This window comes from Aporhodopirellula aestuarii (genome assembly GCF_023701485.1).
In the GTDB taxonomy this organism is placed as follows: Bacteria; Planctomycetota; Planctomycetia; order Pirellulales; family Pirellulaceae; genus Rhodopirellula; species Rhodopirellula aestuarii.
The window spans coordinates 1-54,007 of record NZ_JAMQBK010000048.1; the positions used below are offsets into that span (position 1 = coordinate 1).

General features: G+C 56.7%; 43 protein-coding genes. 23 read left to right on the plus strand and 20 right to left on the minus strand.

Annotation, left to right across the window (positions count from 1 at the left end; all coding sequences use genetic code 11):
- Positions 1-58: 58 nt before the first annotated feature.
- The 3 genes from NB063_RS18220 to NB063_RS18230 all read right to left on the minus strand — a co-directional run bounded on the left by NB063_RS18220 (position 59) and on the right by NB063_RS18230 (position 3,236).
- Positions 59-871, minus strand: coding sequence for a PP2C family protein-serine/threonine phosphatase (locus tag NB063_RS18220; RefSeq protein ID WP_250930187.1), 813 nt, complete (start codon positions 869-871; stop codon positions 59-61).
- Between the two features lie 69 nt (positions 872-940).
- Complete coding sequence (locus NB063_RS18225; RefSeq protein ID WP_250930188.1) at positions 941-1,789, minus strand: serine/threonine-protein kinase; 849 nt, start codon at positions 1,787-1,789, stop codon at positions 941-943.
- Positions 1,790-1,886: 97 nt separating this feature from the next.
- The gene (locus tag NB063_RS18230) at positions 1,887-3,236 is read right to left on the minus strand and encodes a GNAT family N-acetyltransferase (protein ID WP_250930189.1); all 1,350 of its coding nucleotides are present in this window, start codon (positions 3,234-3,236) and stop codon (positions 1,887-1,889) included.
- A 126-nt stretch (positions 3,237-3,362) separates the two neighbouring features.
- On the opposite strand from NB063_RS18230, the gene NB063_RS18235 reads away from it, so the two are divergent.
- Positions 3,363-4,754: an outer membrane protein assembly factor BamB family protein gene (locus NB063_RS18235; protein ID WP_250930190.1), complete on the plus strand. Its 1,392-nt coding sequence runs from the start codon at positions 3,363-3,365 to the stop codon at positions 4,752-4,754.
- 370 nt (positions 4,755-5,124) lie between these two features.
- On the opposite strand, the gene NB063_RS18240 is transcribed toward NB063_RS18235, so the two are convergent.
- Positions 5,125-5,505, minus strand: coding sequence for a WYL domain-containing protein (locus tag NB063_RS18240; RefSeq protein ID WP_250930191.1), 381 nt, complete (start codon positions 5,503-5,505; stop codon positions 5,125-5,127).
- Between the two features lie 369 nt (positions 5,506-5,874).
- Between NB063_RS18240 and NB063_RS18245 the strand changes: the two genes are divergently transcribed.
- From NB063_RS18245 to NB063_RS18285, 9 genes are all read left to right on the plus strand, one after another.
- Complete coding sequence (locus NB063_RS18245) at positions 5,875-6,906, plus strand: hypothetical protein (protein WP_250930192.1); 1,032 nt, start codon at positions 5,875-5,877, stop codon at positions 6,904-6,906.
- Positions 6,903-7,595 (plus strand): hypothetical protein, encoded by a 693-nt coding sequence (locus NB063_RS18250; protein WP_250930193.1) that lies wholly within the window; start codon positions 6,903-6,905, stop codon positions 7,593-7,595. Before NB063_RS18245 ends, NB063_RS18250 begins: the two co-directional genes overlap by 4 nt.
- A 59-nt stretch (positions 7,596-7,654) precedes the next feature.
- Positions 7,655-8,509: a sugar phosphate isomerase/epimerase family protein gene (locus NB063_RS18255; protein ID WP_250930194.1), complete on the plus strand. Its 855-nt coding sequence runs from the start codon at positions 7,655-7,657 to the stop codon at positions 8,507-8,509.
- 131 nt (positions 8,510-8,640) lie between these two features.
- Complete coding sequence (gene aroF / locus NB063_RS18260) at positions 8,641-9,717, plus strand: 3-deoxy-7-phosphoheptulonate synthase (RefSeq protein ID WP_250930195.1); 1,077 nt, start codon at positions 8,641-8,643, stop codon at positions 9,715-9,717.
- Complete coding sequence (gene tpiA, locus NB063_RS18265; RefSeq protein ID WP_250930196.1) at positions 9,714-10,478, plus strand: triose-phosphate isomerase; 765 nt, start codon at positions 9,714-9,716, stop codon at positions 10,476-10,478. The genes aroF and tpiA overlap by 4 nt, the downstream gene beginning before the upstream one ends.
- An 82-nt stretch (positions 10,479-10,560) precedes the next feature.
- Positions 10,561-11,100, plus strand: coding sequence for a preprotein translocase subunit SecG (gene secG, locus NB063_RS18270; RefSeq protein WP_250930197.1), 540 nt, complete (start codon positions 10,561-10,563; stop codon positions 11,098-11,100).
- 180 nt (positions 11,101-11,280) lie between these two features.
- On the plus strand, positions 11,281-12,240 hold the full coding sequence (locus NB063_RS18275) for a YicC/YloC family endoribonuclease (protein WP_250930198.1): 960 nt from the start codon (positions 11,281-11,283) through the stop codon (positions 12,238-12,240).
- A gap of 8 nt (positions 12,241-12,248) precedes the next feature.
- Positions 12,249-12,902: a guanylate kinase gene (gene gmk / locus NB063_RS18280; protein ID WP_250930199.1), complete on the plus strand. Its 654-nt coding sequence runs from the start codon at positions 12,249-12,251 to the stop codon at positions 12,900-12,902.
- Entirely contained in the window at positions 12,887-13,159 is a 273-nt protein-coding gene (locus NB063_RS18285) for a DNA-directed RNA polymerase subunit omega (RefSeq protein ID WP_250930200.1), read from the plus strand. Before gmk ends, NB063_RS18285 begins: the two co-directional genes overlap by 16 nt.
- A 207-nt stretch (positions 13,160-13,366) precedes the next feature.
- Here NB063_RS18285 and NB063_RS18290 read toward each other — a convergent pair whose 3' ends face one another.
- The 3 genes from NB063_RS18290 to radC all read right to left on the minus strand — a co-directional run bounded on the left by NB063_RS18290 (position 13,367) and on the right by radC (position 15,963).
- Positions 13,367-14,116, minus strand: coding sequence for a sulfite exporter TauE/SafE family protein (locus NB063_RS18290; RefSeq protein ID WP_250930201.1), 750 nt, complete (start codon positions 14,114-14,116; stop codon positions 13,367-13,369).
- 14 nt (positions 14,117-14,130) lie between these two features.
- Positions 14,131-14,859: a deoxyribose-phosphate aldolase gene (gene deoC / locus NB063_RS18295; protein ID WP_250930202.1), complete on the minus strand. Its 729-nt coding sequence runs from the start codon at positions 14,857-14,859 to the stop codon at positions 14,131-14,133.
- A gap of 159 nt (positions 14,860-15,018) precedes the next feature.
- A complete protein-coding gene (gene radC / locus NB063_RS18300; RefSeq protein ID WP_250930203.1) occupies positions 15,019-15,963 on the minus strand; it encodes a RadC family protein in 945 nt (314 codons plus the stop codon).
- Between the two features lie 102 nt (positions 15,964-16,065).
- Here radC and NB063_RS18305 point away from each other — a divergent pair, with 102 nt between their 5' ends.
- Positions 16,066-16,404 (plus strand): histidine triad nucleotide-binding protein, encoded by a 339-nt coding sequence (locus NB063_RS18305; protein WP_250930204.1) that lies wholly within the window; start codon positions 16,066-16,068, stop codon positions 16,402-16,404.
- 222 nt (positions 16,405-16,626) lie between these two features.
- Positions 16,627-17,235, plus strand: coding sequence for a hypothetical protein (locus NB063_RS18310; RefSeq protein ID WP_250930205.1), 609 nt, complete (start codon positions 16,627-16,629; stop codon positions 17,233-17,235).
- A gap of 80 nt (positions 17,236-17,315) precedes the next feature.
- Here NB063_RS18310 and NB063_RS18315 read toward each other — a convergent pair whose 3' ends face one another.
- Positions 17,316-19,295 carry an ABC transporter ATP-binding protein gene (locus tag NB063_RS18315; RefSeq protein WP_250930206.1) on the minus strand — a complete coding sequence of 660 codons (1,980 nt, stop codon included), beginning with the start codon at positions 19,293-19,295 and terminating at the stop codon, positions 17,316-17,318.
- A 309-nt stretch (positions 19,296-19,604) separates the two neighbouring features.
- Between NB063_RS18315 and NB063_RS18320 the strand changes: the two genes are divergently transcribed.
- The gene (locus tag NB063_RS18320) at positions 19,605-19,808 is read left to right on the plus strand and encodes a hypothetical protein (protein ID WP_250930207.1); all 204 of its coding nucleotides are present in this window, start codon (positions 19,605-19,607) and stop codon (positions 19,806-19,808) included.
- Complete coding sequence (locus NB063_RS18325) at positions 19,805-21,064, plus strand: DUF1559 domain-containing protein (RefSeq protein WP_250930208.1); 1,260 nt, start codon at positions 19,805-19,807, stop codon at positions 21,062-21,064. Before NB063_RS18320 ends, NB063_RS18325 begins: the two co-directional genes overlap by 4 nt.
- Before the next feature lie 33 nt (positions 21,065-21,097).
- On the opposite strand, the gene NB063_RS18330 is transcribed toward NB063_RS18325, so the two are convergent.
- From NB063_RS18330 to NB063_RS18350, 5 genes are read right to left on the minus strand one after another with little or no spacing between them, the layout of a single operon-like run.
- Positions 21,098-22,165: a DUF1207 domain-containing protein gene (locus NB063_RS18330; RefSeq protein ID WP_250930209.1), complete on the minus strand. Its 1,068-nt coding sequence runs from the start codon at positions 22,163-22,165 to the stop codon at positions 21,098-21,100.
- Positions 22,119-23,870 carry an ArnT family glycosyltransferase gene (locus tag NB063_RS18335; RefSeq protein WP_250930210.1) on the minus strand — a complete coding sequence of 584 codons (1,752 nt, stop codon included), beginning with the start codon at positions 23,868-23,870 and terminating at the stop codon, positions 22,119-22,121. Before NB063_RS18335 ends, NB063_RS18330 begins: the two co-directional genes overlap by 47 nt.
- Positions 23,867-25,066: an LptF/LptG family permease gene (locus NB063_RS18340; protein ID WP_250930211.1), complete on the minus strand. Its 1,200-nt coding sequence runs from the start codon at positions 25,064-25,066 to the stop codon at positions 23,867-23,869. Before NB063_RS18340 ends, NB063_RS18335 begins: the two co-directional genes overlap by 4 nt.
- A complete protein-coding gene (locus NB063_RS18345; protein WP_250930212.1) occupies positions 25,060-25,254 on the minus strand; it encodes a hypothetical protein in 195 nt (64 codons plus the stop codon). The genes NB063_RS18340 and NB063_RS18345 overlap by 7 nt, the downstream gene beginning before the upstream one ends.
- Positions 25,251-27,722 (minus strand): glycosyltransferase, encoded by a 2,472-nt coding sequence (locus tag NB063_RS18350; protein ID WP_250930213.1) that lies wholly within the window; start codon positions 27,720-27,722, stop codon positions 25,251-25,253. The genes NB063_RS18345 and NB063_RS18350 overlap by 4 nt, the downstream gene beginning before the upstream one ends.
- 348 nt (positions 27,723-28,070) lie before the next feature.
- Between NB063_RS18350 and NB063_RS18355 the strand changes: the two genes are divergently transcribed.
- Positions 28,071-31,829, plus strand: a complete 3,759-nt coding sequence (locus NB063_RS18355) for a PVC-type heme-binding CxxCH protein (RefSeq protein WP_250930214.1) — start codon at positions 28,071-28,073, stop codon at positions 31,827-31,829.
- A gap of 59 nt (positions 31,830-31,888) precedes the next feature.
- Positions 31,889-33,007 carry a hypothetical protein gene (locus NB063_RS18360; protein ID WP_250930215.1) on the plus strand — a complete coding sequence of 373 codons (1,119 nt, stop codon included), beginning with the start codon at positions 31,889-31,891 and terminating at the stop codon, positions 33,005-33,007.
- Here the strand turns inward: NB063_RS18360 and NB063_RS18365 are convergent.
- The 3 genes from NB063_RS18365 to NB063_RS18375 form a co-directional block, all read right to left on the minus strand.
- Entirely contained in the window at positions 33,004-33,858 is an 855-nt protein-coding gene (locus NB063_RS18365) for a UbiA family prenyltransferase (protein WP_250930216.1), read from the minus strand. The two genes, NB063_RS18360 and NB063_RS18365, sit on opposite strands and share 4 nt — an antisense overlap.
- Positions 33,859-33,982: 124 nt before the next feature.
- Complete coding sequence (gene hisN / locus NB063_RS18370; protein ID WP_250930217.1) at positions 33,983-34,828, minus strand: histidinol-phosphatase; 846 nt, start codon at positions 34,826-34,828, stop codon at positions 33,983-33,985.
- Positions 34,829-34,859: 31 nt separating this feature from the next.
- A complete protein-coding gene (locus NB063_RS18375; RefSeq protein WP_250930218.1) occupies positions 34,860-35,630 on the minus strand; it encodes a rhomboid family intramembrane serine protease in 771 nt (256 codons plus the stop codon).
- Positions 35,631-35,791: 161 nt separating this feature from the next.
- Between NB063_RS18375 and NB063_RS18380 the strand changes: the two genes are divergently transcribed.
- The gene (locus NB063_RS18380) at positions 35,792-36,325 is read left to right on the plus strand and encodes a hypothetical protein (protein ID WP_250930219.1); all 534 of its coding nucleotides are present in this window, start codon (positions 35,792-35,794) and stop codon (positions 36,323-36,325) included.
- A gap of 7 nt (positions 36,326-36,332) precedes the next feature.
- Here NB063_RS18380 and NB063_RS18385 read toward each other — a convergent pair whose 3' ends face one another.
- Positions 36,333-36,758 (minus strand): VanZ family protein, encoded by a 426-nt coding sequence (locus tag NB063_RS18385; RefSeq protein ID WP_250930220.1) that lies wholly within the window; start codon positions 36,756-36,758, stop codon positions 36,333-36,335.
- A gap of 137 nt (positions 36,759-36,895) precedes the next feature.
- On the opposite strand from NB063_RS18385, the gene NB063_RS18390 reads away from it, so the two are divergent.
- The 4 genes from NB063_RS18390 (at position 36,896) to NB063_RS18405 (ending at position 40,016) form a co-directional block, all read left to right on the plus strand.
- On the plus strand, positions 36,896-37,723 hold the full coding sequence (locus tag NB063_RS18390) for a DUF1080 domain-containing protein (protein WP_250930221.1): 828 nt from the start codon (positions 36,896-36,898) through the stop codon (positions 37,721-37,723).
- Between the two features lie 101 nt (positions 37,724-37,824).
- The gene (gene tadA, locus NB063_RS18395) at positions 37,825-38,268 is read left to right on the plus strand and encodes a tRNA adenosine(34) deaminase TadA (RefSeq protein WP_407652661.1); all 444 of its coding nucleotides are present in this window, start codon (positions 37,825-37,827) and stop codon (positions 38,266-38,268) included.
- A gap of 183 nt (positions 38,269-38,451) precedes the next feature.
- The gene (locus NB063_RS18400; protein ID WP_250930222.1) at positions 38,452-39,609 is read left to right on the plus strand and encodes an ATP-binding protein; all 1,158 of its coding nucleotides are present in this window, start codon (positions 38,452-38,454) and stop codon (positions 39,607-39,609) included.
- A gap of 26 nt (positions 39,610-39,635) precedes the next feature.
- On the plus strand, positions 39,636-40,016 hold the full coding sequence (locus tag NB063_RS18405; protein WP_250930223.1) for a response regulator: 381 nt from the start codon (positions 39,636-39,638) through the stop codon (positions 40,014-40,016).
- On the opposite strand, the gene NB063_RS18410 is transcribed toward NB063_RS18405, so the two are convergent.
- Positions 40,013-40,444: a GNAT family N-acetyltransferase gene (locus NB063_RS18410; protein ID WP_250930224.1), complete on the minus strand. Its 432-nt coding sequence runs from the start codon at positions 40,442-40,444 to the stop codon at positions 40,013-40,015. The genes NB063_RS18405 and NB063_RS18410 overlap by 4 nt on opposite strands.
- A gap of 187 nt (positions 40,445-40,631) precedes the next feature.
- Here NB063_RS18410 and NB063_RS18415 point away from each other — a divergent pair, with 187 nt between their 5' ends.
- Both NB063_RS18415 and NB063_RS18420 read left to right on the plus strand, forming a co-directional pair.
- Positions 40,632-41,531, plus strand: a complete 900-nt coding sequence (locus NB063_RS18415; RefSeq protein ID WP_250930225.1) for a sugar phosphate nucleotidyltransferase — start codon at positions 40,632-40,634, stop codon at positions 41,529-41,531.
- Positions 41,531-44,896 carry a UTP--glucose-1-phosphate uridylyltransferase gene (locus NB063_RS18420; protein WP_250930226.1) on the plus strand — a complete coding sequence of 1,122 codons (3,366 nt, stop codon included), beginning with the start codon at positions 41,531-41,533 and terminating at the stop codon, positions 44,894-44,896. Before NB063_RS18415 ends, NB063_RS18420 begins: the two co-directional genes overlap by 1 nt.
- A gap of 153 nt (positions 44,897-45,049) precedes the next feature.
- Here the strand turns inward: NB063_RS18420 and NB063_RS18425 are convergent, their stop codons facing one another.
- Positions 45,050-47,671: a hypothetical protein gene (locus tag NB063_RS18425; RefSeq protein ID WP_250930227.1), complete on the minus strand. Its 2,622-nt coding sequence runs from the start codon at positions 47,669-47,671 to the stop codon at positions 45,050-45,052.
- A 425-nt stretch (positions 47,672-48,096) separates the two neighbouring features.
- Positions 48,097-53,937 carry a protein kinase domain-containing protein gene (locus tag NB063_RS18430; protein ID WP_456061996.1) on the minus strand — a complete coding sequence of 1,947 codons (5,841 nt, stop codon included), beginning with the start codon at positions 53,935-53,937 and terminating at the stop codon, positions 48,097-48,099.
- Between the last annotated feature and the right edge of the window lie 70 nt (positions 53,938-54,007).

Below are 54,007 nucleotides of genomic sequence, written 5' to 3' on the forward strand. Positions count from 1 at the left end.
GAAAATCAACAGGCTGCTAACGCCTCTGGCATGAGAGGCGAAATGCGTTCGAGACGAGCTACGGTGCCAGCAACAGCATCGCGAGGTCGTCCGGTTTGCCTGGCGATTCCGGTGAGGCCTGATTCATCCGGTCGCTCGCTAAACGGATCAACGCATTCATCCGGTCGAGAGGTTGGCCGACCCGCGCGAGTTGGCAGATTTCACTCAGATGCAAATTATCAAACAGCCCGTCGCTCGCGATCAACACGGTGTCGCGAGGGGCGAGGGGGATTGCGGGGCCGATTTCAATGTGCATCGTTCGTGAACCGACGAGGTTCGAAACGATGTGACGCTCGTCGTGGTGCATCGCGTCTTCCTCATCGAGCATGCCCGATTCGATCGCGTATCCGACGGGTGAATGCGATGTCGATTTCCATTTAACTGCACCTCGACCGCCGACGAAGATTGCCATCGAGTCACCGACTTGGTATCCGCGGGCAAGCCGGTTGTGCACTTCCACGACGCAGATCGTGGTCGCGGCGCCGGTGCCCATGTCGAGGATCTCTTCATTCGCTTTCTCGATGCCATCGAGAATTGCCGGACGCAGGTCTTCAGTCGAATCGAGGGCGGCAATGCTTTCAGCGAGACACTGCACTGCGATGGCTGAGGCTTTGTAGCCGACCGGGGCTCCGCCAACGCCATCGGCTACCGCCAACACGAGTCCGCCGTTGGGGATGCGAATGACAACAGCGCTGTCGTCATTGGGGTCCTCTTTGCCAGGACATGTTCGCGAGTACGCGACGATGTTTCCTTGGGCATCTCGAATCACAACGGGCGCATCCATCTCACTTTCGAGGTAGTACTGCACGGCTGAATCGAGGATGGCGGTCATGGAATCGGGATCCCGGAGGTCGACCATAATGGAAGCAAATGGGTGATAGAGTGAATGCGACGTAGAAGTTTACGCCGTTTTCCGATTCCGTTTTGCGAATCGGATCGCTTTTAGACGGGATTTCTCCCATGCTGCTTCCATTTTATCCGCATCGGCGAACCGGTCACGCGGTTTGACCGCAACGGATTTGCGGATAATCGCAATTAGGTCGGGGTGAACGCGTTTTCGGAGGGTCGCCGATCCGGGAAACGGCCATTCAAATGGGTATTCCGGCCACTTTCCCGAAAACATCCGGTAGGCGATCAATCCGAGCGAAAACACGTCGCTCCGTTTGGATGGCTTGCCCATTGCCTGTTCAGGGGCCATGTAACCAAGTGTCCCAGTCCCCGAGCCGCTGATCGTCTTCTGCGCCGCCTTGGCGATCCCGAAATCCCCCAGACGGAGCTGGTCGCCTTCGAACAGCAGCACGTTTTCGGGTTTGATGTCGCAGTGGATGACACCTTGTTCGTGGGCGTACGAGACGGCACTGAGTAACTGCGACGTGAATTCGAATGCGGTGTCGAAACCCATTCGATTTTTAAGTCTGTCGTCGAGTGTTCGGTTCGCCAGCGGTGTGACGATTACGAAACGACCATCGATGAAGCTGGCATCGCGGATCGCCAAAATATTGGGGTGTTCGAGCTCCATCGTCATCTTGGCTTCACGACGAAAGGCGTTGATGAGTTCGTCCGACAACCACTGGGCGTTCGGAATCTTCAACGCGACTTTGATCGATAGCAGCGTATCGGTGGCGGCAAACACATCCGCATATCCACCCCGGCCGATGCGACGATCGAGTCGGTATTTGCCGACCCGTCCGTTGACTCGCAGAGGAGCCAAAGTGCCAGGGTGTGCAGATGGATGGGACAATTTGGCCATGTTTACTTCATTCGCAGGAAACGCTCTGCACTTTGTAATAAGAACAGCAGCATATGACCAGTTGAACGTAGCATAGGGCTAAGAAAAAAACACAGCGTTAGTTATCAATCGGTTGATTCGCTGTCAGGTTGCACGGAGCTGTGAACGCGGATGCAAAGGAAAGGATAATCGGTCGCTCGCCAGTTTCATTGTCGTTTTCGTTGTCTGCGCCGGCAAGTTTTGCCGGGCCTTCGCGGAAGGATCGATCGTCCGTCGGCAGGAATTCGAGATAACGCTGATCGAACGCTTGTTCGAGAAACGGTGTTTGTACCAAAGGTCGACCGAGTCGTTTTCGGGCGATCTGTTTGCAGCGGAATGCGAGATCGCTCATCACGCGGTTGCATCGACCCTGCAGCGTGGGTGCGGCAACGGTTGCGTGGATCGATGGGATCGGCTGAGCATGAAGACGCTTTTTGTATTCTTCGTCGCCACGCATCAGATCAACACCGGGAGAGCCTAGATCGTGCGCGTGCTTCAAGATAAACGTGTTGAGCAACGCGCCCGGTTTGAGCTTTGCAAAATCGTAGTCCACGCCGGTGCTATAGCAGTACAGTCGGCCGTCGTCTCCGACCTGATACAACTGGGTCGCGATAACCTGTTCGACGCCGGTTTTGGGGTCGGTGCGAACGAGCGATGGCAAGAACAATCTGTCCTGCTCCAGCGATTCGAGGGCGGATTCGAGAATGAATTCTCTCATGCGGCGAGTGGCGTAGGTTCCCGGTTCTCCCTGAGATTGCCAGTGGCGTTGGTGGAGTTCGATGAGTTTCTCGACCGTTTCGGAGACCGATTGTTCGTCGCGCGCGATCCGAATTGAGAGCTCCGTTTTGCCATCGTCTGTTGATGCTTCGCCGATCTGCCTGAGGGCTTTTTGGTAGCGTCGCCGGGCTCCCTTGGAACTCGCTTTCAAGAACGTATCCCAGTTGTCCTGGCAGGGAACGAGCCAGATGTTCATGCGGGTCGTCAGTCGGATCGCGGCATCACGTCGTCCGAGTTCCAGCAGCAGTTCACGCATGCCTGGATCGCCTGCCACGATGCCATCGAACGCCAAGCGATCCCAGCCGAGCTCGGCATCGTTTGCGTTTTCGATCAGGAAGTCGGCGATCGCTGTGGTCACGATCGAAAGATTTTCGGGCCGGGCGAGAACCGAAACATGATCGGTGCACACGTTATCACCAGCGATTGTTTGCCAGCCTCGACGCCCGCATCGTTGAAGTGGCAGGACTCCCATGACATCGCCGTTGTCGTCCAAGACGGTGACAAATAGCAGTTCGTTCTCGAGTCCGAAATGCCGACACCATGGCTGCAACCAGGTGGATTGACGAAACGGTACGCCGCCCGCCAAAGCGTCCCATTGGGATACGTTCTTAAAGAGGCTGTCGGCGTGTCGGTAAGCGATGATGGTATTCATGCGAAAACCTAGGTTCTGTATTTCGCGAAAGGGTTCGCCGCCCCCATGGTTCGTCTACAATCTTGACCAGTGGGGGAGGCCTGTCCCTCACAACCCTCCCAACCCCTCCGCTTGAGATCTGCAGAAATGAGAGTCTTGGTTTTGTCGCGAAAACTGTCCATCTGTTTCGTATATGCGCTGACCGCAGTCATGGCCGCAGCTGCTTCGGTTTCACCAGCGGAGTCACCTGAAGCGGTCGTTGATGAAGCTGCAAAGGAGATCGCAGACGACTCATGGACTCGTTTTCATGGTCCCAACGGACGCGGGCTCGTGCCTACGGGCGGGTTGCCCGAGTCCTGGACGAGTGATGATTATCGATGGACGGTTCAGCTCGACGGTACCGATGTGGGGTCGCCGGTTGCGACCGACACCCAAGTCTTCTTGCTCGATTCGAGCGTTGAGCCAACGCGACCGGGAGCGTCCGGTTCGATTGATCTGGTCGCATTGGAACTTGCGTCTGGAAAGGAGCTTTGGCGACGTTCTCATCCGGTAGCGGATACCAAACGACATACTCGCAACTCGCCTGCATCCACCACACCAGCCGTTGCGGGCGACCGAGTTTACATCGCCTACGGTGACGCCGACGGAGCGTATTTGTATGCATACTCGCTCGATGGTGCCCCGTTGTGGCAGCGGCAACTTGGACCATGGTCAGGTGTGCACGGTTTTGGTACGAGTCCGATGGTGGTTGGCTCGCAAGTCATCCTGTTCAACTCGCAGCAAGCCGACCAGTTGGCTCCCTGGCAGGTCGCCGGTAGCAGTCGGATGATGTCGTTTGATGCCGCCACCGGTGAAGATTTGTGGAACACGCCGCTCCGCACGACCCGCCCGTCCTACGGTGTTCCCGCGGTGTACCGGCCTGAGGCGAACGGGACGTCATCGCAGTCGGATGCGGAGTGGCAACTCATTGCCGCCAACACGGGGAATGGGATGTTCGGGTTGGATGCCACGACCGGTGAGATGCTTTGGTCGCTAGATGTTTTTTCAAAACGATGTTGTGCGTCCCCTTTGTTGGTCGGTGACGTCGCCATCGCGAGTTGCGGCAGCGGTGGTGGCGGAAACGTTTTGTCGGCGGTTCGAATTCCCAAGCAACGTGGCGAGAAACCCGAGGAGTTGTTTCGCATCACCAGCGCCGCGCCGTACGTGCCCTCGGCGGTGGCGAAAGACGGGTTGCTCTTTACCGTCGCAGATTCGGGGATCGCGAGTTGCTTTGACCTGAATGATCAGGGACGCAAAGTTTGGAGCCAGCGATTGGGTGGGAACTTTGGCGCTTCGCCCGTGATCGTCGGCGATCAGTTACTGATGATCTCGCTCGATGGTACGGCGCATGTCACGCAAGCGAGCGGAACGCGGGGACCGGTCAGCCGTTTCGAATTGGGAGGGAAAGTGGGAGCCACGCCTGCCATTTCCTCGCGGTGTTTGCTCCTCCGGGTCGGATCCAAACTGCACTGTCTCCGCATCGAGGGCTTGGAGTCGTAGCGGAACGGGGATTCCAGCAAACGGTCGCTGATGCCTTGGGTAAGGTTGTCTCGCTACATAGCCGGTGGCAGGCGAGACGAATGCCCGATGAGTGAGCAGAGGCGAACGCAGGCACTTCAGACGTCAACGTTGGGTGCCAGCGAAGTGTGGAAGCGTTCGCAGAAATGACCTCTTGTCGCGACCGGCGGTGGGGCGCCGATCACGACTCGAGCGCGACCCGAGTCATTCGCAGGACAGGAAAATATCCTGTCAGGAATTTTCCTCGGCACGCCCCTTGAGGTGCCGATAAGGCTCTGCGTGGACCGCTATGTTGCTTTAGCGGTCGTGTGGCAACCTTAGGTGTTCGGGGGGCGGACGCAATAGTGTATTTTTACACCTCGACGGCAAGGGGTTGTGAATCGTCCGAACTAGTTGGGGCGTCTAGGGGAACGATTGGCACGGGCATGATGATTTGGTCGCTACGTACCATTCGGAAGTTGCAACAGCGATCCAGGTAGAATTGCCGAGGTTCTTCCCGGCAGAGGCACAAGCCAAGGAACCGATCTTTGGCGGCAAATCGAATCGGACTGACAGTGCGGCGGGTGCGTTTTCCTTTGCTGTCAGAGTATTCGAACTCAACGACCCATTCGTCGGCGTCCAGCATTGCGGTGCGAAGCATTTGCATGCTCGACATCGGTTTGCGTCGGCGGGGAGGTGCGACGGCAACCGCGGTCGGGGCGACGGGATCGAGGTAAAGCGTGGCAGTGGACATGATTAATTGGGGGTGCAGTGGTGTGGATTCCATTGGGATTCGATCCCGTGTCTCGTTACGGAGATGATCGCCAGACGCCGTGACACGTTTGGTCACCGACGGCGATTTTGTGTCCAAATAGCGTGTTTTGCGGTGTTTTGTCGTGGATGCGCCGCCGGAGTTCCGATCGCCGTGATGTCGCAATGACCAGGTTGGAATTACAGGGGCATGCTCTTGGAGGCGTTTTTCGGCCAGAACGATCTCGACAGTGTGGGGGTGGGCTGGGCTATGATCCGTCGCTGACGACGTCCTGGTGGATGCAGCCGCGATGCATTTTGCCGTGAACAACACCAACCCAACCTCTTACTCGCTTGCTGCGGGAGTCTCTGTTTGCTCTGGCCGCTATTGCCTTATCGAATCGTTGCGACCACCGTCCTGGCGTTGTGGATGGTGGGCGGGGGCGACGTGTCGGCGCAGTTCGCTCCGGCTTACCCCCAATCTCCACCCGAGCGGCTCACGTTGAACGCGCCGCAGAACGCTGACGTGCCGCTACGTTTGGAGGCTCCGAATCTCGGCTTTGCCAACACCCGTTTTCCGCAACCTGATTTCATGCCGGCTACTCCGAAGCCGTTGCCCGCGCGGCCAGGGTTCTCGATGACGTCGGACCAAACACGTCAGTCGGTGCAGTGGTTGGCTGACCAGTTAATGCTGCATGTTCCTCGCCGGATTGAGGGCGACGACGATTGGGGACAGACGAAAAAAGTATGGGCGGGGGTGAAAGTTCATCGCGACGGATGGGAATTGAAGACCAACCGGCGATGGCGTGAGTTGCGCCACGGACGATGGGTCCGGTATGAAATCCAGCTGCCGCCGAGGAGGCTCGAACGTAGCGATGTCGAAGTCGATGGGGTTCCCATTTTGGCTGCCATCGATCGATCCGACGTCCCCGATGCGATCCAGATTCATTCCGTTACCGCCGTGACGACCGACGCAGGATTTCGACGCTGGCAAGTCGACGCGTCGATGTACACGCCCGCCACCTTTGCCGTTCGAGTGGAACGTTGGAATCTTGGAGCGCAGTGGTACAGCATCGAAATCATCGGCAAGATGCAGTTGCAAATGCGATCGGTACTGACGATGGCGATGGAAGCCGATTTCGCGGAAGTGCCCCCCGCGATGCAGTTGGACGTGCAGGTCAAAAGTGCTTCGCTGAACGTTGCCGGATTTGAGGTCGATCGAATCAGCAAGCTGGGCGGAGATGTCGCCGAAGAGTTAGGCGATTTGGCGGAAAAGACCGTGGGTAAAATATGGGTGAACAAGGAAAACGCTCGCTTGGCCGCTCGTTTGAACAAAGCGATTGCCGACAATCGTGACTCACTGCGGTGGTCGATGGCCGATTGGCTTGTTCAATTAACGCAATGAACTTTCTATGTCACGCGTTGCCTGCTCTCAATTCGCCGTCGCTCGAATCATCGATCCGCGCGGTCTGCACGGGGATACCTGATTTCTTGTCTGTGATCGATCGAAGGATTCGTGCACGGGGGCGTGCTGCGGAGCCGTTTTTGCAGTCGGAGGATCCTGTCATGCGAGGCGTGGCCGGAGGGATCACGGCTCATGTCGCGGACGACCGGTGGTTCCACGGCGGTGAGACGTTTGCTCGGATGAACCTCGAATTTGCCGTTCAATTGCGAGACCGCTTGCCCGGTGATTCCGGTTTTCGCCCCTCCTTCGTCGGTCATATCCTGATCGAGATGTTGCTGGACGCCAATTATGTGATTCATCAGCGGCAATGGGCGGATTGTTATTACGATCTGTTCGACCAGGTGCCGATCGAAGAGATCGCGCGGTGCGTCAATCGAATTTCGGGACGGCCGACGGATCGGATCCCAGAAACGATGCGGCGATTCGCGGAGATCCGATTCCTCTATGATTACGCCGATGACGAGCAGTTGTTGATGCGGCTCAATCAGGTCATGGCGCGTGTCGGTTTGGCGAAGCTGCCCGATGAAGTCGGACAATGGCTGCCCGAAGCCCGTGCCGAGGTCTTGCAAAACCATTCGCGGTTGCTCAGTCACCCGGGGCAATCGACGCCCTACCCGCCGCTAGATTAGACTTTCGCCCCTGAAGTTTACGCTCCTGTTTCCCCCACGAGTTAGGTTGAGAGAATCCGATGAAGTATGGCATGAATCTGTTGTTGTGGTCCGGCGAAGTGACCGCGGAGATGTTGCCGGTTTGCGAGCAACTCAAAGAGGCCGGCTACGATGGTGTCGAACTGCCGATGTTCAACCTCGACCTGGACTACGCCGCGTTAGGCAAACAACTCGATTCGCTCGGATTGGGGCGGACGGCGGTGACGATTCGTAACGAAGGCGACAACCCGATTTCATGCGACCCGGCTATCCGGAAACTGGGTGTGGAGCTCAACAAAAAGACGCTCGATTGCTGTGCCGCAGCGGGAGTCGAAACACTCGTCGGTCCCTATCACTCGGCGATCGGTTTGTTCAGCGGAAACGGCCCGACCGAAGATGAGTGGAAGTGGGGCGTGGAAAGCATGCGGGAGACCGCCGAATACGCCGGTTCGGTCGGTGTCCGATTGGGCGTCGAGGCCTTGAACCGGTTCGAGTGTTATTTCTTGAACACCCACGCTGATTCGGCACGGTTCGTTCGCGAAGTCGATCATCCGGCATGTGGAATGATGTATGACACCTTCCACAGCAACATCGAAGAGAAAAGCGTCACGGATGCGGTCAATGCGGGTGGCGACAAACTGTTCCATATCCACATCAGCGAGAACGATCGCAGCACCCCCGGAACCGGCGGGATCAATTGGCAGGAGAACTTCGATGCCATCGCCGCCTGCGGATATGACGGTTGGTTGGTGATCGAGGCATTCGGATTGGCTCTGCCGGAAATTGCGGCGGCGACGAAGATTTGGCGTCGTATGTTCAGCGACGAAATGACGCTGGCCCGCGAAGGACTCGCGTTCATGAAGTCCGAAATCGAGAAACGCAAGGCAAAAGCCTAGCTGAGAGGCTCGGACGTGGTTGCCCACTCCCCCTAACCTCCTCTCGACGATTCGGCCGCGTGGCTGGTAAGTTATTGCCTCCGATTGAGGGGCAATTGGTCTTTTTAAGTTCGCCTTGCAGGCAATTCGTCGTGATTTTAATTCTGAAAAACGGTGCGACTGACGAGCAAATCGACCATGTCATCCGACGGGTCGAGGGCATGGGGCTGCAATCTCACCTCAGCCGCGGCACCTATCGGACCATCATCGGGCTAATCGGCGACGAATCGGTGGTCAACAAAGAGGCCCTCCTGACGTTGCCCGGTGTGGCCCAGGTGATCCCTGTGCTGCCGCCCTACAAACTCGCCTCTCGCGAAGCGCACCCCGAATCGAGCGTGATTGACGTCTCGGGCGTGAAGATCGGCGGGGGAAATCTCGGCATGATCGCCGGGCCATGCAGTGTGGAGGATCGCGACCGGATGATGCGGATCGCCGAAAGCGTCTGCAAATCAGGAGCAAACGTGTTTCGCGGGGGGGCCTACAAACCGCGAACGAGCCCGTACGCGTTTCAAGGTCTTGGCGAAAAAGGGCTGCAAATTCTCCGCGAAGTGGGAGATCGCTTCGGCGTCCCCGTCGTCACCGAAGTCACCGATCCCCGCAACGTCGAATTGGTCGCTCAGTATGCGGATATGTTGCAGGTTGGGGCCCGCAATATGCAGAATTTCGTTCTGTTGACCGAAGTCGGCAAGAGCCGCCGCCCCGTGCTGCTCAAGCGGGGCATGAGTGCGACGATTGCTGATCTTTTGATGAGTGCCGAATACATCTTGTCCGAAGGCAATTCGAACGTCGTTCTATGCGAGCGGGGCGTCAAAGGTTTTGACCCTTCGACTCGTAATCTCTTTGATGTTGCTGCCGTGCCGGTGGTCCAAGGGTTGACGCACTTGCCAATCATCGTCGATCCTTCGCATGCGACCGGGCGACCCGATTTGATCCCGCCGTGTGCATTAGCGGGGCTCGCCGCCGGGGCGGACGGGGTGCATATCGAAGTGCATGATTGCCCCGAAGAGGCAAAGAGCGATGGACCGCAGGCATTATTGCCTGAACAATACGAACAAATTTCGCATCAAATGCGATTGATGGCCGATCTGCTCGGCAAAACGATTTCACCGTTGGCGTCATCCGCTGGCGGGTCCACACCACCTAAACCACCAACCGAGGCTCACGCGTGACTCGTCGTATCTTGATCGCCGGTAACTGGAAAATGAACATGCGTTCGGCATCGGCCGCTTCGCTCGCCAAGGGAATCGTTGACGCTGTGGGCAAATCGCCTGCCGTTGAAATCGCCCTTTGCCCACCTGCGGTGTATCTCTCTTCGGTTTCCGAAGTGACCGCCGGCACACCCGTGGAATTGGGGGCTCAAAACCTCTACGCCGCCGAAGATGGTGCCTACACAGGTGAAGTCAACGCGTCGATGTTGACCGATGTCGGGTGTCAATTCGTGATCCTCGGGCACAGCGAGCGTCGCCAATTGATGGGCGAAACCGATGCCGACGTGAGCAAGAAATTGCACGCGGCCTTGGCGGGAAACCTCGTCCCGATCGTCTGCGTCGGCGAAACGCTCGAACAACGTGAGTCGGACGAAACTGAAGCGGTGATCGAATCACAAATCCGCGGTTCGCTCGAGGGGCTCGACGAAGCCCGGGCGGCCGGAATCGTGATCGCTTACGAACCGGTTTGGGCGATCGGAACCGGGAAAGTGGCCTCCAAGGAGCAAGCCGAGGCGGTTCACGCGTTTATCCGTGACTTACTTGGTAAAATGTTCACGCCCGGCGTGGCGGAACAAATCCGTATTCAGTACGGTGGCAGCGTGAAGCCCGGCAATGCTGCCGAATTGCTCTCACAACCAAACATTGACGGAGCCCTCGTGGGTGGTGCCAGCCTCAAGGTTGAGGATTTTGTTGGCATCATTACCGCGGCGCCCGCTTCCTAGCATCGCCGAAGACATCCTGTCTTTCGGACGCATTCCAAACGAACCTCCCACGCATTCGGTTCCTAGAACGGACTGACAAACCATGACCATTTCCTTTCACCTCACCCAATTCTGTCCGCTGGCCAACTTTGGCAGCATGGTTTTAGGCATGCTGATGGCATTCCTATCTGTGTTCTTGATCATGTTGATCTTGCTGCAACGCGGTCGCGGTGGCGGACTCAGCGGCGCTCTTGGGGGTGCCGGTGGTCAAAGTGCGTTCGGTTCCAAGGCCGGCGATACGTTTACCGTGTTGACCATTTCCTTGGCCGGCGTGTGGATTTTTGTCTGTGCGTTCGCGATGTGGTCGCTTGGGATGCACGCTCCCGCCGTTGCCGATCTGATCGAGCCTGAAATCAGCGCTGGTCCCGGATCGGATGACGCCGAAGACATCACCAGCGGTCTGGTGATCCCGACCAACGAAGAAAATGATTCGAACAGCGGCACGGGCGATTTGGTGCCTGCAGGTTCCGACTCGGAAACAAGTGAAGATTCGGTGTCGTCGGCTGATGATGCCGCCGTCGAAGAAACGGAAGAATTGGCTGCTGACGATTCCGAGCCTTCGGCCGAATCGACGACGGAATAAACTCCGCGCCACACTCTCAGTCAGTGCTTCGTCAAACCTGAACTTGTGGGTTGCCTGAACCGGTTCGCGTCCTGCCGCCAAAAGATTTAGCGGAACGGCGAACGCTGTCCGGTCCCACACCAAATTTTATCGCTGACAAAGCACTCAGTAACATTTGTATTTTTTTGATCGCCTAACTTCATGACTGACGTTCTTTTCCCGCATTTGCGAAGCATGACCGGGCAAGGACGCAGCGAAATCTGCGGCGACGAAGGTACGCTCGTTGTCGAACTGCGATCGGTCAACCATCGCGGTTTGAAACTGGTCCTGCGGACGAACGAGGCGCTCAATGCCTACGAGGGTGTGATTACCGAAGCACTGCGTGGGCGAATTGAACGCGGCACCGTGACCGTTCACGCGACGCTCAAGCCGCCGCCGGGCCAGGATCTTCCTCGCGTCAATCAGGCAGCGGTTTCCGCCTACGCTCGCGGTCTTTCCGAAGCCGTCGAGGGGCTGTCCATTGCCACCCAAATCGACCTGAGCGGTTTGTTGACGTTGCCAGGCGTGCTTTCGGCCGAGGCCAATGAAGATGACACAGACGAAGCACGTGAGCGACGACGGCAATTCATTGCCGAAGGCGTCGTATCCGCTGTCGAGCGATTCAACCGGATGCGGCACCACGAAGCCGTGGCGATGGGGCGTGTCCTGCAGTCGGAGCTATCCACGATTCAGGAGCGGGCGGCACTGATTCAAACGCTCGCCCCCGGGGTGATCGAGCGTTATCGCGCTCGGCTGCTCGAAAAAATTCAAAAGATGCTCGCCGAGCATCATCTGCCGGTCGAACCGGTGGAGATTGTTCGCGAGGTGCAATTGTTCGCCGATCGCAGCGACATCAGCGAGGAGCTCACCCGATTGGCGAGTCACCTGGAGCTGTTTCGCAGCGTGTTGGAGGGAACCCACCCGGCGGATTCGAAATCAGATTCGGGTAGCGAGATCGCGAATGAAGCGGTCGGTCGTAAGCTCGATTTCATCATTCAAGAGATGTTTCGCGAAACCAACACGATCGGTAGCAAAGCGGGTAACGCCAAAATTGCCGAGCACATTGTCGAAATCAAATGTGCAATCGAGCGGATGCGAGAACTCGTCCAGAATTTGGAGTGATTGCCGTTATGTCATTAAAAGCAGACCCCGAAACCGTCGGCACATCACCTGCCCCGGGTGACCCTGCCTCGTCCAAAGGGAAGCTTGTGATTATCTCGGGCCCCAGCGGTTCGGGGAAATCCACGGTCACAAAACGCCTCCGCGAAGTCTGTCCGTTGCCGTTGGCGGCTTCGATCTCTGCCACCACTCGGGAGCCCCGAGATGGCGAAGTGGACGGAGTGGACTATTTTTTCCTCTCCGAGGAAGAGTTTCAGCGGCGGCGTGAGGCGGGTGAATTCCTCGAGTCGAAACAGGTTTTCAGCCTCGGGCACTGGTACGGAACCCTAGCTGATCAAGTTGCCACTGGCCTAAACGCAGGAAAGTGGGTAATTTTAGAGATTGACGTACAAGGCGCCCTGGCGGTGCTGGAGGATCACCGGTACGCCCCGATCACGATTTTTATTCATCCCGGCAGCATGACCGAGCTCGAGCGAAGGCTTCGAGACCGGGGCACCGAGACGGAAGTCGCGATCCAGGCACGCCTCAAGACCGCCGCCGGCGAAATGGAATCCCGCAGCGTCTACCAACACCAAGTCATCAATGACACGGTCGACCAAGCGGTCGATGAGATCTGTCACATTCTGCAAATTCACAAGGAATCCACTTCGTGCTCGAAGAACTAAAAGAAGAAGAGATCGTCAACAAGGTCGGCGGACGATTCAAGCTGAGTACGCTGATTCAAAAACGATTGGTCCAGCTCAATCAAGGTTCCCGTGCGCTCGTGAACATCGACACCCACGATAAAATGTCGATCGTGTTGCAGGAAATCATGCAAAACAAGATCTTCCTCAACCTCGATAACGAAGTCGATACGGTCGAAGATTTGGATGCGTTGATCGCCTCCGCCGAAGCACCCGAATTGGATGCATCGGATCTCTAAGATCTGATCCTAAATTCTCTCATCCCTCGCCGGGCATCGAAGCCTGCGAGAGGATTCCGGTGATTCACGCGGGCGGGCGCTCCGTCCACCAGGCGTTCTCTACCGTCCACGCCGCCCTGCCCCGTCGTTTGTATTACAACGGCAGCTGATTCCGGGTGGCTTGTCGCTGCGCGATGAGCGGATTGAGCTCGACCCCAGACGACTGATTCACGGGAGGATCAGTTTGATGCCGGTGGCCAGCATCACGACGACCAGAAAGAAGAACACGAATCGACTGCCTCGTTCGATCGCCAGTTTAGCGCCGACCACGCCACCGGCGACGTTGCCGACCGCCATCACGAGTCCGGGCACCCAGTCGATCATGCCGTAAATCATAAAAACAGTGGCCGCAGCGAGAGTGACGCAAAATCCGATGCTGTTCTTGATCGCGTTGGAGGAAACGAGTTTTGAGTTGGTGAAGTAGCTCATCGCGAGCAGCAACAGAATTCCCATGCCGGCTTGAATGAATCCGACATAAACACCGATCGCGAAGAACACCGGGAATCGAAACGCGACCGGATAAGTCGCATGGTCACTGGAGTCGAGGAAGCGTTTCGGGTTGGCGAGCAGCAGAATCGCCATCGCGATGAACATCACTCCGAATAAACGTTCGAAAGTTTCTGCGGGCAAGTGAATGGCGAGCAGGGCACCGACTGGGACGCCCAATAGCGTCGGAGTGGCGAGTCGGACCGTGGCGGCCGTATCCAGGTGACCGTGTTTACGGAACGTTGCGACGGCCGCGGCGGTGGAACAGAGGATCGCGATCCGGTTAGTGGCGTTGGCAGTTTTCGGGTCGAGACCGAACAGCAGCAACGCGGGCAGGGTCAGGAAAGAGCCACCACCGGCCACGGTGTTGACGATGCCCGCCAAGAACCCTGCGACCACGAGCGAGCCGTAGAGGAGAATCTGCCAAATCAAAAGAGTCTCGATTCCTAGTAGCTCGATTCGGACGATGATCCGGCCGAAATTGAAATGGGCGGCAGGCCAAGTTCTTCCCTGAGTGGATCGAGGATCGCTTGTGTCCGGCTGGCACCGCATCGGGAGACGCCAATCTCGCGAACTTCGCGTAGGCCTTTGAGATCACGCACACCACCGGCCGCTTTGACCTGCACATGATCGGCGGCGTGTTTCCGCATCAAACGCAGATCGTCGAGTGTCGCGCCGCTGGTGCCGAACCCCGTCGACGTCTTGACCCAATCGGCATTGAGTTCCGAACAGATCTCGCACAGCCGGATCTTTTGGTCGTCATTGAGGTAACAGTTTTCGAAAATCACTTTAACTTTCTGCCCCACTTCATGAGCGACTCCGATCACCGCGGCGATGTCGCTGCGAACGTACTCCCACCCGCCACTGACGACGCTGCTGATGTTGACGACCATGTCGAGCTCTTCACATCCATCGGCGAGGGCACGTAACGCCTCGGCTCGTTTCACTTCGGTAGTGTTGGCTCCATGGGGGAAGCCGATCACGGTTGACGTTTTAACGTTGCTACCGGCGAGCATTTCGGCGAGACGAGGAACATAAAACGGCATGATGCACACGCTCGCGACATCGTACGCGAGCGCCATCCTGACACCTGCCTCAATCTCCTCGCTCGTCATGTTTGGAGTGAGCAACGCGTGGTCGATCATCTTGGCGAGGTCGTTGTATGGCAAACTCATGTTGCGTGCTCAGAGGATTCGGTGCGTGAGGACAAACGTCTGGAAGAGACGCCGAGTCGTTCTTCGGACGGCGCCGGGGTGCCCGTGAAAAGGCCGGCGATTCTAGCACGACGCGTAGCCCACCGCCATGTCGCGGACTGATGCGAGAGGGCGGGTTCACTAGCATTCGCGGATGCTGACACAGCGTTGTTTTGCGACCACGATATGGTCGAGAACCGAGATGCCGATCAGTTTGCCCGCTTCGGTCAATCGTTCGGTTACTGAGCGATCTTCACGGCTCGGCGTCGGATCGCCTGAGGGATGATTGTGTACCAATAAGACTGCTGCGGCTGCGTCACGGATCGCAGGCCGGAACACTTCACGCGGGTGCACGAGCGAAGCATCGAGCGTGCCGATGGTGATGCGGTGGGTGCGGATGGGTTTGTGTTTGGTGTCGAGCGTGACGATGTGGAATTCTTCTTGGACGGCATCGCCGGCGAGGTATGCGAACTTTTCGGCGCAGTACTGTGTTGCCTCAATCGTGCTGGTGATCTTGTGAATCACCACGGGGCGTTCACGCAGTGCTTCGGTGGCGCGTTTACCGAGTTCGAGGGCGGCGAGAATTTGGCAGTAGCTCGCTTTAGTTACCGCTGGCGTGATGTTGCGGAGTTCGGGCAATCCGGCGTCGCGGAGGCGATCGAGTTCACCATGAAATCGGTTAGCGAGTTTTTGGGCGCCGGTTACGGCGGATTCACCGACAATGCCAACGCGAATCAGGATCGCCAGGAGATCGGCATCCGATAACGAGGCGGCACCGAGTCGCATCAACCGCTCACGCGGACGTTCCTGCTCGGGCGTCTGTTTGACCTGATCCCCATGAATTCGTCGATCGATCCATTGGTTGACCAATCGAATGGGATCTCCCTCAGCCCACTCGTAAAGAATTTCGTCATCTTCACGGACGGTTTCCAGAACGCCTGCCCGAACGACTTCGTTGATCGTCCGGGTGACGAACCCCGCGGCTTCTTCGTCGACGAGTTCCGACATTTCGCTGCGTCGGAACCGAGCCATTTGAGCGAGCGGATAGAGTACGCTTTGATAACGTTGTCGTCGCTGTTCACTCATCGGCGGCGTGTCCGTGATCGAGTCGGTGGGTTGTCGTATCGCGCACGCACTCGAGAATAGGCGAGCCGATTTTTCCAATTGAGTTTCCCGAGGTCCCGTCCCATGCCGAGCATTTTCAGCAAAATCATTTCCCGAGAGATCCCCGCAGACATCGTATACGAAGACGACGTGTGTTTGGCGTTTCGCGACATCGCCCCCAAGGCACCCGTGCACATCCTCGTGATCCCCAAACACGAGATCGTTTCGTTGGCCGATTTGAGTGAATCCGATGAAGCGTTGATGGGTCGATGCGTCGTCGCGGCATCAAAAATCGCGGCATCGGAAGGTCTTTCGGGCGGCTACCGACTCATCGTGAATTGTGGCGAAGATGGCGGCCAAGAGGTTCCGCATCTGCATTTTCACTTGATGGGTGGCCGAAAAATGACCTGGCCGCCCGGTTGATTTTTGAAGCGGCTGGGGCGGACTCCCTGGAGGAATGGCCTTTCGTCAGTGTGGCGTTTCTGGCCTCGGAATTGTCCCTTGCGGTTTAGGTAAAGTTTGCGGGCTGAGTGGACGATAACGATTCTGTGGCCGGGTTCTCATGCCCGAGATTCGGCCGTTTGTCGCTGGCTCGGACCTCCTAGCCGTGACCCGATAACCGCCCAGTGAACACGGACGTTTGCGATGAATTACGCCGCTCAATCCCTCCTACTTGCCCTCGGTTTGACTCTGTCTGTCGGTTGTTGCGGACCGATGTGGAATCCGGGCTGCTGCGGAACCGGATGCGCGACGACGTGCGACAGCGGTTGCGGTTCCTGCGGGGGCTGCGGCGAGCTGTATATCGATCCTTGGATCAATGATCCCGCGGATTGCTGCGACCCGTGTGATTCGTGTGGCAACTACAACGGGCAGTCCTGTGGTAAATGCCGTCCCGTCTTTGCAGGCATTAAAAGCCTGTGGGGCTATCGCTGCGACGACGGATGTGGCGTCGGGGCGTGCGATGGCGGTTGCGACGGGGGCTGTGATTCAGGCTGCTGTGATGGCGGGGCTTACGGTTCTGGTATCGGACACCCAGGCGTTATCAGCGGGTACGTCGATGGCGGAGGCCAGTCCTATGAACTCGGCGAAGGCGAGACGATTGTTGAGTCGAGTATCTCGAACGGATCGTCCGCATCATCGGCAAGCAATCCACGTATCACCAGTCAGCCGCGGATCACGCATCGATCCGGCAATGCACGTCAAATCTTTCAACCACGCCGCGTTGACGAACCGCGTTCGGCTCTCGCTTACTAAGCACGAGGCGGAAACGAAATGACCTCGTGGATCTCGCGGGATACCCACGGGGAGAGGAACCTTGACTCACCGGCGAGTGTCTAAACCGCCGTCGGGGATTGGTTCATCTGCAAGTGAACCATGTCTTGATAGCGGCCGCCGAGTGCGAGCAGTTCCGCATGGGTGCCCGATTCGATCACCCGACCATCTTCGAGCATGACGATTAAGTCGGCGTTGACGATCGTGCTCAACCGGTGAGCGATCACCAACGCTGTGCGATCTTCGAGCAGTTCCGACAGACTCTCCTGAATCAGCCGCTCGCTTTCGCTGTCAAGATTGCTGGTCGCTTCGTCAAGAATCAAAATTTGCGGATCCGCCAAGATTGCGCGAGCGATCGCGAGTCGTTGGCGTTGACCACCCGAAAGCTTGACGCCGCGTTCGCCGATCAGGGTGTCATATCCGCGGTCGAGATTCTCGATAAATTCGTGAGCCGCGGCAGCCGACGCCGCTGCGATCACGTCGCGTCGATCAGCCCGTGGCCGCGCGTACGCGATGTTTTCGTGAATCGACCCGTCGAACAAGAACACGTCCTGTTCGACGATGCCCAACAACGACCGATAGCTCGATAGCTGGATGTCTCGTAGGTCGATGCCGTTGTAGAGGATCTCGCCCTCCGTCGGGTCGTAGAAGCGTGCGATCAGGTTGGTCAACGTTGTTTTGCCCGCGCCGCTGCGTCCGACGAGTGCCACGGTTTGCCCCGGGGAAATCTCGATTGAAACGTTTTTCAACACCAACGTGTCGCTACCGGGATAACTGAACGAGACGTCGCGCACCGAAATCGCTCCGCCTCCAACATGCGACGGCAATCGCGATGCACCTTTGCGGCTGGGCAATTCCTCTTCGACGTCGAGGACGTCGAGAATGCGATCCAAGCCGGCAAGGTTGTTTTGGAACATAACAGCGCTGCCCGCAATCGTGGCCAGCGGATCGAGCAGCATCGTCAAGTACACAAGGAACATCATCAGGTCACCGAGCGTGAGTTCACCACGCGTGATCTGGTACCCTCCGTAAAGCAACAGGCCTGTCGAAGCGAGTGGGATCACCACTTCCCAAATGGTTTCGATGATCCGCATCCACCACCACGTGAAGAGTTGTTGGCGAACCAGGAAATCACCCTCGCGGACGTATCGAGTTGATTCGGTGCGGGCCCGCGAAAACGTTCGCACCACTCGAATGCCGCCAAAGGTTTCGGTGGCACTGCTGTCGATCCGTTGACGTTGCTTACGCACGTCTCGAAACAGCGGTCGGATGCGGTTGATGTAGGTCCGGTGAGTGATCCAGACGACCGGCAGCAGCATCAGCCCCCCGAGCATCAGTTTCCAATCGACGAACATCAGGATCACCAACGATCCGATAAATTGAATGATCGCCCGCCACGGGTTGTAGAGCATGCTGAAGATCAGATCGGCAACGCCGCCGGCATCTTCCCGTATAAGGCTCGCCACGCCGCCACTCTTCATCGAATAGACATGATGCAGCGGCAAACGGACCGCGTGATCGAACACTTGACGGCGGATCGATACCTGGGCTTTGTTGACGGACTTGGTTGCCAACCATCGTCCGATGAGATTGACGATGGTCCCGATCCCCGTCAGCACGGTGACAACGATCGCGATCGCGGCGAGGGTCCGCATCGGTGACTCGACGGGATCACCAAGGACTGCGACCACGCCCGGCAGTTCCGTCAACCACGACGGTAACGGTGAGGAGGGTTGGGTGAGAACCGAGTCAATGGCGAGTTTCGTTCCCAACGGTGGAATGAGGCGAAGTCCGATGCCGAAGGTCAGGAACGATAACGCCACCACAATCGTGCCGCGGTGTCCGGCGATCAATCCCCAGAAGGCTATGAACAACTCGAGGAAAGATCGTTCCCGGTCGCCGATTTTCTTCCGGCTGCGGTTTGAGCGTGAGTCGTCGATGTCCGAGTGGTGGCCCGCGACGACGGATCGGCCGTCACGCTGACGTTTGCGAACGGTTTCGCGATAAGTATCGAATCGACGACGACTCGGTAGGATTGCCATGAAAATAATGGTTGAGGTAAAGGGGGAAAGATCGGTATGCGACGATGGTTAATGGATTATCCCAGGTCGTCTAGGCGAGTGAGTTGGTCATGGATGTGGATGAGCTTGCTTCAATCCTAACCCGATGTTTCTGAAACGAACACGCGAGGCGACGGCTTTTCGCTCACTTGTCTAAATTGCAAGAAAGCGTTTCCTGCCGAACTGGACCTGTTAGGGGCGATGAGAACCGTAGGCCTCAAAAATTTACTTGATCTATTCGAAATGCTCCCATACAACAGATCACGTGCCTCCTCGTTCTTCGGAAATCAAATGGAAAAGTTGTCATCCGGTCGAGTCTCTGTTGCACTCACGCTCATTATAGTTGTGATGCCGCTGCTGGTTTTGAGTTCTGGTTGCGGTCGTAAGGGGGGCGTTGTCGGGGAAACGGACGAATACAGCTACGAGGACGTAGCCGCCCAAATCCGCGCCGAAGACGAAGCCTCCGAGGCTGAAAGAGAGTTGAGGGATCGATGAATCAGTTATCTGTGCGCAGAGTCCGTTGCGGATTCACTCTCGTCGAGCTCCTTGTTGTGATTGCGATCATCGGGGTTCTTGTCGGGTTGTTGTTGCCCGCCGTTCAAGGCGCTCGTGAAGCCGCTCGGCGGATGAGTTGCGGCAATAATCTCAAGCAACTCGGCTTAGCGCTGCACAACTATCATGCCGCTTTCGGTAAATTGCCGATGCACGGCACGGGGCCGACGAATGAAACATCCCGCTCGACCACAGCGGCTGAAAAGAACGATGGAACCGGCTTTACTCGGTTGGAGTTGTCGTATCTCGTCGGTCTGTTGCCATACTTCGAACAACAGGCTCTGTGGGAGCAGGTCAGCAACCCAATGGTCGAATCCGATGGCGATCGTTGGCCCGCGTTTGGTCCGCGTCCCTTGGTGCTCAAGTACCCGCCTTGGTTGACTGAAATCCCGACACTTCGTTGTCCAAGCGATCCGGGTGTGGGGTTGCCGGCGCTCGGCCGAACGAACTACGCGGCGTGTACCGGTGACGGTTTTTACGATGCCGAAAACGGGGCAACCGTTTGGACGGGATCGTCCACCAACGGACGCTGGCTCTACAACTCGGATGCCCAAGCGATGCAACGAACACGATGCGGAATGCGTGGTGCATTCGTGCCGCGGTTGGCAACCCGTTTTCGTGATCTGACCGATGGACTGTCCAATACCATCGTCATGGGTGAAATCACGACAGGCCTCAACGACAACGACATTCGGACCGTGGGCACGAGTGCTCCGTCCAAGGCATCGGGTAGTAAATCGGCAGCCCAGTCGGTAGCGGATAACCCAAATCAATGCAACGATCTCGGCTTCGTCGATGCGACGCGTCCGTCGTTTTGGGATACCAGCGTTGTCACCACGTACGCATCGGTGTCCCAACGTGGCTTCCGCTGGGCGGCGTTCCACACCTTGCAATCACAGTTCAATACGATTTTGGCACCTAACTCGACGGTTTGTCTGGTCGGTGGCGCCGACACCTATGGGATTGCACCACCGAGTAGCCGTCACATCGGCGGGGTCCATGTCTTGATGTCCGACGGTGCTGTCAAATTCGTCACCGACTCCATTGATGCTGGCGACCCCAACGTTCCCTGCGTGTACTGTGATTTGCTATCCGGTGGTGCTAACAGCATCACGGAGGCCGGCTCTGAGAGCCCGTATGGGTTGTGGGGCGCCCTCGGCACGCGTAACACTCAAGAAATTATCGACGTCGAATTCTAAGTTTGCGTTGCGTGGATTCTTAGCCGGCGGCGGTTAATAATCAAACCAAACACCGCCGCCAAGATATTCTTCAGACCGACCGAGAAACTCGTATTGGCTCGTCGGTCCATCACCATACTGAATCCCAAAGCGAATCCGCCGCCCCGATTCAAGGCTTTGAAACGACCATCCCAGTTGAATTGTCGTTGCGACGTCGTAATCCATCGCTTCACGGAAATTGAAATTGGCGGCGGCAAACGGGGCGCCAACCAGCAGCGACCTCGCCACGGGAGTGTACTCCAATCCGGTTTGGAATTGATACCGAGCGGCCCCACCCGATGCTCGGAACGCGTCGGCTATCTCCCCATAAAAGCGGAACGTTGCTGAAGATTGGAAGCTACCACCGACGATCAACGATTCCGTTACGTAGTTGACGCGTTGGAATGTCGGGTTGCGGATTAAATATTCGTCGCCCACGTGCGAGCTAATATGGAAGTACCCAAGCTTGATCGCCCAGGGGCCTTCCGCCGCGGTGAGTTCGGTACCGAAGCGATAGTCCATCGATTCAACGTCTTCGGCGTGCAGGATATCCAACCGTGTCATCACAGCTCCTTCTAAATCCCACTGCCAGCCTTGTGGTTTCACGGCGCCGGCGGTCCCGTAGCGAAGCAGGCCCACGCGGCCACCAAGGGTCGCGTCCCAAAAGACATCGTCTTTCTGGTCACGAAAGACTACTGTGGAAATGCGGGGCTCATGTGGTCCGGCTAGGTACGATCGCCACAGCAGTCCGTCGGGAAGCAGATGCAGGCTGCGCTGGTTCGAAACAGGGCTAGACGACATGGCGGTATCGCAGGCCTCGCTGGATGAAACGATTGCGTTTTCGGGTAATTGCTCGCTCTCGCAAAACAGTATTCCAAGCTCATCCGTGTGGTAAATCGAATCGGTGCTCCAATCTTGTCCGATCGCTAATCCGGTGCGTAAAAGAATGACGAAGCATATTGTTCCGATCAAAAACAAGTGCCGGTACGTCGACATGCGACTTAGTGGTTGCTGCGTTGGCGTCCATGCGACCATCTCAATGACTCGCCCCATCGGCGACGCTCGCGATATGAGGAGTGGCATGCTCGATCCGCTCGGCGAGGTACAAATGCTCGTGGTTTTCCTGTTCGGTGAATTGATGAGTTGGCGCGGTTGCAACACGGGTGTCGGCGATGGTTTCATCTCCCGTGATCACGATCGTTCTGTCGTGGAGCGAAAGAAAGGCCTTGAACTCTTCGTGCATCGTTGGGGCGAAGTACACGATGGGACGGTGCGGGATTTGAAGGGTGATCGCGTGTGGTTTTTCTCCGAAGAAGACGACCGGCGATTGAGGGTGCTCCTCGGTCAGTCGCAGCGTTCTGACGTAAAGCGAACGCGCGGTGGAAACCGTGGGCATGAATCGGGCTGCCGCAAAACTCAGCAGTCCAACGGCGACGATCATCGTGGCCGCCCAGCCTCGCCACGAGAACGCAATCTCGCGATTCCACATTCGAAGCGTTGTGATCCCGGTCGCGAGACAGACGGTCGCCGAGGCGAACGCCATCAGAGAAACCGTTCGGCCGATCCATGCGTCCGCGGCAAAGACACCGATCCACGTGCCGAGGATTATCAATGTCGCTCGTTGAGGAAACGGTCGCAAGTAATTCGTAATGCGGTTGGCTCGCTCGGGCCGCATGACAGTTTGGTCCAACATCACGCCCAGTATCAAGCAGATCAACGGAATCGCGGGCAGGATATAGGTCGGCAGTTTGCAACTCGCCGCCGAGAAGAAAATCAGCATCCAAGTTGCACCACAAAACAAGAATCCAAGATCCTTCGAACGTAGTTCGCGTTTGCGTTCCGCGGTGCTGACCACGAACACACCGACCGATGGCAATAGAAGAGATGATGGGAACATGCCCACAAAGACGACGGGCAAGTAAAACCAAAAAGGCTCGCGACGATTAGATCCTTCGGTAAATCGCTTGAAATTGTGTTCCAAGAAGAAATGGTCCATGAATTGAGGGTTAAAAATTCCGACGGCAACGTACCAAGGCAGACAGACGAGCAGCATCGGCAGTAGGAAGGCCGCCCAGTGCAGGACACGGGTGCGAGTTTGGTCAGCGCGGAGCCATCCGCTCACGACTAATGGTGGCGCACATAAAACCAATGCGATTGGGCCTTTTGTCAGAACGCCCAACGCGCACGCGATCCCCGAAACCATCCACCAAGCCCAACGATGACGCTGTCCGCGAACGGCGATGTAACCGGTGAGCATGCACAACGTTGTGAACATGGCGAGCAATGCATCGAGAATCAAGAAACGACCTGCTAATACAAAACCACCACACAGCAGCAGGGACGCCGCACTCAACCAGGCCGCTCGCCCGCCCACGATCCGGCTTCCGAGTGAGAAGACGATTACGATGGTTAGAAACGCGGACAACATCGACGGCAATCGAGCGGCAGTTTCGTTGGTGCCCAGCAGGCTGAAACTGGTCGCCGTCAACCAGTACATCAGCGGTGGTTTGTCGAGATACGCGATACCATCGAGGGAGGGCGTGATCCAATCTCGCGACTGGTTCATCTCGATCGCAATCTGTGCGTAACGTGTCTCATCCGGTTCGATCAGCGGATAAGAAAGGTTTGGAAGCAAGACGATCAACGACGCGGCCGTCAATGCGATCCATGCGAGCAATCTTTGTCGTCGGTTCCAGTCCCTGGACGTCGCAACGACTTCCTCAGCGTTCACCGGGAATAGAATTGTGTTCCAGGCGTAACGCAACTGGGATTTGTAAGGGAAGATCATGATGAGGCAGGCCGGTAGATAATGCGACGAATCATCACGAGACTCAGCGTGATGAATAGGAGGTTCGCGATCCACACGCCTTGCGGCGGGATCCGTCCGCTTTTTGCGAGGTCGAGGGTTAACGCGAAGATGGGGTAGTAAACGAGCACAGTGGGAAGGAACACGATTCCAAAAGTGGACATGGTGTCCGAAGCACGCATGCGGATCGCCAACGGGATGCCGATCATCGACATCGCCAAACACGTGAATCCGCTGGCCCAGCGCCGGTGCATCTCCGCTGCTAGGCGATGAAGGCGTTGGCGACTCGAGGTGAGTCGGACTTTGCGACGGACTGCTGCGCCATTTCCTATTTCGCGGGGTCGGGACGTCAGTAAACTGAACCCGGTGTGAACGGCGATTTCGCTCTCGCGACGATGAATGTCAATCGTTTGAAGGAGCGTTGCCTTCGGTAAATCGGACATCCGCATGTGTGACGGGTGTGCGGACAGAAGGTCGTATTTCTCGTCAGGACAGAGTGGAATCAGCTGCTTGTACGTGTCGGGAAAACGGAACGAAGCCACGTCGTTCATATTCGCCGAGCCATCAGTAATACTGAGTTCGAGTCCACACACGGCGCTGTCGTATTTCAGCACCGCGCTGCGGGCGTGGATGGTGATGGTGTCATCATCGCTGCGGCGAATGTGAATGATCGGATTGATCAGGTTCTCACCTTGGACGTGTTGAACCATCAACGACAGCGGCCCGTGTTGGAAACTGTGTTCACGCTCAAGAACGCGATAGGCGATCTTTTGAACCGATGACATGATGACGCCTTCGATCCCATGAAACCCCCACGTGAAGGCGATGTTGATGAGGCCTACGGTTGTCACGCTGAGAAGTGTCGTGATGGCAATTGCCGGCCACATCGCGGGAAGTGGCGAAACCCCGATCGACTGCAGGACGGTCAGTTCATTGTCCGCAGACATCCGCCCGTAGACGCAGCACACGCTAAACAATGCCGTGCCAGCAACAGCGAGCGAAAGTGCATTTGGCATCGCATACGGAATCAATCGAAAAACGCTGGTCACCCCGAGGCCCTGGTTCATTGCTTCGCGTGCGACGCCGATGAACATCACGAGTGATGTGATGACAAAGAGCGATAGTAGGAACATCACGAGAATATCTTTCGTGATGCGACGTTGAATCGTGTTTAGCATGCACGATCTCGCATGGGTAATGGGGGATTCACCTGGCCTTCACGTCGTTCGATTTCGTCGATCATGCGGCGGATCATGCTGAGTTCGTTGTCAGAGCAACGGTCACCCTCGCGCGAGGACATTGCCACCATCCCGGTCGACTGGGAAAGCGAATGACCTAGCCGGTGCCACCACTGAAGGAAGTTCATTGGTGAGTCGCTTGGCTTTGCGGAGTTTGAGTGCGGGCGAGACGCGCGTCGGGGGACCGCAAATGCACCTCGTACACTCGAGCGGGACCGCGTCTGCCTAAATCTGTTAGCTGGGAATTGGTAGGGAGAAATTGCCTCAGCTGGTTTGATGCCACGCGGTCGTTGACGACGAGAATGCAGTTTTCGTTTTTTGTGACAAAGTCCGTGAGTTTGCCGTCGTCGATGGCCGCGAAGTTGGGGATGTTATCGCGGTCGAGATAGAACGGGACTTCTGAAAATTCATGGCTCACCGTGGCAATTGCTGAGGGAGTTTCCACGGCTAACCGTTGTTGCAGCGGTGACGTGTCAGCGAAAAGTGATTGCGAGCGACTGTAAGCGGGCAGGAGTTGGTGCATCACCATAATGGCAAACAAGAACGCGGCCGCCGTGGAACTCACCCACGCGGTCTTGGCGTGATGCCGATCCGCCAGCAGCAACAGAGAACTGACCAGCAACGCCGTCCACACGACCGCCCATAGAGAGATTGATAACGCGGTCTCGCCAGTCTGGTACATGACAAACACGACAAATCCGACCCCGGCCAAGCAGGTTGTGGCGGTTGCCGAACGGGCGGACCAAAATCGGGCGAACCAAAGATTGTTGGCATTGGTCGGATCTCGCAAAACTTGGCTGAGATAGTGGGCCAACATCACCGCCATGGCTGGCGATGCCGGCAGGAGATAGGTCGGTAACTTGCAACGTGATAGCGAAAAGAAGACAAAACACCACACGCTCCACAGGAACAAAAAGCCGATGACAGGTGAACGGTGTCGACGTGTCGCTTCGTCGTTCCCGATCAAAAATTTGGCATAGGGAATCGTCAAGAAAGACCAAGGATGTCCCGCGATCAAAAGGACCGGAACGAAGTACCAAAACGGTTTGGCATGAAATTCACCCGCAAACCGGGCTAAGTTGTGCCGATAGAAAAACTCGACCAGGAACGTCGGATCTTGAGCAGTGACCGCGATCATCCACGGCCCTACGATGGCCGCAACGGTGCCGCCGAAGAACGCGTAATGCCACCAACGAGGTCGGATGACCGAATCCGATAGCCATGCAAACGCGAACAACGGAGGCAGCCACAAAACGATTGCCACAGGTCCTTTTGTCAGGAAGCCGAGCCCGCAGCAAATGCCCGAAAGCAACCACCAACCCAGATGCAGTCGCTGTCTATCGTCGCTTGCGCGAATGGCTTCGTACGCCGTGAACAACGACAGCGTCACAAACATTGCCAACACGCCGTCGAGAAGTAAGTAGCGACTCGTGAAAGCGAATCCGATCGAAAGCATGAGCACGACACCGGACAACAGTCCAATTTTGCGATCGAAAAACCGTGATCCGAAAAACATGGTCGCCGTGATAGTCGTGAGCGCGGCGCAGGCCGGGACAACCCGTGCGGTTGCTTCGTGCGTGCCGAACAATGTAAAACTGATTGCGCACAACCAATAAAGAAGCGGCGGTTTGTCGTAGTAGGTTTCGAAGTTCAGTTGGGGCAACACCCAGTTCCCCGTTGCGATCATTTCGCGGGGAATCTCGGCGTAACGTGTTTCGTCCCGGTCGATGAGTGGATAACCAAGGTTGGTAAGCAGGAAGATTGCGGCAACGCATAGCAAAGCGATTTGCAGATATCCAAACATCCGTTGCGGTGGCCCTGAAATTTGCGTGCCGGGCGATTCGGCGCTCGCGGTAGTGGGGAACTGAACCGTATTCCACCAATAACGAGCGAGTGCGGTGAGCACCTTTGGGATGTGCCTGATCGAAACAGTGCTAGAACCTTGGGTTCGCGGGCGATGAGAAACTCCCACCTCCACGACGCTGCGTCCCTGTTGATTCGCTTGTACCAGCAGTTCCGAATTGACCAGGAAACCATTGCCCGAGATCGACAGATTCTGAACGACGTCGCGGTGAAACATTTTCAAGGCACAGTCGACATCTCGGACACCGGTGCGAAGGAATGCTCGGACGAGTTGGTTGTAGACTTTCGAGTACAAGCAGCGCAGTGCGGTGTCTTTGCGGTCGATTCGATAACCGCAAACGATGTCATATCGCCGCGAAAGCAAAACGAAACGATCGAGTTCACTCAAATCGAATTGACAGTCCGCGTCTGTGAACGCGACCAAATCATTCACCGCCGCCGCAAATCCGCTACGCAACGCCGCCCCATATCCTTGATTGGGAGAATGCCGCATCAATCGCACTGACGGATTGGTTCGCGACACCTGTTCGACGATCGACGCAGTGGTGTCGGTACTGCCGTCGTCAACGACGATGATTTCGAAACGATCGGTAATCTTCCGCAGGGCCTCGTCGGCCTCGTTGATTGCGGTGAGGATCACTTCGCTCTCATTCCAGGCGGGGAGAACCAATGAAATGGAGGGCAGTATTACCGGGGGAGGTGATAGTGTGTTGTTGTCCGTGGGGGCGTGCATCCATGCACTCCTGAGTTACGAATTAGTTAGTATTTGAGGAGACGTATACGAGCAAACGCGGATTCTCGGCAATACCAACTATTAGGGTTTTAGTAATTGGGTGGCGGCGGGATTCTTTTCGCGGCGATCCAAGTCGCGAGTGAGGTCGTAGGTAGCGGTACGGCTAAACGCCGCGAAATAAGGGTTTGCCACCCAATTTGCGTGGCGAATGCGAAGCTCGGATTCGCAGGAAAATCCGCGCCGGCGGTTACGTTCTGTGTCGCTACAGGACTAAAATACACTCCGATTTTTCCCCTCTCCCACCTACACCTCCCTCCTCCATTTCCCCACCTTTGGATACCCCAACCGATGTTGAAGCGAATCTCTGGATTCTTGGGCGTCATGACGTTGTTCGTGGCGTCGACGTTATCGACCGTGTCGCATGCGGCTGCCCCCGCTTCTGCTTTCCCGATCGAGCAAGAACAAAAGATCGCCGCGGTCGGCAATTCGCTCGCGGAGCGAATGAACCTATACGGTCATTTTGAAACACGCCTACACCTTCGGCATGCTGACAAGAACATTCGTTTTCGCAATTTCGGTTGGCCCGCCGATGAAGTGGCGAACCGGCAACGTCCTAATAGCTACACGGCGATCGATGACCCGTTGAAGGTTTTTTCGCCGAATCTCTATCTTTGCTTCTATGGATTCAACGAATCGTTTGCCGGCGACACGCCTGCGACGGTCGAAGGTTTCGTTGCGGACTACCGAAACTGGATCTCCGAGCTTGAGGTGACTTACACGGCCGAGGGTGACACCGCGAAGTTTATCCTGGTCAGCCCCGCGGCGTTTGAATCGTCCGGTAATCCTTTGCACCCAGATGCCGACGAACGCAACGCGTCGCTCAAAGTCTATCGGGACGCGATCGAAAAACTCGCGACCGAAGATGGTCATCGTTTTGTCGATTTGTTCACGCGGACGCTTGAAGCGTTTTCCAAAGACGACGGTCTACAATTCACGATTAACGGGGTTCACTTGAACGAGGCCGGTGACCAATTGATGGCCGCGACGCTCGATCGAGCGTTGTTTGGTGAGGATGCGTTGTCCGCAGAGGTGATGCAGCGATACGAAGGCGTCCGTCGATGGGTGAATGATAAGTCTTGGTTCCACCAGCAGGACTATCGCATGCTTAACGGATGGTATGTGTATGGCGGTCGTCGTACATGGGACACCGAAACCTTCCCGACCGAATACCGTAAGATTCGAGCGATGGTTGCGGTGCGAGATCAATACGTCTGGGATCTCGCCGCAGGTCGTCCGGTCGCTGACGAGCCGGATGATTCGAAGACCGGGAGTATCGTGGTCCCCGAGACGATGTTCGGGACGCGGAACGAGAACTTTCGCAAAATGCGTGAACCCGAGGAGTTGGTCTATCCGACACCCGAAGAATCCATCGACATGATGACGGTTCCCGAAGGCTTTCGCGTCGAACTATTTGCGTCTGAGCGAGAGTTTCCTGAGCTCGCCAACCCGAATCAAATCGCGTTTGATGCTAAGGGCCGGTTGTGGGTTTCATGCATGCCGAACTACCCCCAGTGGCAACCGGGCGCTAAACGCCCCGACGACCGGTTGCTGATTCTGGAAGATACCGACGGCGACGGACGGGCGGACAAATCGACGACGTTTTATGACAAATTGATCTGTCCGACGGGATTCGAGTTCTTTGATGGCGGCGTTCTGGTGGTCGACGAACCACGCATCCTCTTCCTGAAAGACACCGATGGGGATGACCAAGCGGATGAGGTGATTCAGTTGATCGATGGGATCGCCACCGATGATACGCACCATACGATGGGCGCCTGGGAATATTCCCATGGCGGATTGCTGTATATGCTCGAAGGAATCTCTTTGTCGACGACGTTGGAAACTCCTTGGGGAGCGTTCCGAAATCGGAACCGAGGCGGCGCGTACGTCTATGACCCGTTGTCGATGAAATTTCGCCACTTCGTCACACCTGGCTACGGCAATCCGTGGTGTTTGGTCTTTGACGAGTGGGGCAACGCGATGGTGGGTGACGGCACGAATGCGAAACAACACTGGGCGACCCCCTTATCAGGTAAAGAGGTTGAAACTCGAAAAACGCTGGAGCCGATCTTTGACAACGAAGGGATGCGGCCCGCGGTCGGTAACGAGTTTTTGCTCTCACGCCACTTGCCCGATTCCATGCAAGGACAATTCATTTATGCGTGCGTGATCAACATGCACGGTATGCCACGTTTTAACGTACGTGATGAAGAAGGCACCGCCGGCATGACCGGCGAGCGAATCGAAGATCTATTGTCGTCGACCGATATGATGTTCCGTCCCGTGGATCCCAAGATCGGACCCGACGGTGCGATCTGGTTCGGCGATTGGTGCAACGCGTTGATCGGTCACATGCAATACTCACAGCGTGATCCGAATCGGGACCACTCTCACGGACGTATCTACCGAATGGTGAATACGCAAAAGCCGTTGCTTAAGAAAGTCGACCTGGAAACAAAATCGGTCGCCGAATTGCTCGATCAATTACTCGTTCCTGAACTGCGGACCCGTTACCGTGTTCGCCGCGAAATCCGCAAGCGAGACAAAACGGATGTGTTTGCCGCCGTGACAACGTGGATCGGAGATTCCGAAGATCCGTTGCGATTATGTGAGGCGATGTGGGTTCAAGAAAGCTTCCGTGACGTCGATCCCAATTTGATCGCGCGCGTTCTGAAATCAGACGATTTCCGCGCCCGCGCCGCAGCGGTTCATGTGGTTTCCAACGAAATGGATCGCTTGGCCAACGCACAGCAGATCGTGACCGCGGCGATCGATGATCCTCATCCTCGCGTGAGGCTCGAAGCGGTCCGGGCGCTGAGTTTCTTCACAAACGAAGAGGCAATGGTTGCGGCGTTGTCGGTGACCCAGCACCCAATGGACTACTGGATCGAATACACGCTCGAACACACTCTCCATGCGTTTGAGCCGTTGTGGGTGGGACGGGGTAATTTGGACGAATTCTTGACGTCCGCGTCCGAACCCCTACGAGCCTATTTTCAACGTTACTTGAAGATGACCGGCCCTGGCGCAGCCGCCGTCGTGCCTTTGGAAATTGCGGAGAATAGCGATTCAACTCCGGCAAAACGTGACGCCGCGATCCGTGAACTTGCGGCTATTCGTGGTGGCGATGCGAGCCGCGGTGAGGGCGTGTTCAAGCAAGTTTGTTCGGCGTGCCACCAAGTGGGTGAGCTGGGTAAGCCGTTTGGCCCAAACCTCTCGGATATCGGTTCACGCTTCCCGCCTGAAAAGATCATCCGATCGATTCTCCTGCCCAACGATGAAATATCAAAGGGTTACGAGACGGTACTGTTGCTCGATTACGACGGGGTGGCCCACACCGGATTCATCTTGAAGGAGGATGAAGAGCAAATCACGCTCGGCATCGCCAACGGAAAAGAAGAGACGCTCTTGAAGGAGGACATTGAGCTGCGGAAGGATATGAACGCCAGTTCGATGCCTGAAGGACTCATCAAGACGATTGCTCCGATCGAGTTCCTTGATTTGATTGAATACCTTAAAGAGCAAAAGGATGTTCGTCGGGTCAGTGAACGAGGGCTCAATCGACGCGAACGCTGGGTGCGAGCGGAATACCGCGAGCCACCAGCCCTCCGCACCCATGCAGGCGCGACCGAGATTTCTCAAGACGCGTGGCTGCGGTTGGGGCGGAACTTCAACAACTCGACTTGGAACGAGGAATCGCACCTGTTTTTATCGCCAATCCCGCGAACGCAATATGACTTCGCGTTCCATTCCGAACATGACGTTTCAGAGCCCTCTGTGACGATTCGGTTGTCGGACACGAAAACGCTTCGTCATCTTTGGATTCGCAATCGACTCGGCGGCCAATTTGACAAGCGGGCAGACGGCTTAACCGTATGGGTCAGCGACGATGACAAGCACTACTCCAAAGTCTGGACGGCGGCGGAGCCAAGATCAGAATGGATCATCGAGTTTCCGGAGGGAACCCGTGCCCGGTACATTCGAATCGGATTGCTGGGCGAGGGAACCTTTCATCTGCATCAAGCCGTCGTGTATGGGAGTCCTTAAGACGCGTGGCTTCCATACAAGTCTCAAACGTTGAATCTATTTCGAATCCACGGATCCCGGTGCTCTTTTCACCGGCCGTGGATTTTTGGACGTTTGGAGGCAGCGCACTTCTTGCGCTGGCCATGTTGCCTGTGGGCGCCGTGCTCGGCGTGTTGCACTCCGACACACCGCGTTGGACTTGGTTGGCCGCGATTTTATTGATCGACGTCGCTCACGTGTATGCAACCGGCTTTCGCGTTTACTTTGACCGTGATGAATTACGTCGCCGGCCTTGGCTGTATGGGCTCACGCCTCTGCTGGCGTTCTTGGTGGGAGCGGCTATTTACAGTGAGAGCGTGGCGGTGTTTTGGACGCTGTTGGCCTATCTCGCCGTGTTCCATTTTGTGCGTCAACAGTATGGCTGGGTGGCACTGTATCGTGCCCGCGAGGGCGATGTGAGTCGAGGCGGATGGTGGGTCGACGCGTCGGCAGTTTATCTCGCCACAGTTTACCCGTTGGTGTATTGGCATGCCCATTTGCCGAGGCAGTTTACTTGGTTCGCCGAAGGCGACTTTCTCGCTCTTCCGCCAATCTTCGAGACGATTTTCGAGCCGATTTATTGGGCGGCGCTAGCAACTTACACAGGGCGTTCGCTGTATCGTGGACTTAAACAGGGGAAATGGAATCCAGGTAAAGATCTCGTTGTGCTGACGACGGCGGTTTGCTGGTATGTCGGAATCATTTCGTTGAACTCCGATTACGCGTTCACCGTCACGAACGTGATCATCCATGGGATTCCCTACATGGTGCTGATTTATTGGTATCGCTGGCATCGTCCCGGGGCGGAAGCTGCGAATCAGGACTCCGAGTTACTGGACGACGTCACCGCAGCAAGTCGTTGCAAAACGACCGCAGGACGTGTCTCTCTTTTTCTCGGCGCGATCTGGGTGTTGGCATATGCGGAGGAATTGGCGTGGGATTGCGGGCTTTGGCATCAGCACGAATGGTTGTTCGGATGGGCGGCATTTTCTATCGAATCGGCCAGCGGTGCACGGGGATGGGATGTGGGAGGGTTTGAACTGTGGATGGCCCCGTTACTCGCCGTGCCACAGATCACCCACTACGTGCTCGACGGTTTTATCTGGCGACGTTCGGCTCGCTCTGAGTCTAACCTCGCACCATCCATCGGGTCGGTCTAACGGCCCGGTGCGATCAGGAACACGTCGTACTTCCAAACAAAGTGCATGCTGAAGATGACGATGATGTTCCAGCCGATGAAGAAGAGTTGAGAGAACCCCAGCGGGTAGCGTCGCGGGCCGAAGATCGCGTCGAATAGAAAGAAGGCTGCACCCGCGGCGAGGAACCAGGCAACCCATTGGTATCGAAACGACGTCGCCGCAATTGCCGATTCGATGATCAGCATCGCGACCAGAAGCCCTTTCGATCCGCGAACACCGATTTGAATCGCGGTCGAACGCCGTCCCTGAAGTTGGTCTTCGTCGACGTCCATCAGTTGGCCAAACAGATGGCTGTGCATCGCAAACAGGGCGCCGAATGCGAGTGCCGCCAGTCCGATTTGAGGTACCCCACAAAGCCAACTTGAGAGCACCAGCACCAACAGATACCCGGCTTGGTTGATGAGGTCCCATCCGGGGCGAGATTTAAAGTTGAGATTGTTGTAGGTGAAGTTGGCCAAGCACACGGCGACAAACCAGAAAAGCAAGATCGGACCACCGATCCAGACAAACGCCACGACGAATGGCAACTGCGACAACGCGATGATCCACGGCAGTCGTCGTCGGAGGTCTGCGTCCGGTCGGGCACCAAAAAGCCACGAATCTTTTCGTGGATTGGCCGCGTCGGTCACCGCATCGCCGAGGTCATTCCATCCATAAATCAATAACCCGAGCGGAAAGCAAACATAGACGCATCCGAGCCAGAACGCGGGAGAGTCGAACAGGTCGCGTCCCGCAAAGGGCAGGACGAAAAACCACAACTGCGTCGGCCAGAACCCGGGACGCGCGACTTTGATGATGGATAGCAGGTTCAATGCCGTGGCCTGGAAAGTGTCGTCGTGCCGTGCAACCTCTTAACCGCGGACACCGATCGATAACGAACCGAAATTCATGAGTGATCGTTCACTTTGAGGCACTTCACCATTGGCGGGCACTTGATTAGCCGAGCAAGTCGAGAACTTGTTGGTGTAATTTGCCGTTGGTGCCGACACCGTCGCCGCCTCGAACGGTTTGAGTACCTTTCCAGTCGGTGAAATGCCCGCCCGCTTCGGTAAGAATGGGCACCATGGCGGCGACGTCCCACGCGTTGCAGATCGGATCGACCATGATGTCGGCGCGTCCGGTCGCAACCATCATGTAGCCGTAGCCATCACCCCATGTCCGAGTCAGAAAACAGGCGTTCTCAAGTTTCTGATACGCTTCGCGGTTACCACGTTTGGTGAACGAACCGACTTCGCTGGTCACAAAGACCGCGTCGGCGAGGTTGTCGCGTTGAGAGACCTTGGCGGGTTTCCACTGGGTGGCGATATCACCGTTTGAGGTTTGTGGCAGCAGCCCGTCGGCGTAAAAACTGCCGTGACCGATCGCGCCGACGGCGGCTTGGCCGAGTGCTGGAATCAAAATCATTCCGCCGAGTGGTTGCCCGGCATGCTCAATCGCCAACAGCGTTGAGTAGAGAGGAACACCACAAATGAACGACTTGGTTCCATCGATCGGGTCGACGGTCCAGCGGTATTCATTGTCGCCGGTCTGCTCAGCAAATTCCTCGCCGGCGATCGTGTCATCGGGGAATCGTTCAGCGAGCAATTCACGCGTCAGCATTTCGGCTTCGCGATCGGCGATCGTGACCGGTGAGTCGTCGCCTTTGCGGATGACTTCGAGCGAACGGTTTTGAAAGTGTTCGAGTGTTTTGCCACCGGCGGCGAGACCGACTTCGATCATCGCGGCGAGACGACCATCATGAGGTGCACGCCATTGATTCAGTAGCTGTTGTTGAGACTGCATTCGAGTGAGACTAAGTGGTAGGAAGGATGATTTAGAAACGGCGTTCGAGCACGGGTTCGTGGCCGAGGTGGTATCGATTGACCGCGATGGCCAGCAGCATTCCGGCAACGAATCCTCCCGCGTGCGCCCACCATGCGACGCCATCGACCATGCCGCCGGAAAGAGATCCGATGCCGCTGAAGACCTGCATCGCAAACCAGAGTCCGAGAAAGATGGGTGCCGGAACCACGATCGTGGTGAAGATAACGATCAGCGGCAAAATCGTCAGCACGCGGGCGTGAGGATACAAGAACGCATAAGCTCCCATCACACCCGCGATCGCTCCGCTGGCACCGATCGTGGGCACGGGGCTGTCCGTCTGGGTGATGTAATGGGAGAGCCCCGCGAGAATCCCGGTCCCGAGATACAACCCGGCAAACCCGACATGGCCGATCCGGTCTTCGACGTTGTCGCCGAAGATATACAGAAACCACATGTTGCCCAAGAAATGCATCCATCCCCCGTGTAGAAACATGCACGTGATCAACGTTACCCAAGGGGCGACGGGTGAGGGGGCGAGTTCTTGTCGAACGGTAACCACTTCGATTCCGCGCGGTGTTTGCACCGGCTGTTGAGTTTCGATCACGGGGATCGCATCGGGGTCGCTCAACCGCAGCGGCACCATTGCAAACGCCGAAATGATGCCCTCCCCTTGATCCGGCGCGGATTGTTGAGCCATGAACGCGAGGGAGCACAACGCGATCACGATGTAATTTACGACCGGCGTCCTACGGCTGGGAATATCGTCACGAATTGGAATCATGCGAGGCTGTTATTAGCGATCAAAAGTGACACGACGGGGTGATCCGCTCGGCGAGTCGCTGGCGACTTCGGTTTTCGCGTCGAGGACGCTAGTCTATCCGATCGCCGGTAGTTTACGAACGCCACTCTCCCGAACGTCGCGACGACAATTGAGCAAACGATATGCCCACACCTCTCCCCGAAGACGATTGGAAAAAACAGCTCGATCAAGCCAAAAGGCCCAGTGAACTACTGCCCATCCTTCAGGACCTCGCGTCTCAGGAGGACGTCAGCGGGATTGCCCGGAAGTGTCTCGAATTGCTCGCCCATGAAGACTCCGAAATTCGCATTTGGGCGGCCGAGGCACTCGAATCGAGTGCCCTTCCCGATGCCAGTGAAACCGAAGAACTGACACAGTGGCTCGAGCACCTGTTGGCTCAACAAGCTAACGCGGCGAAGAAACCGTTTGCTTGGCCGGGGACCCCCGCGGCCGAGGCGGCGAAGGCATCACCCAAACCGGATGAGGAGTTGGCGGCATCCTTGCTCGCCGATCAACTTTACTGGACGGCGACCATGCTGGGCCGGATCGGAGCGGATGCCGCATCAGCGGATCCTGCTTTGGCGAGGCTGGAACAACTCGGCCAGGACGCTGGTGCGAAACCGTTTCATGATGCCGCTGCGAGGGCGACCGTCATGCGGAAACGTTTGTCTGCTTAATGCGTTGTTAGTTTAAAAACGCGGACCGGGGCTCTGAACAATCGCTGCGCCGCCGGCGTGCCCAGTGATACCGGGCAAATGCGTAGAGTGACACGGCGAGCAGTGTGCCCATCGCGTCGGCAACAAAGTCACGCACGTCGGGACTGCGGCCACGGACGAGTGCCTGGGTCAATTCGTCGAGCACGCCGTAGACAAGACACGTCAGTACGATCCCCCCGAAACGACGCCACAGTCGGGTCGAGTTGGTGCAATAGCAGAGCAGCGTGGCGAGTAAGAAAAACGCCGTGAAATGCATGACTTTATCGTTCATGCGTGGCATTGCCGATGGAATCTCGGGAAGATGCGTGCCGGTGAAAATGATGCACCAGTAGAACGCGAGGGTTAAAATTCCCAGGCGAACGCCGAACAGTCGAATTCCCGAAACAGGTTGCATCTATCATGCTCTCGTGTAAGGCGATCGGCAGATGCGAACTGACCGTGTGACCGCCTTGGAAGACCATCGCACATCCCGCTAGGGTAAGTATCTAGCTGCCGCTCGTAAAACATTGACTCACCACCGAGGTCTGTATCGTGAATTTCACCGTCCACGCTCAATCCATTCTTGCGAACGAGCCAAATTCGACTATCCGCCGCCCGCGTGCATTTGCCTTAATGACCACGGCGTGTCTCCTCGCTGTTTCCTTCGTAGTCTCTGCAAATCCTGCGATTTGCCAAGACTCCAACGCTGAATCTTCATCGGTTTCCAGCCAGAAAGCCCCAATCGACAAATCGGCGGACCGTTTCACGCCGATGAAAGGCAAATGGAAAGCGGCCTCCTTCGGGGGCGATGGACCCATCGATATCACGAAGACCGACGATGGCGGGGAACTGATCGAAATGTTCGTCGGTGATCCGCTCACCGGGATTCGCTGGGAAGGCGATTTTCCAAAGGAAAACTACGAAATTCGGTTCGAAGCTCGCCGGTTGGAAGGGTTTGACTTTTTTGCCGCGATCACCTTCCCCGTTGGGGATCAGCACTGTTCGTTCGTGCTCGGCGGCTGGGGCGGCGGGATGGTCGGAATCAGCAGCATTGATGGCAACGACGCGTCGAGCAACGAGACCACTCAGTACAAAGACTTCGAAACCGATCAGTGGTACAAAATCCGCGTCCGCGTCGACGAGATGAACGTAACATGTTGGCTCGATGATGAAGAATACGCGACCGTCCCACGTGGCGAACACACGTTGAGCATTCGCATCGAGATGGATCCATGCCTGCCGTTGGGGATCGCGAACTTCATGACCCGCAGCGAACTGAGGAAAATCGAAATGCGCAAACTCAATGATGATGCGACGTCCAGTGAACTGGTCCCCCATCAATCGAACAATGCCCCGGCGAAGAGCGAGGTGTCCGAATGATTTCCGAATTTGGTTTCGACGACGGATCCCAGCGAAGTTCGTATTCTCATGGACTGGATAGTTCCTTGGATCAAGATCTCATCGATTTTGATGCACACTGGATGGGGCGTGCGATTGAACTTGCGCAAGCGGCGGCGATCGATGACGAAGTGCCCGTTGGCGCGGTGATCGTGCGACGCGGCAAGATGATCGGAGGTGCCGCGAATCAGCGTGAGGCGTTGCACGATCCGACCGCCCACGCCGAGATGATCGCGATCACTCAGGCTGCTGCGGCGATCGAAGATTGGCGACTCGAGGAAGCGACACTGTACGTGACGCTCGAACCGTGCCTGATGTGCGCCGGTGCGATCTTGCAGGCGCGGGTGCCGAGGGTTGTTTTTGGTGCAGCCGATCCGAAGGCGGGAGCCGTCGTCAGTTTGTACCAAGTGCTCGGTGACAACCGATTGAATCATCAGTGCCAGATCACTTCGGGCATCATGGCTGACCGCTGTGGTCGAATGTTGACTGAATTTTTCGCATCGAAACGCGCGATGGGAAAAAAGTAGCGAAACGACCCGTTTAACGCCGATTATATCGAGACTCACCTTTTTGTAGCGAAACCTCTACGCAGACGCCGATACCGAATGCATGACATGCATTCCTTTCTGGTTTCCTAGAGAAGTGACCGATCAATGGCGACAGTGGCGACGAGTTTACCGACGATAAGTTTGCCGCTTCGCCACTGCAGCATGACTTCGCTCAATTTGGTCGATAGTCCGCCGGAAACGGACTTTGATAATTTGACGCGATTGGTTCAAGAGGTTCTGAATGTGCCGGTGGCGTTGGTTTCAATTGTGGAACCACGCAACGACCGCCAATATTTCAAGAGCCAGCAGGGGCTTCCGGAACCCTGGGCGACCCTTCGCCAGACGCCGCTCTCGCACTCATTTTGCCAGCATGTCACACGTTGTGATGAGATGCTCGTGATTGATAACGCGTTGGAAAATGAGCTCGTTTGTGACAATTTGGCCGTTCGTGATCTCGGCGTCAGTGCGTACTTGGGGATGCCGATTTACTCACCCGATCGGATCTGTGTAGGCGCCCTTTGCGCGATCGACGTTCATCCACGCGAGTGGACCGCGACGGACATCCGCTTGATGAATTCGATTGCCGACTGCGTTACCGAAGCGATCTTGCTTCGAGCGGCATTTCAGACGGCGGCGGAGCTGCACGAGGAACAGAAGACATTCACGTACGCGTTGTCGCATGACCTCAAGGCGCCCGTCGTTTCGCTCAAGACGTTGCTGAGGGAACTGCATGCGGATTGCTCGGCTGCCGGTGATGCCAGCGAGATCGAACTGCTCGATCTCAGCATGAATTTAGTTAGCCGAATGGAGTCTCAAATAGGTGGACTCTCTGAATTTCATCGTTTGGCCGGATCGCACTTCCCGTTGGCGCCGGTCAAATTGGAACGAGTCGTCTTTGATGCCTTGGTCAGTCTCAAGGAACCCATTCACGAGTGTCGGGCGGAGATTTCGATCGGCTCGTTGCCGGACGTGCAGGGAATCGAATCGCTCCTGATCTCGCTTTTCCAAAATTTGATCGAGAACGCGATCAAGTATCGTCGTAAGGATCGTCGGCCGAGCGTGCGAATCGAGGCGTCGGTTTGCGGAAAACAGGTTCAGGTGAGAGTGATTGACAACGGCATCGGAATTCCGTTTGAGTCACACGGGCAAGTCTTCGAGATGTTTGAACGGCTTCATTCACGCGCCGACTATGAAGGGACGGGGCTGGGGTTAGCGATTTGTAAAAGGATCGTTGACATTCATCGTGGGACGATCGAAATTGAATCGGGGCTGGATCAAGGGACCACGGTAATCATCCGTTTGCAGGGTTTGAGCCATTGAATTTGCCAGCGAAGAAAATTCACGTCATGTTTATTGACGATGATCCGGTCGATCAGACTTTGTATCGCCGGTTGTGTAAACGCTCGGATGACGTTGGATCGGTTGAGTACTGTTCCTATGCCGATGAAGCCTTAGCGCAGTTAACTGCCAACCCGGAGGATCGACCCGACTTGATTTTCCTCGATATGCGGATCCCGCGAATGTCAGGGCTCGAGTTCTTGAACCGGCTCGACGGGTTTGGACCCGAGATGACGAAGGACATGCACGTGATCATTGCGACGACGTCGATTCATCCCGACGATAAAGCTGCTGCGACGGCGTTTTCGTTCGTAAGAGATTTCGCAACCAAACCGATTTCGGACGAGCAATTGCGAGGCATCATCGATTCGATACGTGCCGATTCTTAAGCCAGCGATTTGCTCATTTTTTGATGTTTGAGTGAGATCAACTCGAACTCATCTCCCACGGGTTGGTAGCCGAGTTTTTCATAGAACGGGACACACGCTTCTCGGGCGTGAAGAAAGGCTTCCGAAAAACCCAATTCACGGAGACGGGTTTCGCAGCTTTTTAACAGCTCACTACCCACTCCACAGCGTTGGCGATCTGATCGGACTGCCATCTGGCGGAATTGAACGATTCCAGAGGATTGCGGGCGGGCGACGATGGTTGCGACCAGTTCGTCATTGTCGAAAGCGCCGAAGTGCAACTGGGCGTGCTCGCCATCGAGTTCTTCGGCTGTTAATTTCAGGCCGAGCGGCTCCCGCAGCACGTCGTGCCGAAGTTCGAGTGCCGATTGGTATTCTGGGGAACACCACTCAATTTCGATGATTTTCATAGCGATTTTCCGCTTTAAAGCCGTCATTTCCCCGTTGAGTTGGCCAGTAATGTACCACAGTCAGGCGGAGTGGGCCCCCACACGAGTACGCGGCTCGGTGGTCTTTTTCCGGGCGCCAACTATCCTATATCGACGCTCGTCACGACCTGAACAAAAAGCACCCTTTGCCCATTGAAGACCTCGATCCATGCAAGTCCTAAAAGCGGTCATTACAGCCGCGGCGCCGAATCAGAACACGCTTCCACTGCAACGTTTGGTGGACCGCAACGGCGAAGAAAAAACAGCTCTGCAACTGATTGTCGAAGAGACCCTGTCGGCGGGTGTGGAAGAGATCGGCGTGGTGATTCAGCCGGGCGATGAAGAGAACTATCGACAGGCGGCAGGCTCCAGCATCGGCGCACTGCGTTTCTTGCACCAGGATCGGCCGCTCGGCTACGCGGACGCCTTATTGCGAGCGGAGTCGTTTTGCGGCGACGATGCGTTTCTGCATCTCGTTGGTGATCACCTCTATCTTTCTGCAACGCAGACGAGCTGTGCCGCCCAGCTCGTTGCGGTCGCGTGCCAACACGAGTGCCCCGTATCGGCGGTTCAGCCCACCCGTGAGCACCGCTTGCCTTACTTCGGCATCGTCGGTGGCAACAGTGTTCCGCGTCACGACGGCCTGTATGACGTTCGCAGCGTCGTCGAAAAGCCGACCCCGACGTTGGCCGAGCAAGACCTGATCACACCGGGGCTCCGCAGTGGACATTATCTCGGCTATTTCGGGATGCATGTTTTGACGCCCGCAGTGATCGAGTGTCTGCATGAAGTCATGAATGATCCGAGCTTGGAGCGTCCGTCGCTTACCGATGCGGCGGCAAAGTTGATCTCCCGTGGCAAGTATCTCGCCTGTCAAATTCGCGGCGAGCGATACAACATCGGATTCCAATACGGTGTTTTGATCGCACAACTCGCGATCGGGTTGTCCGGACGTGACCGTGATTTCCTGCTCACCGAATTGGTGGAGTTGCTCGCCAAACGTGCGGAAGGAGCCCCGATCAACGCAGACGCATTCGATTCATCGGCGTTTGCTGAAGGAGCCAACTGATGACGCTGACGATGGAGACAAATCCTTTTATTGAAACAATTCTTTCCGAAGATGCGGAGCTGCGAGATCGATCACTCGAATCGTTGTGCGAAGATGAATCGCTCGACGGATTGATGGGGCATGCCGCGGCGTTGGATCGATTCCGTCGCAACGAAGGCAATCTTTATCGCCGTGTTCGCGCCTTGTTCTTTTTGTCATCGCTCTACCGATATCATTTGCCGACGCGGTTCGACGGAAGTGGCTCCGGCAGCATCCCGTTCGACGGTTACGAACATTTGCTCAATCGGCGTTTCCAAGAGGCGATCGATTCGTTCTTGCAGACGCAATCGCAACTCGGTCCTTCGGATGCTTTGGCTAGCGCGCTGGCACAGGCGTATCACGAATTGGGATTTCAGACTCTCGCCGATCAAGTCCGTCATAGTGTGCGCACCGTGCGCGGCAACCAGTGGATGTTTCGACTCGGTCACGTTGCCGAGCATCCGCTGCGTCTGCGTCAGGAACTTCATGCATCGGGAGAGGCGAATGGTCCACACGCGGTATTGCGTGAGACCACGGCTGTACGAATGGATGTTTCGCATAGCGCGTGGAGCGATATCTTTTTCTTAGGGATGGATTTCCCGCAGGGCGCTCGCGTCCTGAATGTGTCCGTGGACCTCGGCGTCCGCGGTCGCGACAAGATGGTGCGTCCACCGATCGAAACGTATTTGCGCGTGATCGACCGACCGGTCTTTCGATTGGTCAGCGTGGACTTGGGCGCGTCGACGGAGGTGACCACGGTAGCGGAAATGTTTGATTTCGCACGTGACTACCTCGGTTTGCTCAAAGCTGCGGTGATCGCCTCCGGAGTCGTACCGCCGGGATTGGAGGGTTGTGGTTCATCGATGTCGGCATTGCTCGAACGTGTTGTCGGTCGCGGTCGGGGACTCGAACTCGTTAGCAAAATCAATGACATTCCGAAAGGCTCGCGGCTGGCTGTGTCGACCAATCTGCTCGGATCACTGATCAGTAATTTGATGCGGGCGACCGGCCAAATCCGCACTCTTGAGGGGCCGCTGACTGAAACGGATCGGCGTTTGGTGGCCGCCCGCGCGATCCTCGGCGAATGGATCGGCGGCAGCGGCGGTGGGTGGCAGGATTCCGGCGGCGTCTGGCCGGGCGTCAAGTTGATCTGCGGACAGGAAGCTGGTCCAGATGATCCCGAGTTCGGAATCAGCCGTGGTTGTCTGATGCCGAATCATACCGTTCTTGGGAACGACAAGGTCAGCGACAAAGCCCGACAAAAACTGCAGGACTCTCTCGTCCTCGTGCACGGGGGCATGGCCCAAAACGTGGGCCCGATTTTAGAGATGGTCACCGAACATTACCTCGTTCGGGGCGACTCGCAGTGGACGGCGAGACAAGAGGCGATGAAGATTTACGATAAGGTGGTTGACGCGCTCTGCGATGGAGACATCGCCGAACTTGGGAAATTGACTACACGTAATTTCGAAGGGCCATTGCAGACGATCATTCCGTGGGCAACCAATCGTTTCACCGACACGATGATCGAAAACTGCCGCCAAAAATTTGGTGATCAGTTTTGGGGATTTTGGATGCTCGGCGGTATGTCGGGCGGCGGTATGGGATTCATTTTCGATCCGTCGATCAAAAACGCTGCACAAGATTGGTTGAGCATCGAACTCGTTCGTGTCAAACGGTCGCTCGAAACAGCGTTGCCGTTTGCGATGGACCCGGTCGTGTATGATTTTGCGATCAACGACAGCGGCACGTCGGCGGAGCTTTTGCGAGATCAACACGCGGCGTTGCCACAAAACTATTACGCGTTGATGCTGCCGCAATGGTTGCGCACGCCGCTGCGAGAACTCTCGCCACAAACCCGCGACGAACTTTCACGAATCGCGTCGCGTTGTGAAGATCCAAGCGTTTCCGGCCTTGATGCTTCTGTGCTGCTGCGAAGTGTGTTGCCGACACCGAAGGTCGACATGGTGAGCAAAGTTACTGCCACGGACAGGACCGATCGAGGTTCATCTCTGAAGGATATTTTGCAACGTAATGGATTCGATCGCAGTCAGCACGAGCAGATTCGTGACAGCATGCGGTCGGGGCGATTTGGTTTGGCGGCGAACCGGTTGGCTCGTGATTTAAAGATCACTGACGTCGAACAACATCATGTCACCGATACCCGCGACGGGATTGACGACGCCATGATTCGAATCGGTGAGGACGCGATCGCCAGTGGTCAGGTTGGCGTCGTAACTCTCGCCGCGGGCGTGGGCAGTCGGTGGACCCAAGGAGCGGGCGTTTGCAAAGCGCTGCATCCGTTTCATCGGTTTGCCGGACGCCACCGCAGTTTCCTGGAGATCCATTTGGCGAAGAATCGCGCCACGTCGCGAAAACATGGCGGCGTGATTCCCCATGTGGTGACGACGAGCTGGATGACCGATGAAGCGATCCGGACGGCACTACGGGAGAACGAAAACTACGGCCATGACGGTCCGTTGCATGTGTCGAGTGGACGCAGCGTCGGGTTGCGAATGATTCCGATGGTGCGAGATCTACAGTTTTTGTGGGAAGAGACCCCGCAGCAGATGCTCGATCAGCAACAGCAAAAGATGCGCGAGAGTGCCCGCTCGGCGATCGCCCATTGGGCCCGCACGACGGGGGAAGGCAGCGATTACACCGATAACGTTCCGGCGCAGTGCGTCCATCCGGTCGGCCACTGGTACGAAGTTCCTAACCTGTTTCGCGGTGGCGTGCTGTCAAAAATGTTGCGTGAGCAACCAACTCTGAAATATTTGATGCTGCACAATATCGACACGCTCGGCGCAAACGTGGATCCCGGTTTGTTCGGGTTGCACATTCGATCTGGTGCGACGTTGAGCTACGAGGTCATTCCGCGTCGGTTGGAAGATCGCGGCGGCGGTTTGGCGGTTGTGGCGGGCCGCCCGCGACTTGTCGAAGGGCTCGCAATGCCCGATGACCGGATCGAATTCGGATTGCGGTTCTATAATTCGATGACGACATGGATCGATATCGACGCGTTGCTCGGTACGTTTGGTCTCGACCGCGTTTCGCTCAACGACTCCGCCGCCGTTGATGTGGCGGTGCGAGAAATGGCGGCGCGACTGCCGACCTACATCACGCTGAAAGAAGTGAAGAAGCGATGGGGACACGCCCAAGAAGATGTGTTCCCAGTTGCCCAATTCGAAAAACTCTGGGGTGACATGACGACGCTGCAGGATATCGATAGTCGATTCATCGTCACGCCGATGCGACGTGGTCAACAACTCAAGGAACCATCGCAACTCGATGCTTGGAATCGAGATGGCGGTTCGGATTACGTTGGTTCACTCTGTGAATGGTGATCACCGCGTCGCCGGTCGATTGTTTTCGATCTGGTCGGCGAAACGGTGTTGAACAGGATTGGCGGCTTCGAACGTGCTTTAGAGCGTCTCGCTTCCCCTCGCTTCGCTCGACCCTCCCGGCGGGAGGAAGGCTTCCTTTGCTAAAACACGTGCTTAGTTCTGGTAGCGGATGTCGCCGCGACGCAGTCGGGTGTCCCATTTCTTGATGTCGTTGCGACGGGAGTTCGCGTTCTCTTGATCGGCGCGGTATCCGAGCGTGTCGCCGACGATCAGCCGCAGATTTTCAATCGCCAAAACTCGGACCGCCATGGATGGAGAATCGAGGAGTTCCACGAGCATTTGATCTGAGCCCGCTTCCAACTCTTCAGGAGTAAATCCGACCAACAGCTTGTACAGTTTTTGGCTGTCGGCCAGTTCGGCTCGTTCGATTGCCATCCGAACCGCATCGGCTGCCTGAGCATCGGAGGCGATGTGTTGCCGGAGCATGCTAAAGTGTTCTTCCCAGTACAACCGTTGCCGCGGTCGATTGAGAATGCCATCGGCTCCGAAGTAGACGTCAGCTCGTCCGAGCAGTAACAACGTTTCCGCCGCGAGTGCGGCAACCTCAACACGTCGAAACGCCATAGCTTCTCGTAGTGTTTTTTCGATCGGCTCGTCCTTGCGTACGAACTCCATCAATCCTTCGCGGGCGGACTCGACGAGGACATCTTTTTTGGACGGGGCGTCGATCCAAACGGGCAAACGGTCGACCGTTGTCAACGCGGCCGGCTGCACGCCCGACCCTTGCAGTTGTTGCCCGGTTTCGAGGGTGACGGTTTCGTCAGGGGCGGCGACGGAGTTGTCTTTCATCACCCCCGATTGCAGCATCGCTTGGCCTTGGACCGCAATCACGCGGTAGACCGGCAATCGATTGTTGGGCAGCAGCGGGTTGGTGCCGAGACGCCGGAGATGAGTGAGTTCGACCGCCAGCACGGTTTGTGATTCGGGAAATGCGATCTTGATTTGACGGGCACCGACCAGCAACACAGCGGTCACGTCCGGCTGGGTTGACGCCAACAACAAGCGGCCATGGAGCAGCTGGGTCACCGGTCCGAGCTCGGCATCTTGGCCTAACCGCACTCGGGTTGGTCCGGCAAGCGTCCATTCCAGGCCAGCTTCGTTAACCAAGGTAGGTCGGTAGAGTGCCGGAGCGACGATGGTTTGACCCACTCGGACTGCGGACGTGGTTACGGGGGAATTGGCTTTCTTATTGGCGGCGGGAGCTTTCTCCGCGGCTTCATCGGGAGGCGTCGTCAAGCGTGACCAGGATTCGCCAGTACGGACAATGACGAGCGAATCGGGCTGCGTCAGTTCGGCAACCACGGCTCCGTTAGCGATCGGTTCCAGTGGTATTGGGACTGGGGCTTGGTTTGCGTTTGCTGATTCGTCCGTCGGGACCGTTGCCGGCGGCTCAGGGGACGCGTCCGAATCCGATGTGCTTTCATCAGAGTTCATCTCTGGAGTTGCCGGTGTAGCGACTGGTTCATCGCCCGTGTCGGTGGGTTCCGCCGGTGGCGGTGTTGGAACTGGTGGTGGGCTCGCGGGGGGCATCGTCTCGCGATCCAAGTCTGGTGTGGCATCCGTTGTCGACGTGTCGCTCGGGGTACCAGTAGATGCGGCTACCGTAGCAGGTGTTTCCTGGGTGGGTGGTGTCACCGGTGTTGGTGGTGCCTCCGCGGATACCGTAGGTGGTTTCGTTGCGTCTGTCTTCGGCGAAGTCGCTTCCGAGGAAGGGACGTTGGTGGTTGCTGGCTCCTTTCTCTCTGGGCCGGGTGGAGGGCTAAGTGCCGGGTCGCTGAGAGGCTCGTGATCTTCCATCGCGACGGCGCCGATGTCACGCAAGTCCTGTTTGGTCAGTGGTGCAAAAATCTGGCCAAGCACATACAGGACCACCCCCGCCAACGCGAGCGTGACCAACCATGGCGTGATTCGCGAAGGTCGAATTCCACCGCCATAACCGTCTGACCTTTTCAACATCGCGCGGGTCGCGCCGGCGACGATTTCGGCTTCGCTACGGCCGGATTCGTCGTCGTCGAGATCACGTCGGTTGCGGATTTTTGCCGAGGCGTTGGAGACACCCGAATCGTCGGGGCCAACAGGTCGGATCGCCGTCGCTGCGGCCGATGACCAATCCGGAGTCTGAGACTGAATGCCCGGTACGCCGGTCAGGTTCGCGGTGGGGTCTTCACTATTCACACCCAGGTCCATCTCATCATCTTGAGATTTCTCGGGAATCTCGACCGAAGAATAGGCGGCGGTCTGGGCGGCGGCTTGGGCAGCGGCGGCAGTGGACTGCGACGAGCGGGCATCGGCCGCGGGTTTCGTTTGTTGCTCCATCAATCGCAACTCATCGCTGAGCGGCAGATCGTAGATGCGGTTTCGTAATCGGTCGCTGACCCGAGCGGGCTGGCCCAACACTACGGTTAAGATTTGATGGCAGGCAGCGGCTTCGGACAACGAGGTATCCGACTCCAAACACAATCGCTCGATTTCCGCGATCTGTTCTTGAGACAACGTGCTGTCGAGATACTCGCTCATGACGTTGGCGTTCTCGAGCGGTCCGATCGCGTCAGGGGACAACGCGCCGATCTCGCGCCGATCGACCGAGTTTCGGATTCGCGCGATCAGCGATGTCGCGATACCGCTCTCTTCGATTTTGGCCTTGAGGATTTGCGTGTCCTCCTCCTCAAGCATGTCATCGAGGTATGCCAAGAGGGTGCGAAGCGTAAGACGCATGAGTCATCTCGTTGGGAATTCAGGTTGCGGTGGTTGTTCGAGCGTGCGATGGGGGGCCGAGTAGGTTTGCCCAGGTGACGACCGGGTTCAGCAAAAAACGGTCGATGATTCGCCGCTCTCATGTATTAGTGACCCCGCAAGGCTCGGACCGTGCAAGAAAAGACAGATTTTTTTGGGGAATGGGGGGATGGGGGTTTCAAACTTGGCCACCGGGTCACCTGGGGGGCGTCAAGTTTGCTTCTTTATTCCTTTTGGGCGGGGAGACGTGAGTTGGTCCAGGGGGCGCTGGCTGGAAGAGGGAGCTGAATCGAAAGATGGGGCTCCCCTCGCTACCGTTTGGCTCTCCCAGCGAGAGTGTGGAGAACACGCCGTTTTTTCCGCCGATGGAGATCGTCAGTTTTTAGTAAAGGTCGGATCCGCTGAACCTAGGGCGCCGGCCAGAGGATTACTTTGCCTTCGCGTCCCGCCGTCATCATCAACGTGTCTTCCGCATTGACGTCAACCGCCATCACACCGTCGGTATGCCGGAGCAATTCCAGAAGCTCCCGACCCTTTGGACCGATCTGCTCCGGCATCGCCGTTCCGTCCTCAACCGAAAGTTCCACGGAGAATCGCGGGTCCCAAACACGTACGCTGCGGTCCTGAGAAGCAGTGAAGAGACGCAACGTTGATCCCGCCGCATCGGAGGGCAGAATGTTTCCGGCGAGTGCCACGTCTTGAATCGCTTCGGCGTGACCCTGAAAGACCGCATCGGGCGGATCATTGGACGAATGATTCTTCGATAGGTCCCACATGCGGGCCAGTCGATCTTGTCCGCCTGCGGCAACGAATCGACCGTCCGGTGAGAAACAGCACGCGTGGATTGCTCCGGCACTCTCATCGTCGAACAAGATTCTCTGTGATTGATCAACGAGGTCGTGAAGTACAACTCGTCCACGGTCGGTCGTTGACAGGAGAGAACGACCGTTGGGTGATATTGAGAGTGACAACGGACGGTGAAGCACGTGGGCATTCGGTTCGTGGGAAGGGGCGATCGTGGCGAGCATTTTGGCTTCTGCGGTGCCACGGTCATACGACCAAAATCGAATCGCCCCGTCGTCGCCGCCCGTATAGAACTCCGTCACGTTCGGGTCATTCGCGAAGGCGATGCATCGGGTGGCACCTTCGTGAGGTGATTCGAGTTTGCCAACCGCATCGCCGGTGCGGGTGTCCCATAGTTTGACGCTACGGCTTCCCGTCGCAACGAGGTCACCTTGGGGCGAAAATACCGCGACGCTTAACGCTCCGTTGATGCGATAACTCATTTCGAGTTCTCGCGATCGCGTGTTCCATCGAAACGCTGAGTTGCCGTGCATGGTAACCAGCTCGTCTTCGGAAACCGGTGCGGCCGAAGAGAGATCTCCGATTCGACTAGGGAGCCCCAAGACCGTTTTCTTTTCGGCGCGGCGGACGTCGTCCTTTGCCAGCCATTGTTGCACTTGGCTCGGTGCATCACCGACCGGGTTGATCGCCACTATCGCGAGTTGGCCTGTGGCGTCTAACGCGACCGATGCGATTCCTGGACGTCCACCGCTGCGGGTGCGGTCTCGTGATTTCACCGTCATCGTCACCAAGTTCTTTTGTTTAGATGGTGAATCGGGTGTGTCGGCTAATTGCCACCAAACCGCACGATGGATCGTGGAATCGATTTTTTGGAGTTCTGATGTTGTGATGACGCGGCGTCCATCAATCGAGAACTGAATGCTCGTGACAAAGCCGTCATGTTCCAAACGGTCGACGATCTCACGCGAACGCAAGTCGATCCGCGAGAGTCGTTGGTCGTCAGCGGCTAGCCAAATGCTTTGCCCGTCGGGGGAAAAGGCGGCCGCATTGATTCGAGTGCCGAGTAACAGATCGATCGGCGAACCAATCTGTGTCCCTGTGGATACATCCCAAAGCAAGGCCCGGCCTGCACGATCAGCGGTCAACGCGTGAGACGCGTCGGGCGAGAGGGCGACTGCGGCGACTGATTCTTCGTGACCTCCGAGTCGGTGCATGATTTCTGCAGTTGCCGCCGCGGGATCGAATCGCCACAGAATCGTGCGAGATTCAGGCGAACTCGATCCTGTCAGAATAACGCGAGTGTCACGCGATACGGCGAGGATTTGATTCAGTCCGGTGTCGGGAATGGTTTCTAATTCGGTGCCACGACGCAAGTTCCAAACCCGGACGACCGAATCCGCACCGCCGACGAACAAACGCTGAGACGCAACATCAAGGGCCATCGACATCGCTCGGAAGGCGGTTCCTTCGGTGAGGTCCGAGACGGCAGCCATGCCGCTGTGATTGCTCGGCGTGTCGCCGGAAGAATCGGATTCCTCGGTGATCAAATCCTTGGGGTTACCCAACAGCAGCGTACGCGGATTGATCGACATGACTTTCGCCGTACGATCTCGGCTCGCCGTAACCACATGACGGCCGTCTGCGGACATGGACGCGGACCAAATTTCATCCTCGTGGACTTGGGTCGAGGTTGGTTCCACACTGGCAATCGACGCGGGTTGGTTCACACGTGTGTTGCGATTGACACCGACCGCCACCGAGTCACCCGTTAACCACATTCGAATCGATTGATCCGCACCGGCGGAAATGATTTGTTCGCCGTCCGCTGTCAGAGCAGCAGCGTCAAAGACCGGTCCGCCATGTCCCCGCAGCGTGCGAGTCAGTTCCCATTGTGGAAGATCGGCAGGATTTCTCTTGGCAGCGATTCGCCATACACGGATGAGGTAATCATCGCCACAGGTGATCAGCGTTTGGCCATCGTCGCAAAAGTGGACATTGCGAACGGATAACTCGTGCGCCGTTTCTTCGGCCGAACTCGCCGGCGATACCGGACCCTTCTTTGACGAGGCTTCCTCGTTGGAGAGTAATCGCGTGAAAGCGGTTCGTGAGGTTGCTGAGTCCTCGGAAGGAACCTTCTTACTGCTCCGGAGATTCGATTGCGACGAGGATTGCACGGCGCGTCTGACGAGTTTGGCAACGTCGTCGTTTTCGAGGCCATCGATCGACCACAGCAGCACGTTGCCGTCGGTATCCCCCGACGCAACGCTATTGGAGTCCGGTGACATGGCAACGCAGGTCAGCGGTTTGTCATGTTCGTCAAAGATGCCGACCTGTTTGGCGTCAACTTGGTCTGCGGATCTCGCATCCCAAACGACAACTTGCCCAAGACCCTTTTCGGCGATCGCCGCCGCGATGCGAATGCCCTCTGCTGTCATTCCGACCGACATGTCGATGACCGGAGCGATGTGCCACAGGGTTTCCAATTCGGTCCCTGTTGCCGTTTCCCAAATTCGTATCGTTCGATCGGTAGAGGATGACACGAGGTAGGTGTCGCCGACCATTTGCAAGTCTGTGATCCGGTCTCGGTGCCCTTGAAGTCGAAGTGCAGGTGCGGATGTTTGACCGGGTTGCGAAGATGAATTGCGAGGATCCCACAACACAATGTCACCCCGTAGGGAACCTGCCGCCGCGAGACTGCCATCACGGCGAATCGCGATCGACGAAAACTTGCCTGACGCATCGGATGTGCGAGTCGACTGCGAAAACGTAGGCAGTTCGATCGAAGTCAGCGTGAGCGATGGCTCGGTTTTGGGAACGGTTCGAGGTGTTGTCAGATTCAACGCCGCGAGCGTGCCGTCGTCGAGCCGTAAGATCGCCGGATGGTCCGGCGCATCTTGAGCGATCGCGAAATCGGTGACGATGCTCGCCGACTCAATGGACGCGGACGCTTGATTGGCGAGTGAAGATAGGTATCGAAGTTCCCACGGAACGGACTTGGGGGGACGGTCACCGATCAGGTCGGCAATCAATCGATGAGCTTCGGTGAACTCATTGCGATCGATACGTGCCTTCGCAAGTCCCACGCCTGAAACGTAGGCTTCGTATTCGGCCTTGGCCCTCGCGATTTCGGCGGATCGAGCATTTTGTATCGCTTGTTCTGCGTTTTCGAGTGCCTCGATCGCGTTTTGGTCGGCGCGATCGCGTTCCTTGGCCGCAAGCTCCAGGTTGTGAATCGCTTCGAGCTTTTTGGCTTCGGCGAGGGCTGCGTTTTCGATCGCCTCGCGGGCGTTTTGGTCTGCTCGCTCACGCTCGCGGATCACTTCGCGGGTTCGGGCCTCGGCGAGCAGTTTTTGTTCTTCGGCAAGCCGTTTTTGCTCTTCGGCAATCTTGGTCTGATCTTTCGCAATCTCGGTTTGTTCTTTGGCGATCTTAGATTGATATTGCGCGATCGAGGCGCTTCGCTTTTCGAGGGTTCTGGCTTCATTAATGATGTAGAGAGCGACCGATCCGCCGATCAGAATGAACGCGAGCATGGCGGCGGCGGCTTTCTTCAAAATCGCAAAACGGGTTTCCCGCTGACGCCGAAGTCGTAAGGCCTCCTTCAGTCGTCCGATTAACTCGGCATGTTCAGATGTGTCTTTATCGAGCAGTGAGAGCCCGAGATCGTAGTCCTGATTGAGGTAGGCGGCTTCGGCGTGATCAATCCGGGTTCGTTTGAGTCCCGTACGCGCCTTTTCGTTTCCATCCCAAAGCGCGAGAGCTTCTTCGAACCCAAACTGCGCCCGGGTAAAGAGTGGATATGATTTTCTTTCCTTCGCCTCACGCAAGTCGTCGGTGGCACGGGCGGCCAGCGAGATGCTCTCAGCGTGTGAGCGGTATTGTCGGATCGCGTCTTGAAATTGTTTGGTGTCGGCGTAGCGGTCAGAGGGGTCTGCGGCCATCGCTTTGAGTGCGATGTCCATTAACTCGCCGTTGTGTTTCGGATCGAAGTCGCGAATCTCATTGTTGGCGACCGCCCGGAGGCATTGGCTCACGTTGGCGGCATGGTGCGGTGGCTGGCCGGTGATGACCATGAACAGCGTCGCACCGAGCAGGTAGATGTCAGCGGCGGGACCGATCCGGTCGACCGGCCCGATCGCCATTTCGGGCGACATCATCGAAGGGGTGCCTCCGAGTCGGGTGGCGGGAGTGATCGAATCGAGTTTTTCAAACTCGGGTGTCGCTAACGCGATCCCCCAATCCATCACCATCACCACACCAAAATCACCCAGCATGACGTTTTCGGGTTTGATGTCTCGGTGGATCACACCGCGAGTATGTGCAAACCCGATCGCGTCGGCGACCTTGATAAGAATCTCAAGATTCTCATCGCGTGTTTTCTCGTTGATGACGTCCGACCAAGGCGTGCCGACGACGCGTTTCATTGAGTAGAACAGCGTGTTGTCGCCCGTGACCGCGACGTCGTGGATGGGCACGATGTTGGGGTGGTCAAGATCCCCGGTCACAACGGCTTCGGACAAGAATTGTTGTCGGCGATTCTGTTCGACCGTCTCGAGTTTCCCTTCTTTGGCGAGCCGCTCACGCTTGGCCGTATCGAGCGGTCGAATCACCTTGACCGCGATTAAACGATCGAGCGATCCTTGCCGAGCAACGAACACGTTGCCCATGCCGCCCCGGCCGAGCAAACGCACGAGACGATAGTCCGTGCCATCGGTTTCAGGGTGGATTTGGGTCGCGACGGTTTGATTGCGAAGCTGCAGACGGGTCTCGACAATGGTTCGGTCGATCGCGGGCGGCAGTGCCGTCGGTTCCCGGTTGGAAGTGAATTCTGCCGAAATTTCATTCCAGTATTTTGCTTCCGCGTCGGACAACGCTCGCGGGTTGATTGTTTGCCCGAGGTTCGTGTCGTCGAGGACCGACAGGGAATCCTCGTCCCGATCGCCCTCGACAGTTTCAAGTAGATTGGGATTTTCCGAAACGGTCGCTAAGCTTTCCGCCGTTACGTCGAGTGGTGAAGAAGGATCGTAAGCCGCTGGGCGTTGCTTTGGACCGTTGGTCTCGACCACCGTCTCGCTGAGGTTTGGAACGGTAACGTCTTGAACTTCGGTCGGCGGCTCATCCATCGTGGAGTCAAGATCGACGATGCCATGTTCTTCGATGGTTGCATCGGGATCAAAATCGCGAGTCTCCTCGACAGTTGCATCCGAATCAAAGGTGCCGCTCTCTGCGATGGTCACATTTGGATCTGAATCGCGATCTTCCTCTACCGTTGCATCTGGATCAAAGTCTTCGTCTTCGACCACGGTGGCATGCGAGTCGACACCGGGGTGTTCGGCGAGGGTAGCGTCGGGGGCGAAGTCGCGGGTCTCTTCGACGGTCGCATTGGGATCGTCGCCGTTTTCCTCGATGGTCGCGTTTGGATCAGATTCCTCGTCTTCGACCACGGTGGCATGCGGGTCGACACCGGGGTGTTCGGCGAGGGTGGCATCGGGGTCGAAGTCGCGGGTCTCTTCG

Excerpts from the sequence above, each read along its gene's own strand:
- NB063_RS18230 (WP_250930189.1), bottom strand. The coding sequence starts at position 3,236 with ATGAATACCATCATCGCTTACCGACACGCCGACAGCCTCTTTAAGAAC.
- NB063_RS18315 (WP_250930206.1), bottom strand. The coding sequence starts at position 19,295 with ATGGCAATCCTACCGAGTCGTCGTCGATTCGATACTTATCGCGAAACC.
- NB063_RS18330 (WP_250930209.1), bottom strand. The coding sequence starts at position 22,165 with ATGCCACTCCTCATATCGCGAGCGTCGCCGATGGGGCGAGTCATTGAG.
- NB063_RS18385 (WP_250930220.1), bottom strand. The coding sequence starts at position 36,758 with ATGCAACCTGTTTCGGGAATTCGACTGTTCGGCGTTCGCCTGGGAATT.
- NB063_RS18310 (WP_250930205.1), top strand. The coding sequence starts at position 16,627 with ATGAATTACGCCGCTCAATCCCTCCTACTTGCCCTCGGTTTGACTCTG.
- deoC (WP_250930202.1), bottom strand. The coding sequence starts at position 14,859 with ATGAGTTTGCCATACAACGACCTCGCCAAGATGATCGACCACGCGTTG.
- secG (WP_250930197.1), top strand. The coding sequence starts at position 10,561 with ATGACCATTTCCTTTCACCTCACCCAATTCTGTCCGCTGGCCAACTTT.
- NB063_RS18415 (WP_250930225.1), top strand. The coding sequence starts at position 40,632 with ATGCAAGTCCTAAAAGCGGTCATTACAGCCGCGGCGCCGAATCAGAAC.
- NB063_RS18425 (WP_250930227.1), bottom strand. The coding sequence starts at position 47,671 with ATGCGTCTTACGCTTCGCACCCTCTTGGCATACCTCGATGACATGCTT.
- radC (WP_250930203.1), bottom strand. The coding sequence starts at position 15,963 with ATGAGTGAACAGCGACGACAACGTTATCAAAGCGTACTCTATCCGCTC.
- NB063_RS18250 (WP_250930193.1), top strand. The coding sequence starts at position 6,903 with ATGAACTTTCTATGTCACGCGTTGCCTGCTCTCAATTCGCCGTCGCTC.
- NB063_RS18355 (WP_250930214.1), top strand. The coding sequence starts at position 28,071 with ATGTTGAAGCGAATCTCTGGATTCTTGGGCGTCATGACGTTGTTCGTG.
- NB063_RS18255 (WP_250930194.1), top strand. The coding sequence starts at position 7,655 with ATGAAGTATGGCATGAATCTGTTGTTGTGGTCCGGCGAAGTGACCGCG.
- NB063_RS18320 (WP_250930207.1), top strand. The coding sequence starts at position 19,605 with ATGGAAAAGTTGTCATCCGGTCGAGTCTCTGTTGCACTCACGCTCATT.
- NB063_RS18240 (WP_250930191.1), bottom strand. The coding sequence starts at position 5,505 with ATGTCCACTGCCACGCTTTACCTCGATCCCGTCGCCCCGACCGCGGTT.
- gmk (WP_250930199.1), top strand. The coding sequence starts at position 12,249 with ATGTCATTAAAAGCAGACCCCGAAACCGTCGGCACATCACCTGCCCCG.
- NB063_RS18340 (WP_250930211.1), bottom strand. The coding sequence starts at position 25,066 with ATGCTAAACACGATTCAACGTCGCATCACGAAAGATATTCTCGTGATG.
- NB063_RS18345 (WP_250930212.1), bottom strand. The coding sequence starts at position 25,254 with ATGAACTTCCTTCAGTGGTGGCACCGGCTAGGTCATTCGCTTTCCCAG.
- NB063_RS18335 (WP_250930210.1), bottom strand. The coding sequence starts at position 23,870 with ATGATCTTCCCTTACAAATCCCAGTTGCGTTACGCCTGGAACACAATT.
- NB063_RS18400 (WP_250930222.1), top strand. The coding sequence starts at position 38,452 with ATGACTTCGCTCAATTTGGTCGATAGTCCGCCGGAAACGGACTTTGAT.
- NB063_RS18405 (WP_250930223.1), top strand. The coding sequence starts at position 39,636 with ATGTTTATTGACGATGATCCGGTCGATCAGACTTTGTATCGCCGGTTG.
- NB063_RS18380 (WP_250930219.1), top strand. The coding sequence starts at position 35,792 with ATGCCCACACCTCTCCCCGAAGACGATTGGAAAAAACAGCTCGATCAA.
- NB063_RS18325 (WP_250930208.1), top strand. The coding sequence starts at position 19,805 with ATGAATCAGTTATCTGTGCGCAGAGTCCGTTGCGGATTCACTCTCGTC.
- NB063_RS18275 (WP_250930198.1), top strand. The coding sequence starts at position 11,281 with ATGACTGACGTTCTTTTCCCGCATTTGCGAAGCATGACCGGGCAAGGA.
- hisN (WP_250930217.1), bottom strand. The coding sequence starts at position 34,828 with ATGCAGTCTCAACAACAGCTACTGAATCAATGGCGTGCACCTCATGAT.
- NB063_RS18375 (WP_250930218.1), bottom strand. The coding sequence starts at position 35,630 with ATGATTCCAATTCGTGACGATATTCCCAGCCGTAGGACGCCGGTCGTA.
- NB063_RS18220 (WP_250930187.1), bottom strand. The coding sequence starts at position 871 with ATGACCGCCATCCTCGATTCAGCCGTGCAGTACTACCTCGAAAGTGAG.
- NB063_RS18420 (WP_250930226.1), top strand. The coding sequence starts at position 41,531 with ATGACGCTGACGATGGAGACAAATCCTTTTATTGAAACAATTCTTTCC.
- NB063_RS18235 (WP_250930190.1), top strand. The coding sequence starts at position 3,363 with ATGAGAGTCTTGGTTTTGTCGCGAAAACTGTCCATCTGTTTCGTATAT.
- NB063_RS18410 (WP_250930224.1), bottom strand. The coding sequence starts at position 40,444 with ATGAAAATCATCGAAATTGAGTGGTGTTCCCCAGAATACCAATCGGCA.
- NB063_RS18225 (WP_250930188.1), bottom strand. The coding sequence starts at position 1,789 with ATGGCCAAATTGTCCCATCCATCTGCACACCCTGGCACTTTGGCTCCT.
- tadA (WP_407652661.1), top strand. The coding sequence starts at position 37,825 with ATGGGGCGTGCGATTGAACTTGCGCAAGCGGCGGCGATCGATGACGAA.
- NB063_RS18305 (WP_250930204.1), top strand. The coding sequence starts at position 16,066 with ATGCCGAGCATTTTCAGCAAAATCATTTCCCGAGAGATCCCCGCAGAC.
- NB063_RS18350 (WP_250930213.1), bottom strand. The coding sequence starts at position 27,722 with ATGCACGCCCCCACGGACAACAACACACTATCACCTCCCCCGGTAATA.